This window comes from Faecalibacterium sp. Marseille-P9312 (assembly GCF_902497445.1).
Classification (GTDB): domain Bacteria; phylum Bacillota; class Clostridia; order Oscillospirales; family Ruminococcaceae; genus Faecalibacterium; species Faecalibacterium longum.
The window spans coordinates 55,881-105,789 of the sequence record NZ_CABVEW010000010.1 but is presented as its reverse complement, the minus strand read 5'-3'; the positions used below and the strand labels follow the sequence as shown (position 1 = coordinate 105,789).

The 49,909-nt window shown below is 58.1% G+C and carries 36 protein-coding genes, 1 tRNA gene and 1 pseudogene (1 of these 38 running past the window's edge); 21 read left to right on the top strand and 17 right to left on the bottom strand.

The features are described from left to right. Positions 1-189: hypothetical protein (locus F3G95_RS13895; protein WP_207706442.1), on the top strand; the 189-nt coding region annotated here is incomplete at its 5' end. Positions 190-1,164: 975 nt separating this feature from the next. Here F3G95_RS13895 and F3G95_RS09215 read toward each other — a convergent pair. Together F3G95_RS09215 and F3G95_RS09210 are read right to left on the bottom strand one after the other, a co-directional pair. Then, the gene (locus F3G95_RS09215) at positions 1,165-2,274 is read right to left on the bottom strand and encodes an aminoglycoside phosphotransferase family protein (protein WP_149794697.1); all 1,110 of its coding nucleotides are present in this window, start codon (positions 2,272-2,274) and stop codon (positions 1,165-1,167) included. 15 nt (positions 2,275-2,289) lie between these two features. Continuing rightward, on the bottom strand, positions 2,290-3,156 hold the full coding sequence (locus tag F3G95_RS09210; RefSeq protein ID WP_149794692.1) for an AraC family transcriptional regulator: 867 nt from the start codon (positions 3,154-3,156) through the stop codon (positions 2,290-2,292). A gap of 418 nt (positions 3,157-3,574) precedes the next feature. On the opposite strand from F3G95_RS09210, the gene F3G95_RS09200 reads away from it, so the two are divergent. From F3G95_RS09200 to F3G95_RS09160, 9 genes and pseudogenes are all read left to right on the top strand, one after another. Continuing rightward, positions 3,575-4,945, top strand: a complete 1,371-nt coding sequence (locus F3G95_RS09200; RefSeq protein WP_149794690.1) for a carbohydrate ABC transporter substrate-binding protein — start codon at positions 3,575-3,577, stop codon at positions 4,943-4,945. 87 nt (positions 4,946-5,032) lie between these two features. After that, positions 5,033-5,917: a sugar ABC transporter permease gene (locus tag F3G95_RS09195; protein WP_097800188.1), complete on the top strand. Its 885-nt coding sequence runs from the start codon at positions 5,033-5,035 to the stop codon at positions 5,915-5,917. A 12-nt stretch (positions 5,918-5,929) separates the two neighbouring features. Further along, a complete protein-coding gene (locus F3G95_RS09190) occupies positions 5,930-6,826 on the top strand; it encodes a carbohydrate ABC transporter permease (protein ID WP_149794689.1) in 897 nt (298 codons plus the stop codon). A gap of 11 nt (positions 6,827-6,837) precedes the next feature. Continuing rightward, complete coding sequence (locus F3G95_RS09185; RefSeq protein WP_149794688.1) at positions 6,838-7,029, top strand: hypothetical protein; 192 nt, start codon at positions 6,838-6,840, stop codon at positions 7,027-7,029. 29 nt (positions 7,030-7,058) lie between these two features. Beyond that, positions 7,059-9,218, top strand: coding sequence for a 1,3-beta-galactosyl-N-acetylhexosamine phosphorylase (gene gnpA, locus F3G95_RS09180; protein WP_149794687.1), 2,160 nt, complete (start codon positions 7,059-7,061; stop codon positions 9,216-9,218). Positions 9,219-9,274: 56 nt separating this feature from the next. Then, positions 9,275-9,502 carry a type I restriction enzyme endonuclease domain-containing protein gene (locus tag F3G95_RS14065; protein ID WP_256466385.1) on the top strand — a complete coding sequence of 76 codons (228 nt, stop codon included), beginning with the start codon at positions 9,275-9,277 and terminating at the stop codon, positions 9,500-9,502. A gap of 129 nt (positions 9,503-9,631) precedes the next feature. Next, positions 9,632-10,162, top strand: a complete 531-nt coding sequence (locus F3G95_RS09170; protein WP_243130342.1) for a DUF6036 family nucleotidyltransferase — start codon at positions 9,632-9,634, stop codon at positions 10,160-10,162. Then, on the top strand, positions 10,150-10,689 hold the full coding sequence (locus tag F3G95_RS09165) for a transcriptional regulator (protein ID WP_149794685.1): 540 nt from the start codon (positions 10,150-10,152) through the stop codon (positions 10,687-10,689). The genes F3G95_RS09170 and F3G95_RS09165 overlap by 13 nt, the downstream gene beginning before the upstream one ends. Before the next feature lie 18 nt (positions 10,690-10,707). Further along, positions 10,708-12,186, top strand: a pseudogene (locus F3G95_RS09160) (recombinase family protein); the annotation flags it as partial. A gap of 105 nt (positions 12,187-12,291) precedes the next feature. Here F3G95_RS09160 and uvrA read toward each other — a convergent pair. The 3 genes from uvrA to F3G95_RS09145 all read right to left on the bottom strand — a co-directional run bounded on the left by uvrA (position 12,292) and on the right by F3G95_RS09145 (position 18,006). Next, a complete protein-coding gene (gene uvrA / locus F3G95_RS09155) occupies positions 12,292-15,150 on the bottom strand; it encodes an excinuclease ABC subunit UvrA (RefSeq protein WP_149794684.1) in 2,859 nt (952 codons plus the stop codon). Then, positions 15,137-17,194 carry an excinuclease ABC subunit UvrB gene (gene uvrB / locus F3G95_RS09150; protein ID WP_149794683.1) on the bottom strand — a complete coding sequence of 686 codons (2,058 nt, stop codon included), beginning with the start codon at positions 17,192-17,194 and terminating at the stop codon, positions 15,137-15,139. Before uvrB ends, uvrA begins: the two co-directional genes overlap by 14 nt. Positions 17,195-17,271: 77 nt before the next feature. Next, positions 17,272-18,006 carry a JAB domain-containing protein gene (locus F3G95_RS09145; protein WP_015564992.1) on the bottom strand — a complete coding sequence of 245 codons (735 nt, stop codon included), beginning with the start codon at positions 18,004-18,006 and terminating at the stop codon, positions 17,272-17,274. A gap of 331 nt (positions 18,007-18,337) precedes the next feature. Between F3G95_RS09145 and F3G95_RS09140 the strand changes: the two genes are divergently transcribed. Both F3G95_RS09140 and F3G95_RS09135 read left to right on the top strand, forming a co-directional pair. Next, entirely contained in the window at positions 18,338-19,342 is a 1,005-nt protein-coding gene (locus tag F3G95_RS09140; protein WP_149794682.1) for an RluA family pseudouridine synthase, read from the top strand. A gap of 55 nt (positions 19,343-19,397) precedes the next feature. Next, on the top strand, positions 19,398-20,174 hold the full coding sequence (locus tag F3G95_RS09135; protein ID WP_149794681.1) for a Cof-type HAD-IIB family hydrolase: 777 nt from the start codon (positions 19,398-19,400) through the stop codon (positions 20,172-20,174). Between the two features lie 190 nt (positions 20,175-20,364). Here F3G95_RS09135 and F3G95_RS09130 read toward each other — a convergent pair whose 3' ends face one another. The 4 genes from F3G95_RS09130 to F3G95_RS09115 form a co-directional block, all read right to left on the bottom strand. After that, entirely contained in the window at positions 20,365-20,760 is a 396-nt protein-coding gene (locus F3G95_RS09130) for a hypothetical protein (RefSeq protein WP_015564989.1), read from the bottom strand. Between the two features lie 48 nt (positions 20,761-20,808). Then, the gene (locus F3G95_RS09125) at positions 20,809-22,107 is read right to left on the bottom strand and encodes a diaminopimelate decarboxylase (protein WP_149794680.1); all 1,299 of its coding nucleotides are present in this window, start codon (positions 22,105-22,107) and stop codon (positions 20,809-20,811) included. A 58-nt stretch (positions 22,108-22,165) separates the two neighbouring features. Continuing rightward, the gene (locus F3G95_RS09120) at positions 22,166-24,064 is read right to left on the bottom strand and encodes a nucleoside-diphosphate sugar epimerase/dehydratase (protein WP_149794679.1); all 1,899 of its coding nucleotides are present in this window, start codon (positions 24,062-24,064) and stop codon (positions 22,166-22,168) included. A 122-nt stretch (positions 24,065-24,186) separates the two neighbouring features. After that, positions 24,187-25,767 carry an oligosaccharide flippase family protein gene (locus F3G95_RS09115; RefSeq protein WP_149794678.1) on the bottom strand — a complete coding sequence of 527 codons (1,581 nt, stop codon included), beginning with the start codon at positions 25,765-25,767 and terminating at the stop codon, positions 24,187-24,189. 201 nt (positions 25,768-25,968) lie between these two features. Between F3G95_RS09115 and F3G95_RS09110 the strand changes: the two genes are divergently transcribed. From F3G95_RS09110 to hcp, 3 genes are all read left to right on the top strand, one after another. Continuing rightward, a complete protein-coding gene (locus F3G95_RS09110) occupies positions 25,969-26,799 on the top strand; it encodes an Mrp/NBP35 family ATP-binding protein (RefSeq protein WP_187156303.1) in 831 nt (276 codons plus the stop codon). A 293-nt stretch (positions 26,800-27,092) separates the two neighbouring features. Beyond that, the gene (gene gdhA, locus F3G95_RS09105; protein WP_149794677.1) at positions 27,093-28,445 is read left to right on the top strand and encodes an NADP-specific glutamate dehydrogenase; all 1,353 of its coding nucleotides are present in this window, start codon (positions 27,093-27,095) and stop codon (positions 28,443-28,445) included. Between the two features lie 123 nt (positions 28,446-28,568). Beyond that, a complete protein-coding gene (gene hcp / locus F3G95_RS09100; RefSeq protein ID WP_149794676.1) occupies positions 28,569-30,167 on the top strand; it encodes a hydroxylamine reductase in 1,599 nt (532 codons plus the stop codon). A gap of 385 nt (positions 30,168-30,552) precedes the next feature. On the opposite strand, the gene F3G95_RS09095 is transcribed toward hcp, so the two are convergent. Then, positions 30,553-33,174, bottom strand: coding sequence for a PT domain-containing protein (locus F3G95_RS09095; protein ID WP_149794675.1), 2,622 nt, complete (start codon positions 33,172-33,174; stop codon positions 30,553-30,555). A 570-nt stretch (positions 33,175-33,744) separates the two neighbouring features. Here F3G95_RS09095 and gltB point away from each other — a divergent pair. The 4 genes from gltB (at position 33,745) to F3G95_RS09075 (ending at position 42,979) form a co-directional block, all read left to right on the top strand. Continuing rightward, positions 33,745-38,280 (top strand): glutamate synthase large subunit, encoded by a 4,536-nt coding sequence (gltB, locus tag F3G95_RS09090; protein WP_149794674.1) that lies wholly within the window; start codon positions 33,745-33,747, stop codon positions 38,278-38,280. A 13-nt stretch (positions 38,281-38,293) separates the two neighbouring features. Beyond that, a complete protein-coding gene (locus tag F3G95_RS09085; RefSeq protein WP_149794673.1) occupies positions 38,294-39,772 on the top strand; it encodes a glutamate synthase subunit beta in 1,479 nt (492 codons plus the stop codon). A 242-nt stretch (positions 39,773-40,014) separates the two neighbouring features. Continuing rightward, on the top strand, positions 40,015-40,362 hold the full coding sequence (locus tag F3G95_RS09080) for a metal-sensing transcriptional repressor (RefSeq protein WP_149794672.1): 348 nt from the start codon (positions 40,015-40,017) through the stop codon (positions 40,360-40,362). 40 nt (positions 40,363-40,402) lie between these two features. Continuing rightward, positions 40,403-42,979, top strand: coding sequence for a heavy metal translocating P-type ATPase (locus F3G95_RS09075; RefSeq protein ID WP_149794671.1), 2,577 nt, complete (start codon positions 40,403-40,405; stop codon positions 42,977-42,979). Between the two features lie 254 nt (positions 42,980-43,233). Here F3G95_RS09075 and aspS read toward each other — a convergent pair whose 3' ends face one another. Continuing rightward, positions 43,234-44,568, bottom strand: a complete 1,335-nt coding sequence (gene aspS, locus F3G95_RS09070) for an aspartate--tRNA(Asn) ligase (RefSeq protein ID WP_149794670.1) — start codon at positions 44,566-44,568, stop codon at positions 43,234-43,236. A gap of 75 nt (positions 44,569-44,643) precedes the next feature. After that, positions 44,644-45,255: a sugar transferase gene (locus F3G95_RS09065; RefSeq protein WP_149794669.1), complete on the bottom strand. Its 612-nt coding sequence runs from the start codon at positions 45,253-45,255 to the stop codon at positions 44,644-44,646. Positions 45,256-45,445: 190 nt separating this feature from the next. Between F3G95_RS09065 and F3G95_RS09060 the strand changes: the two genes are divergently transcribed. After that, complete coding sequence (locus F3G95_RS09060) at positions 45,446-47,455, top strand: TIM-barrel domain-containing protein (RefSeq protein WP_149794668.1); 2,010 nt, start codon at positions 45,446-45,448, stop codon at positions 47,453-47,455. Between the two features lie 40 nt (positions 47,456-47,495). Here F3G95_RS09060 and F3G95_RS09055 read toward each other — a convergent pair whose 3' ends face one another. Then, positions 47,496-48,008 carry a nitroreductase family protein gene (locus F3G95_RS09055; protein WP_149794667.1) on the bottom strand — a complete coding sequence of 171 codons (513 nt, stop codon included), beginning with the start codon at positions 48,006-48,008 and terminating at the stop codon, positions 47,496-47,498. A gap of 234 nt (positions 48,009-48,242) precedes the next feature. Here F3G95_RS09055 and F3G95_RS09050 point away from each other — a divergent pair. Further along, positions 48,243-48,315, top strand: a tRNA-Ala gene (locus tag F3G95_RS09050). A 122-nt stretch (positions 48,316-48,437) separates the two neighbouring features. Here F3G95_RS09050 and F3G95_RS09045 read toward each other — a convergent pair. The 4 genes in view from F3G95_RS09045 to F3G95_RS09030 are tightly spaced (at most 18 nt apart) and all read right to left on the bottom strand, a layout consistent with a single transcriptional unit that may run on beyond the window. Then, the gene (locus F3G95_RS09045; RefSeq protein ID WP_188117538.1) at positions 48,438-48,794 is read right to left on the bottom strand and encodes a hypothetical protein; all 357 of its coding nucleotides are present in this window, start codon (positions 48,792-48,794) and stop codon (positions 48,438-48,440) included. A 5-nt stretch (positions 48,795-48,799) separates the two neighbouring features. Continuing rightward, positions 48,800-49,249 carry a hypothetical protein gene (locus F3G95_RS09040; RefSeq protein WP_149794665.1) on the bottom strand — a complete coding sequence of 150 codons (450 nt, stop codon included), beginning with the start codon at positions 49,247-49,249 and terminating at the stop codon, positions 48,800-48,802. 18 nt (positions 49,250-49,267) lie between these two features. Then, positions 49,268-49,858 (bottom strand): DUF1788 domain-containing protein, encoded by a 591-nt coding sequence (locus F3G95_RS09035; protein ID WP_097839703.1) that lies wholly within the window; start codon positions 49,856-49,858, stop codon positions 49,268-49,270. Positions 49,859-49,864: 6 nt separating this feature from the next. After that, a protein-coding gene (locus tag F3G95_RS09030; protein WP_347562908.1) for a DUF1819 family protein crosses the window boundary here: on the bottom strand, positions 49,865-49,909 show its final stretch. 357 nt of this gene lie beyond the right edge of the window; 45 of the gene's 402 nt are visible here — the last part of the coding sequence; its start codon lies beyond the right edge, outside the window — the gene reads right to left on this strand; its stop codon occupies positions 49,865-49,867.

The following is a 49,909-nucleotide window of genomic DNA, read 5'->3' as shown; positions in this document are numbered from 1 at the left end:
GATAGAAATCAGAAAAGCAACAAAAATCCCAACAGCACCAAGAATATGGAGCAAATCTTTAGAAAAGAACTTATGGATTTTTTTCATGGAAAGACACTTCCTTTCTCGGTAGACAACATTATTTGTTATATTGTATCATATGCTCTGTGTTTTTTCAAACCAAGTCAAGTGATTGGTGAAACGACATGAAATAATTGCATCTCACGACAGGTCACCGAAGATAATTGGATTTTTGCAAAAAGAGGAGTAGTGTATCGTCGAAGGATGTGTTATACTCAGTCCATGGAACAATTATGAACTTTATTGTTACTCGGCAGGGTTTGGGGCAGGCACGCCCCAACAAGAAGCACTTCGGAAATGCAGACGCATTGCAGAAGTGAAGTCCCGAATGGACAGAACATTTTCAAGAATTGAAAATTTGTGGCCACGGGACGGTTCTTGCCCTCTACCGCTACGCTCAAAACCGTTTCTGGGTAATTGTTTCCGAATTGTTAAGACGCAAAAAAACAAGTAAAGGTTGTGCTGCTCATGTAATGGGGTCACCGTTTGCTCCGAACGAAGTTCCTACCCCTGTTTGTGCAGCGGCGTTGACGGAAAGTCGGTATCACGTCCGGTCGGCTCATGAAATTTTCAAGGTGCGTTACCCATAAAAGAAAAATACCGCCCACGCAGCGCAGCGATGATTTTGTCGGGTGAATCGGCGGCAAAATGAATCGGGTGTGTTGCGGGGCGGTTGATCTTTCAGGGATAATCCACGGTGAGGCAGTGTTCAAAATGAACAGGACCACATCTTGTGGATGGTTTTAGACCAATCCACAAAATCAGTGGGATTTGTGACAGAGAATATCATGGTTCGCAAGGCGCGTCAAGATGGTTTTGAAAAATTTATTGTGGTAAAGCGGTGATAGTAGGACTTATAGGAGGCTGCTTGAGCTGTTTTTTCTATTTACAGCTACAATGATAGCCATTGAGGGATTGTGATTGGTCAGGGCTGAAAAGGGCTTTCATAATTTGCTGCAGCGCATCATGTCCTCGACGCTCCCAGCGTCCTCAAAGGACGATTTGATGGGTGTGTAGGGATAAGCTGTAAAAAGAAGCATGGACGCCCCTGAAAAGGAGAGCGTCCATGCTTCTTGCTGTATCCGAATGGAGGAGATTGCGAAATCAGTGATTGTCCGGGCAGACGATTTCCAGCATCTGATCGAAAACCTCTTCCATCTGCCGCACCAGTGTGAACTGGGTGCGGGCGCGGTCGAGGTTGTGATCCGGGCGAGCAATATGGAAATAATGGTCGCCCTCCAGATAGTCAGTCAGAAAACGGATGCCGCATTCCAGCGTCATGAGCCTTGCACCCCATGCAAGGCTCTTTTTTTCTGCCATGCTCATGGATGCCCCGGCAGTGGAGAGATACCCTTTGGCGAACACTTCGTACAGATGCAGGTCAAAATGGACTTTGCTCTGGTCAGGTTCGTCCTCAGCGCAGTCGTTGGCACCGGTGCGGATAGAATCGCCGAAGTCGTAGGCCGAAAGCCCCGGCATCACGGTGTCGAGGTCAATGACGCAGATGCCTTTTCCGGTGGCGGCGTCGATTAGGACATTGTTGATCTTGGTATCGTTATGGGTGACGCGCAAGGGGATTTCCCCGGCGGCAAGCTGGTCGAGCAGGACATGGCAGTCTTTCTCCCGCGCATGGATAAATTCGATTTCCGGCGCAATGTTCTTTGCGCGACCCAGTGCATCGGCGGCGAGGGCTTTTTCAAAATTGGCATAGCGGTTGGGCGTGTCGTGGAAACGGGCAATGGTCTCGTGGAGGGTGGAGGCCGGGTAATCCGCCAGCTGGTTCTGGAACTTGCCCAGCGTCTCGGCCACGGTGCGGAAGTCGGCTTCGCTGCCGACCTGCTGCAAACAGATGGTATCTTCTACAAAGTCGTAGGCACGCCATGCGCCGCCGTCTGCATCCAGATAGCAAGTCGACCCCGACAAAGTTGGGATGACATTCAGCGTTTCCCGTGCTGGGTCGCCGCCCTCGGCAAGAATTTTCGCCCGCAGATGCCGGGTCACGCCGCAGACATTCTCCATCAGGCCCACCGGGTTAGTAAAGGTATCTGTGTTGATGCGCTGCAAAATAAAGCGTTTGGAATAATCTTCCCGCCAGGCCACAAAGGTGTCGTTGATATGCCCCTCACCGTAGTGGTTGGCATCGCAGACCACGGGCCCGCCAAAATCAAAGGCATTTGCAGCAGACCGGACCAGAGAAAGGGTAACGGATTTCATCATAAATTCCGCGCGTTATGCTTCATGCCGTTTTGACGGGACAGGGCGTTGTCCCTGCCGCACCTGACGGCGGTATTCATTGGGGGTCAAGCCTTCCGCCTTGCGGAAGCATTGGGAAAAATAGCTGGGAGAGGAAAAGCCCATCAACTCGCTGATCTGCGCCAGACTGTAACCGGTGTTGCCCAGCATATATTTGCTTTCCTCAATGCGGCGGCGGTTCAGATAGGTGATCGGAGAGATGCCATACTCTTTTTGGAAGGTATGGGCCAGATAGTATTTGTTGATGTGGGCGATTTCAGCAAGGATATCCAGCGAGATATCTTCGCGGTAGTTGCTGTCCAGATACCGCTTGATCTCCACACACTCCCGGCTGTCGGAGCGGGGCGTTTCCTCTACCTGCAAAGAAAGCGTGGTACACCGCACCAGCCAGATGAGCAGCACTTCCAGCAGATCCTGACAGACCGTCTCGCAGCCGTCCAGACTGCGGTCTGCTTCGGCCAGCAGCATATGGAGCAGCGTCACCATCCGCTCCCGATTTTTCCGGCAGTTGAATATAGCGTAGGAAGAATCTGATTTTCCAAATAAGATCTCGATGCCAGCAACGCCCAATACAATGTATTCCAGCGGTGAAGCATTCAGGCTCAGCTCGGTATGCTCTACCTGCGGATTGACGATGATCATATCATCCGGTTTGACCGGATAAAGCTGACCGCTTAAATAAAACTGACCTTCTCCGCTCAGACAGTAGAACAGCTCTGTGCAGGAATGGGTGTGGGCAGTGCTGTTCCAATCGCCGCCAAATTTGCTTTTGCTGATGTACAGCAGCCGGAAGGATTCCCGTGGAGCGGGAGCATGGCGGATATCAAATCGCTCGGTACTCATAAATGGCTCCTTTTGAGGCGAAGAACAAAAAACATAAAAATAAAAGCAAGATACTAAAAATGCAAGCCCAAAAACGATGCGTTTTTTCGTGCGTTTTTTCTCATTATAGAGGCAATGAAGAAAAAATGCAAGCCCTGATTTTTGGACGGGTTCAATACTTTTGCCTTCGATATAGTGCAAAAAATATGTCAAACTGGTTACAAGCGGGGAAAATGTACCAAAACTACAGTACAAATTTTATTGCTTTTGCTGAAAGAATTTCCCGAAAAGCAATATTTCTAAAAAATGAAACAACAAAGACCTTGTTGCGAACCGTAAAAACCTCTATATTGGAACCAGAAAAAACCACAGCCCTCTCGGACGAAGCCTGTTTGCCCCGGCTGTGTTTTGAACGGAACTTTATGATGGAGGATACACTATGAAACGCATTTCTCGTCGCAATTTTCTGAAAGTGGCTGGCGTGGGTGCCGCTGCACTGGGCCTGGCTGCCTGTGGTGGTGCTGCCAGCTCCACCGCGTCCAGCACGGCATCTTCTGCCGCTACTTCTTCCGCAGTGGCTGCGGACGTCACCATCAAGGTTGCCGCCATCGAGACCGGCTACGGCGCTGAGATGTGGAAAAAGGTCACCGAGGCCTTTACCGCCCAGACCGGCATCAAGGTGGACCTGACCACCGACAAAAAGCTGGAGGACGTCATCGGCCCCTCCATGCAGGGCGGCGACTATCCCGACGTGGTCCATCTGGCCACCGGCCGTGAAGCTGCCCTGACCGAGCAGTTCATCAAGGGCAACCTGATCGCCGACATCACCGATGTTCTGAGCATGACCGTGCCCGGCGAGAGCAAGAAGGTGAGCGAGAAGATCGCCGGCGGCTTTACCGACACCTCCCTGACCAACCCCTACGGCGACGGCAAAACCTATCTGGCTCCCATGTTCTACAGCCCCTGCGGCCTGTTCTACAATGCCGGTTTCCTGAAGGAAAAGGGCTGGGACGTGCCCAAGACCTGGGACGAGATGTGGGCACTGGGCGACAAGGCTGCCGCTGAGGGGACCTACCTGTTCACCTACCCCACCACCGGCTACTTCGACGCCTTCTTCTATGCGCTGATGTACGCCGCAGGCGGCCCCGACTTCTTCAACAAGGCTACCCACTACGAAGAAGGCATCTGGGACACCCCCGAGGCAAAGACCTGCTTTGATATCGTGGCAAAGCTGGCTTCCTACACCAACCCCATCACCCCCGCACAGGCCAACGATCAGGACTTTACCCAGAACCAGCAGCTGGTGCTGGACAACAAGGCCCTGTTTATGCCCAACGGCACCTGGATCGTGGGCGAGATGGCCGAAGCACCCCGTGCAGACGGCTTTGAGTGGGGCATGACCGCTCTGCCCGCTGTCAAGGCCGGCGGCGACAGCTACAGCTACACTTGGTTCGAGCAGGCATGGATCCCGGCAGGTGCTGAGCATCTGGATGCAGCCAAGCAGTTCGTGGCGTACCTGTATAGTGACGAAGCCTGCAAGCTGTTCGCCGAGAGCGGTGCGATCCAGCCTGTGCTGGGCATTGCCGATGATCTGGACGGCGACAACAAGATGTTCTACTCCATCTATGATAACGGCGCAAAGGCAGCTATGGGCAACTTTGCAGCCTTCAGCGCCATCCCCGGCGTGGAAGTCCGCACCGTGTTCTTCGATCCCGTCAACTCGCTGGTCTCCGGCAGCATGACCGAGCAGCAGTGGATCGATGGCATCAAGTCCGCCAGCGACCAGATGCGCGCCAACATCATCGAGTAATTAAGCCCTGCCCAGCGGGGGCGGTTTTTACCGCCTCCGCTTTTTTGGGCTGTACAGTACCATCAAGAAAGGAGCGGTCAATCCCCTATGAGAACGGATAAAAGCCGCAAACGGTTCGTATTCCTCTGTGTGGCACCGGCTACCATCCTGTTTTTCCTCTTTATGATCCTGCCCACCCTCAACGTGTTCCGCATGAGTTTGTATGAGCGGGGTGCCTATTCTCCCAACGAGACCTTTGTGGGGCTCAAAAACTTCCAGCATCTGCTGCGGGACGCCCAGTTCATCCGCTCGATGCAGAATATGATCCTGCTCGTGGTGGTGGTCACCATCGTCACCTTCGCCTTTGCACTGGTATTTGCCGCCATCCTCACCCGGGAGAAGATCAAAGGCCAGAACTTTTTCCGCATCATCTTCTACATCCCCAACATCCTGTCGGTGGTCGTCATCTCCGGCATCTTCTCTGCCATCTATAAGCCGGAAAACGGCATGCTGAACAGCATCATCGGCCTGTTCCGCAACATGAGCGACCCCATCCTGTGGAAGGGCGAAAAACTGGTCATCCCCTCCATCATCATTGCCATGGTGTGGCAGGCCATCGGCTACTACATGGTCATGTATATGGCCTCCATGTCTGCCGTGCCCATCAGCCTGTACGAGAGCGCCAATCTGGACGGTGCCGGGCGGCTGACCCAGTTCTTCCAGATCACCATCCCCCTTATCTGGACGAATATCCGCACCACTCTGACCTTCTTTATCATCTCCACCATCAACATGGCCTTCCTCTTCGTCAAGGCCATGACAAGCGGCGGCCCCAACGGCGCATCGGATGTGGCGCTGAGTTATATGTACAGCCAGAAAGACGCTGGCCTGTATGGTTACAGTATGGCCATCGGCGTGGTAATCTTCCTGTTCTCGTTTGCCCTGTCCGCCTGTGTCAACAAGGTTACCAACCGCGATACGCTGGAATTTTAAGGAGGGAAGAAGATGCAGAATACCACCGAAAAATCTTCCCGCTCTGCGGAAGGTCTGTACAAGTTTTTCATCTATTTTGTGCTGGTTCTGCTGGCCGTTACCATCATCGTGCCGGTGGCATGGGTGTTCATGGCCTCCATCAAGCAGAATGCAGAGTTCTACGGCAACCCGTGGGCATTGCCCGCCGGGTTCTACTGGCAGAACTTCGTCAACGCATGGAACGGCGCCAAAATGGGCGAATATATGCTCAACTCGGTCATCGTCACCGCGCTGGCGCTGGCGCTGCTGCTGGTCGTTGCCCTGCCCGCCGCCTACTGCCTGTCCCGCTTTCACTTCAAGGGCCGCAAGCTGCTGAACACCCTGTTCATGGCGGGTCTGTTCATCAACGTGAACTATATCGTGGTGCCCATCTTCCTGATGCTGCGGGACGGCGATGTCTGGCTTAAAAGCCATTTCGGCAGCGGCTTTCTGCTGAACAACCTGTTCATTCTGGCCGTGGTCTATGCGGCAACGGCCCTGCCGTTTACAATCTATCTGTTGTCGGGCTATTTCGCCACTCTGCCCCACGACTTTGAGGAGGCGGCCTACATCGACGGTGCGAGCTATTTCTCCACCATGACCCGCATCATCTTCCCCATGGCAAAGCCGTCCATCATCACCATTATCCTGTTCAACTTCCTGTCCTTCTGGAACGAGTATATCATTTCCATGACCCTCATGAGTTCTACCAGCGCACCCCGCACCCTGCCGGTCGGCCTGCTGAACCTGATGCAGGCCCAGCAGAGTGCGGCGCAGTACGGCACCATGTATGCCGGTTTAGTGCTGGTGATGCTGCCCACCCTGATTTTGTACATCTGCGTGCAGCGGCAGCTGACGCAGGGCATGACCGTGGGCGGTCTGAAAGGGTAAGGTGACAAACGATGAAAGCATTCTGGAAAAACAATCCTGCCCTGCGCATCGTGCTGATGATTGTGCTGTTTGTGCTGTCCATTGCACTGGTGGTCGCAGGCTGGAAAATGACCGGGCAGCTGGCTGGTCTTGGCATTATGCTCTTGGGCGTGGCGTTGCTGCTGGCAGTGCTGGCCATCTACAATGCGACCTATCAGGATTGAGGATAAGAGAGAGGTAAAGGAGAATCCCTATGGATGAAACAAGAAAGTCCGGGCGCGTGACAATCCCCACCGACTTGGACGTGGTGCCCGAAACGCTGGAAATTCTGAAAAAGTGGGGTGCAGACGCCATCCGCGACTGCGACGGCACCGACTTTCCGCAGCAGCTGAAGGATGCCGATGCAAAGATCTACTCCACCTATTATACCACCCGCAAGGACAACGCATGGGCCAAGGCGAACCCGGACGAGGTACAGCAGTGCTACATCATGACCGGCTTCTACACCGCCCCCGGCGACACCGTGACCATCCCGCTGATGAAGGGCATCAGCCCGGAGCTGATGCAGGTGAACACCAACGACGACATCACCCGCTGGTGGGAGGTCATGGATCGAACCACCGGTCAGCCCGTGCCGCCGGAGCAGTGGAGCTACGCCGACGGCAGTGTGACCGTACAGGCCGTACCGTTCCATGAGTATACCGTCAGTTTTCTGGCTTACCTCATCTGGGACCCGGTGCATATGTACAACGCTACCACCAACGGCTGGACGAATTTTGAGCACCAGATCACCTTTGACGTGCGTCAGCCCAAGACCCACAAGTATTCCATGGAGCGCCTGCGCAAGTTCATTGCAGAGCACCCCTATGTTAACGTCATCCGCTACACCACCTTCTTCCACCAGTTCACCCTGATCTTCGACGAGCTGAAGCGGGAGAAGTTCGTGGACTGGTATGGCTACTCTGCTTCGGTCAGCCCCTACATCCTGAATCAGTTCGAGCAGGAGGTGGGCTACAAGTTCCGCCCGGAGTACATCATCGATCAGGGCTACTATAACAACCAGTACCGGGTGCCCAGCAAGGAATTCCGGGATTTTCAGGCCTTCCAGCGCCGCGAGGTGGCAAAGCTTGCCAAGGAGATGGTGGACATCACCCACGCGTGCGGGTGCGAAGCCATGATGTTCCTCGGCGATCACTGGATCGGCACCGAACCTTTCATGCCGGAGTTCAAGACCATCGGACTGGATGCCGTAGTGGGCAGCGTGGGCAACGGCTCCACCCTGCGCCTGATCTCTGACATTGAGGGCGTGAAGTACACCGAGGGCCGTTTCCTGCCGTACTTCTTCCCTGACACCTTCCACGAGGGCGGCGACCCGGTGCGGGAAGCCAAGGAGAACTGGGTTACAGCCCGCCGCGCTATCCTGCGCAAGCCCATCGATCGCATCGGCTATGGCGGCTATCTGAAACTGGCCTTGCAGTTCCCGGAGTTCGTGGACTACGTGGAGAGCGTCTGCAACGAGTTCCGCGAACTGTACGAGAACATCAAGGACACCACACCCTACTGTGTCAAGCGAGTGGCCGTGCTGAACTGTTGGGGTAAAATGCGGGCTTGGGGCTGTCACATGGTGCATCACGCCCTCTATTACAAGCAGAACTATAGCTATGCCGGTGTCATTGAGATGCTGTCCGGTGCGCCCTTTGATGTGAAGTTTATCAGCTTTGAGGATATCAAGAACGACCCGCATCTGCTGGATTCGTTGGATGTCATTATCAATGTCGGCGATGCCGACACCGCACACACCGGCGGCATCTGGTGGGAAGATCCGGAGATCTCCTCCGCTATCCGCAAGTTCGTCTGGAACGGCGGCGGCTTTATCGGCGTGGGTGAGCCTTCCGGTCACCCGTATCAGGGCCACATTCTCCAGCTTGCCAGCGTGCTGGGCGTGGAGGAAGAAAACGGCTTCACCCTCAACTACGACAAATACAACTGGGAGGAGCACCCCGACCACTTTATCCTGCAGGACGCCGACCAGCCCGTGGACTTTGGCGAGGGTAAAAAGAATATCTACGCCCTCGAGGGCACCGAGGTGCTGGTGCAGCGAAACAAAGAAGTGCAGATGGCGGCACACGACTTCGGAAAGGGTCGTGCCGTGTACATCAGCGGTGTGCCTTACAGTTTTGCCAACAGCCGCACCCTTTACCGCGCTATCCTGTGGAGTGCCCACAGCGAGGAGGAACTGCATACATGGTTCAGTTCCAATTATAATGTAGAAGTTCACGCCTACGTCAAGAACGGCAAGTATTGTGTGGTGAACAACACGTACGAGCCGCAGGACACCACCGTTTACACCACAGACGGCAGCAGCTTTGCTCTGCATCTGGATGCCAACGAGATCAAGTGGTATGAGATCTAAGTTCTCCTTTTCATAAACGAACACAACGGGCAGCTCTGTTACCAGAGCTGCCCGTTGTGTTTGCTGTATCTGCCGATAACTCAACCTGTGTCAATCGAACGCTGCAATGGAGATGGCTGGAAACGCAGAAATTCAGTAATGCGAGCGTAATAGACCTGCAGAAAAAAGAAACTGCCCGTGCGAGTATGCGTAAGATGGTGAAACACTTACTGAAAAAATTTAAGTATCCACCGGTGGCATATGATACGGCAATCAGCACGGTCATTAGCCAGTGTGAGATGTGAACTGACAACATGGTAGTATGAATTGTATGAAATGTCGTTGATTTGTGCTTGACAATCGGATTCCTTTTCTGTAAAATGATTTTAGAAAATACTATTATTGAAAATACGAAAGGCTGTTTTATGGGCAAGATGATCTTAGATGACCTCCGCAAGCGTCTGGAACGTCTGGACGAAGACGCAGATCTGATGATCGACAATAACGACCGCTATCAGATGGTGATCGTAGGCGGCAGTGCGTTTATTTTGCTGGGCAAGCTGACCCGCGCTACTCATGACATTGATGCCTTGAGTGTTCCGAAAGAACTGTACAGTTTGCTTGGCAAGTACGACATCAACACCGATGTGGAAGCCTACATCGACAATTTTCCGTACAACTTCCAAGACCGGCTCCAGTCGCTGCCCTTTGGTGGTACAAAGGTGCAGTTCTACACACCCAGTCTGGAAGATTTGGTGATTGCAAAGCTGTGCTCTTTTCGGGACACTGACAAAGCAGACGTAGAGAGTGAGGCTGTGCGGAATTCGTTGGATTGGGATTTGCTGGAACACCTTGCAACGGATGAAGATGAGTTGAGAGCCAGCATCTTGAACGACTGGCGGTATCGGGATTTCTATATCCGCTATCAGGAGTATGTAGAGAGGTGGAGACCATGCGAAAGCTGACATTTGAGGGTTTCTTGAAGCAGTATGTGGCAGAGCTTTCCGGGGTGCAGACGGCTAGTATTCATAAGCTGGCAGATTGTCTAAATGAAAATCCCCGCTTGAAAGAACCGCTGTTTCTCTATGCTTTGGCCTATGATAAAGTGGATTTATTGCTCCACTATACTGCAAACAGCACGGTCGTTGCGGAATATGAGCGGCTTTCTAATCGCTACTTGCTGGCGAAAATGCTGCTGCTCTTGGAAAAACAATCTCCTGAACTGCCGGAGGGCTATTTGAAGGTCTGGCGCAGCTATTGCTCGGTGCGGGATGCCGCCCTTGCGGACAATGACACGAAAGAACTGATCCATCGCCGGGTATTGGAACTTCAGCAGAAAAAGAAACTGACGAATTATCGCCTTTACACTGACCTGAGGCTGAATCCGGGCAATGTGAATGCATGGCTCAAACACAACGATTCCAGCAAAATGAGCCTTGACTGTGCACGGCAGATCTACAAGTATGCAAAAAGCTACCCGTCTGTTCGATAAGAAAAAGGAAGTGAGTCTATGACCGCCGTAATTTACGCCCGCTATTCCAGCGATAACCAGCGCGAAGAATCCATCGAAGGGCAGATTCGGGAATGTACGGCTTATGCGGAAAAGAACGGCATCACGGTCATCAAGCACTACATTGACCGTGCATTCTCTGCAAAAACGGACAATCGCCCGGAGTTCCAGCAGATGATCAAAGACAGCGGCAAGAAGCTGTTTGATGTTGTTCTCGTCTGGAAATTTGACCGCTTTGCCCGGAATCGTTTTGATAGCGCAAACTATAAGATGATCCTGAAAAAGAACGGTGTCCACCTGATTTCCGTTATGGAACCCATTGCTGAGGGTTCACAGGGCATTCTGGTGGAAACCCTTCTAGAGGGTATGGCAGAATACTATTCGGCAGAGCTGTCCGAAAAAGTGATTCGTGGTCAGACCGAGAACGCCTTGAAGGGTAAGTGCACTGGCGGTACGGGAACCATTGGCTATAAAATCGACGATGCCAAGTTCTATCATCTTGACCCGTTGACTGCTCCGCTGGTGCTGGAAGCCTTTCAGCGGTATGACAACGGTGATAAGATGGTGGAAATCGTAAACTTCCTCAACGATAAGGGCGTCCGCAATATGCTGGGCGGCAAAATGACCCACAGTAGTGTGAACACCATGTTGAAGAACCGCCGGTACATTGGAGAATTGTCTTTCCGGGACATCGTTGTGCCGGATGCAATTCCGGTTATTATTCCGAAAGACCTGTTTGACCGGGTGCAGAAGCGTCTGGATAAGAATAAGCGTGCCCCTGCCTGTGGCAAGGCAGACGAGGAATATCTGCTGACCACCAAGCTGCTCTGCGGCAAGTGTGGTGCGCTGATGTTCGGCGAAAGCGGAACCAGTGCCACCGGACGCACCTACTATTATTATAAATGCGCCAACGTCAAGCGCCGCAAGGGCTGCAATAAAAAGACCGTGCAGAAGGACTGGCTGGAAGATCTGGTCGTCCGGGAGACCATGAAGCTGATTCAGGACGATGCGATGATCGACAAGATCGTTCAACTGGTCATGGATGTCCAGAATCAGGAGAACACCACGATCCCGCTGCTGGAAAAGCAACTGCGAGAGGTCAACAAAAAGTTGGACAACCTGATGAAGGCAATCGAGGACGGCTTGTACACCCGGACAACGAAAGAGCGTCTGGAAGCGCTGGAAATCCAGAAAGATGAGCTGACTGTAAAAATCGCAGATGAAAAATTGAAGAAGCCCAGCTTCAATGAGGATTTCATCCGATTCTGGCTGATGAAATTCAGAAAGTTCGATATTTCGCAGAAAAAGCAGCGGAAAGCGCTGATTGAAATTTTTATAAATGCCATTTTCCTGTACGATGACCGGATGCTAATCACGTTCAACTACAAGGATGGCACCCAAACCGTCCGATTTGAGGACGCTTTGACGGCTGATGGGGTAGAAGGAAAAAGTTCGGATTTGTCCAGCTCTGCTGGACCAGAGCTCTTCAGTCGAGAGACTGAAGAGCTTTTTGTTTTATCCGGAACTTTTGCAAACAACAGAGCCGCAGTCTTTTGGGAGACTGCGGCTCTGTTTTATACTGCTTTATTTGCCCTCTGCGCGGAGTTTCGCGTCCTTTTCCAGCAGGGGCTTGAGGTACTGGCCGGTAAAGCTGCCCGGCACCTCGGCCACCTGCTCCGGCGTACCCTCGGCGACGATGAGGCCGCCGGCACTGCCGCCTTCGGGGCCGAGGTCGATGATGTGGTCGGCGCATTTGATGAGGTCGAGGTTGTGTTCGATGACGATGACGGTGTTGCCTGCATCCACCAGCTTCTGCAGCACCTCGATGAGGCGGTGGACATCAGCCATGTGGAGGCCGGTAGTCGGCTCGTCGAGGATATACACGGTCTTACCCGTGCTGCGGCGGGCCAGCTCGTTGGCCAGCTTGACACGCTGCGCCTCGCCGCCCGAAAGGGTCGTGGCGCTCTGCCCCAGCGTGACATACCCCAGGCCCACGTCCAGCAGCGTCTGCAGCTTGCGGGCGATTTTCGGCTGGTTGGCAAAGAAGACGACCGCCTCTTCCACGGTCATGTTCAGCACGTCAGAGATGGTCTTTTCCTTATACTTGACTTCCAGCGTTTCGCGGTTGTAGCGTGCGCCCTTGCAGACCTCACAGGGAACGTAGACGTCCGGCAGGAAGTGCATCTCGATTTGGAGGATGCCGTTGCCCTCGCAGGCCTCGCAGCGGCCGCCCCGGACGTTGAAGCTGAACCGTCCCGGGCCGTAGCCCCGCATTTTGGCGTCCTGCGTCTGGGAGAAGACGGTGCGGATGTCGTTGAACACGCCGGTATAGGTGGCGGGGTTGGAGCGGGGCGTGCGGCCGATGGGCTGCTGGTCGATGCCGATGACCTTATCCACGAACTCGAGGCCCTCTACCCCATCGCACTTGCCAGCGCGGGAGCGGGCACCGTTCAGCTCACAGGCGAGGGTCTTATACAAAATCTCGTTGATGAGGCTCGACTTGCCCGAGCCGGAGATGCCCGTCACGCAGATGAACTCGCCCAGCGGAAATTTTACGTCGATGTTGCGCAGATTGTTTTCGCGCGCACCCTTCACCGTGAGGAAATTGCCGTTGCCGGGGCGGCGGGTCTGCGGCACCTCGATGCGCTTGCGGCCCGACAGATAGTCGCCGGTGATGCTGCGCTTGGCCTTGCAGATGTCCTTGACGGAGCCTGCGGCCACGATCTCGCCGCCGTGGACACCCGCGCCCGGGCCGACGTCCACGATATAATCGGCGCTGCGCATGGTATCCTCGTCGTGCTCGACCACGATGACCGTATTGCCGAGGTCGCGGAGATTTTTCAGCGTTGCGATGAGTTTATCGTTGTCGCGCTGGTGCAGGCCGATGGACGGCTCATCCAGCACGTACAACACACCCGACAGAGCGCTTCCGATTTGGGTGGTCAGGCGGATGCGCTGGCTCTCGCCGCCGGACAGGGTGCCTGCCGACCGGGCCAGTGTGAGGTAATCGAGGCCCACGCTCTGCAAAAACTGCAGGCGGTTCTTGATCTCCTTCATGATCTGGCCGCCGATCTGCTTCTGCTTTTCGGTCAGGTTCGGCTCATTGTCAGCGATGAATTTCAGCTCGTCCCGAATCGACATTTCGCAGAAATCGCTGATGTTTTTGCCGCCGATGGTCACAGCCAGCACCACCGGTTTCAGGCGCTTGCCATGGCAGTCGGGACACTCGACGCCCGACATGAAGCTGCCGATCTCCTCCTTCATCCACTCGCTGTTCGTCTCGCGGAAGCGGCGCTCGAGGTTCTCGACGATGCCCTCAAAGGTATTATAATAGACGCCGCTGCCGAACTCATTCGTGCGGTGCATCTCGATTTTTTCTCCGTTGGTGCCGTAGAGCAGGGCGTTGACGGCCTCGGTGCTCATCTCTTTGATGGGAGTATCCAGCGTAAAGCCGTACTTTTTTCCCAGACCCAGATAATACATCTCGGCTACGGAGCCTTCGGCGTAGTACCATCCGCTGGCCTTGATAGCCCCCTCCCGAATCGAGAGGTCCCGGTTGGGCAGGATGCGCTCTTCGTCCACCCGCATGAAGGTGCCGAGGCCGGTACACTTCTCGCAGGCACCCAGAGGGTTATTGAAGGAGAAGAGCCGGGGCGACAGATCGCTGATGGAGATGCCGTGCTCGGGGCAGGCGAAATTCTGGCTGAAGGTCATACATTCGCCACCGATGACATCCACCTCAGCCACGCCGTCGGTAAGGGCAAGCGCCGTTTCCAGCGAGTCAGCCAGACGGCCGCGGATGCCCTTGCGCATGGCAAGACGGTCAACGACGATCTCCACGGTGTGCTTGATGTTCTTTTCCAGCGCGATCTCCTCGTCGAGGTCGTACATGTTACCGTCGATTTTTACGCGGGCGTAACCGGCGCGGCGGGCGGCGTCCAGCTCTTTCTGCTGGGTGCCTTTGCGCTGGCGGACGACAGGCGCGAGGACCTGGAACTTCGTCCCCTCTTCCAGCTTGAGCACAGCGTCCACCATCTCATCCACGCTCTGCTGGCTGATGACCCGCCCACACACCGGGCAGTGCGGCACGCCCACGCGGGCGTACAAAAGGCGCAGATAATCGTAAATTTCCGTCACGGTACCCACGGTGGAGCGGGGGTTGTGGCTGGTGGTCTTCTGGTCGATGGAAATGGCCGGAGACAGGCCGGTGATCTCGTCCACATCGGGCTTGTCCATCCGGCCAAGGAACATCCGGGCGTAGCTGGACAGGCTCTCGACATAGCGGCGCTGGCCGTCGGCGTAGATGGTGTCGAAGGCAAGGCTCGACTTGCCCGAGCCGGAAAGGCCGGTCATAACGATGAATTTTTCACGCGGGAGAGTCAGATTCACGTTTTTCAGATTGTGCTCCCGCGCACCCTTGATGACTATTTTATCGTTTGCCAAGGTACTTTCTCCCTCTTCTCTGTGTCTGTGCATGGTTCTGCTTCCGCTCCGTCTCTGCCGAGGAATCCACGGTGGGGTTCTCGCCCCGGCGCAGGCGGTCGATCTGGTCGCGCAGGAAGGCCGCGTGCTCAAATTCCAGCAGCTTGGCAGCTTCCTTCATCTCCCGGGTCAGGCGGTCAATGGCGGCTTCGCGCTCGAGCTTGCCCATCCGTCGGGTGTTCATCCTGGCATTCTCAGCCTTGTCGCTGATCTCAATCGAATCCGGGATGGCTTTGACGATGGTCTTCGGGACAATGCCGTGCTCAGCGTTGTAGGCCATCTGGATGGCGCGGCGGCGCTCTGTCTCGGTGATGGCGCGGTCCATGCTGTCCGTCACCTCGTCGGCGTACATGATGACCAGACCTTCGGCGTTGCGGGCGGCGCGGCCGATGGTCTGAATCAGGCTCGTCTCGCTGCGGAGGAAGCCCTCTTTGTCGGCGTCGAGGATGGCCACAAGGCTGACCTCGGGCAGGTCGAGACCCTCACGCAGCAGGTTGATGCCCACCACCACGTCGATGGTGCCGAGGCGGAGGTCTTTGATGATTTCCATCCGCTCGAAGGTGTCCACCTCGTGGTGCATATACTTGACCTTTATCCCCTGTTCGGTAAAGTAATCTGTCAGATCTTCGGCCATTTTCTTGGTCAGCGTCGTGACCAGGACGCGCTCATGCCGCTCGATGCGAGCGTTTATCTCGCCCAGAAGGTCCGTCACCTGCCCCTCTACGGGGCGCACCGAGATGAGCGGGTCCAGCAGACCAGTGGGCCGGATGACCTGCTGGGCCACTTGGGTGCTGTTCTTCCGCTCGTACTCGCCGGGGGTGGCCGAGACGAATATCATCTGGTTGAGCTTGGATTCCACTTCCTCGAACTTGAGGGGGCGGTTGTCAAAGGCCGACGGCAGGCGGAAACCGTACTCCACCAGCGTCTTTTTGCGGGCGTAATCGCCACCGTACATGGCCCGCACCTGCGGCAGGGTGACATGGCTCTCGTCTACGAAGAGCAGGAAGTCGTCCGGGAAATAGTCAAGCAGAGTCGTGGGCATACTGCCCGGCGCACGGCCCGACAGAACGGCAGAATAGTTCTCGATGCCCTTGCAGATACCCACTTCCGTCAGCATCTCAATGTCGTAGTTCGTCCGCTGCTGGATGCGCTGGGCCTCGATGAGCTTACCTTCCGAGGTGAACTGCTTCACCTGCGCGTCGCACTCGGCGCGAATCTTTTCAATGGCGGCAGCCTTTTTGTCGGCGCTGACGATATAGTGGCTGGCCGGGAAGATGGCAACGTGCTTGACCACGTTCTGCTTGGCACCCGTAAGGGGGTTGAACTCGGTGATGCGGTCGATCTCGTCGCCGAAGAACTCCACCCGGATGGCCAGCTCGCTCATATAAGCCAGATAGATGTCCACGATGTCGCCGTGGACGCGGAACTTATTGCGGATGAAATTGACATCATTGCGCTCATATTGCAGCGTCACCAGCTTTTCACACAACTCGTCCCGCTCCATCTGCATCCCGGGCCGCAGGCTGATGACCATGCTGCGATAGTCGATGGGGTCGCCCAGCGAGTAGATGCAGGACACCGACGCGACGATGATGACGTCCCGCCGCTCCGACAGCGCCGCCGTGGCCGAGTGGCGCAGGCGGTCTATCTCATCGTTGATGGCGCTGTCCTTTTCGATATAGGTATCGGTGCTGGGGATATAGGCCTCCGGCTGGTAGTAGTCGTAGTAGGAGACGAAATATTCCACGGCGTTGTCCGGGAAAAACGAGCGGAACTCGGTGCAGAGCTGGGCGGCCAGCGTCTTGTTGTGGGCCAGCACCAGCGTCGGACGGTTGCACTGGGCGATGACGTTCGCCATCGTGAAGGTCTTGCCGCTGCCGGTGACGCCCAACAGGGTCTGGCAGCGGTCGCCCCGCTCTACCCCCTCTACCAGCTGTGCGATGGCCTGCGGCTGGTCGCCCGTGGGGGCGTAGGACGACACCAGATGGAATTTTTCCTCTGCCACAAAAAGCCCTCCTTTTCAAAACTACGATTAGTTGTATCTCTTGCAGCCATTATACCACAATTATTTTATAATGTAAATCATTCTCTTCCATATGGGCGTAACATTGCGCCGGTCTCGAAGTCGTAGAACGGCAGGCGGTTGGATTCCCGCATGGAGAAGTAGTCGTTTTCGGCGAGAATGATGTGGTCCCGCAGGCGTATCTTGACCAGCCCCAGCGCACGGACGATGTTCTCGGTGGCGGCGAGGTCTTCGCGGGAGGGCAGCGGCACACCGTTGGGGTGGTTGTGGCAGAGCACGACGCTTTCTGTCCCGCCCCGGAGCGCCGCCGAGACGACGTCCTTCACCTCGAGGCTCACCATCCGGCTGTTCCCCTCCTTGAGCCAGTATACGCTCTTCACCCGGCTGCGGCTGTCCAGCGAAAGGAGCAGAGCTTTCTCCTGTTTTGCCCCGGCGAAGCGGGGTTTCAGGTAAGCCGCCAGCCGCTCGGTGGTGGTCAGCGCACCTTCGGTGCTGGTGCGGCTGTGCTCGTAGTACCGGCTCACCTCGGGTAGGAGATGCAGCATCCGGGCGCTGGCCGGGCCGACGCCCGGCACACGGCAGAGTTCTTCTTCACTGGCTTCCAGCACACCGGCAAAGCTGCCGAACCGCTCCAGCAGCGCGTGGGCGATGCCGTTGGTATCCCGGCGGGCGTTGGTGATGTAGAGCAGATATTCCAGTGCCTCGTGGGGTGCGAGGCTTTCCAGCCCGTACTGCTCCACCCGGGCGCGCATCCGCTGCCGATGGCCCTCGTGGCTTATGTTCTGTCCTGCCATAGCTGCGCTCCTTTGTTTGTAGTCGTTTCTTTTATAGTACCCCATTTTCGGCAAAAGACAAGAGCCGACAGAAAATATTCTGCGTTGACTTCACGGGGAGAGTAGATTATTATAAAGTAGAAAGAACACTTTTCGGTACGCCAGAGCCTCCCCTCGATAGGGGAGGTGGCATTGCGAAGCAATGACGGAGAGGTTTCATTCCTACGGCAAAGCCATCCTTCGTACAACCTCTCAGTCTCGTCGCAAGCTCCTCGCCAGCTCCCCTTGTAGGGGAGCCTTTGGCAAAAAGGCAAGCAGAATCTTTCCAGAAAAGCAAAAAGGATATACTTTTATGAAACAATACACTGCCACCGCCAACGACGAGGGTGTCCGCCTCTCCCGCTTTGTCCAGAGCGTGACCCGCGATTTCCCTACCAGCCTTTTATACAAGAGTTTCCGCAACAAGCGCATCAAGGTCAACGGCAAAAAGGGTGTACCCGAAGACCGCCTCAAAGCCGGTGACCTCATTGAGCTCTACATCAACGACGAATTCTTCCCGCCTGAGGGTGCAAAGCCGACCCGCAAGCCCGCCCCCAAAAAGCAGCAGAACCAGCCCAAGGTGACGGTCATCTACGAGGACGAGAACATTGCCGTCCTCTACAAGCCCACCCACCTGCTCTGCCACAGCGACCGCACCGGCGACGCAAACCTTGTGGACGCCTTCACCCAGTATCTGGCCCAGAAGGGCGAGTACGACCCGCAGGGCGAGAACCGCTTCAAGCCCGGCATCTGCAACCGCCTCGACCGCGGCACTGAGGGCCTCGTCATCGCGGCCAAGAGCTACGCCGCCCTCCGGGACATGAACGAGATCATCCGCACTGACCTGCTCAAGAAGGAATACTACACCATCACGGTGGGCATCCCTCAGAGCGGGCGCTTCACTGCATGGTGGGAGCACGACGAGAAGAACAATAAGGTGAGCATCCACGCCCACCAGTCCCAGGACGAGCGCCGCAAGCAGATCATCACCGATGTGGACGTGCTGCGGACGGCTGGCCCCTTCGCCCTCTGCCGCATCGGCCTCATCACCGGCCGCACTCACCAGATACGCGCCCATCTGGCCTATCTGGGCAAGCCGGTGCTGGGCGACATCAAGTACGGCAACCGCAAGATGAATGAGCGCACCGGCACCAAGACGCAGGCCCTCTGCGCCGTCCGCATCAGCTTTCTCGACATTCCCGAGGAAAATACCCTCCACTACCTCTCCGGCAAGGTCATCAAACTGAAAGACCCGCAGATCGTAAAGCAGTTCGATGGGCTGGACAAGAGCAGGCAGGAGGCTGTTGATGTACCCTGACCGCAAGACCCGCAGGTAAGTCTCTCCCCTCTTTTTGCATTGGAGGTACAGCACCATGCACAAGCCCCGCATCATCTTTTTCGACATCGACGGCACCCTCATCGACATGGAGAAAAAGCGTATTACTGAGCGGACACTGGACGCTCTGCGCCGCTTACAGCAAAACGGCATCCTGCTGGCCATCGCCACCGGGCGTTCTCCGCTCATTGTGCCGAAATTCGACGGCGTGGAGTTCGATGTCTTTCTTACCTACAACGGCTCCTACTGCTACGACCGTCGCGGAGATATTTTTGTCAGCCCCATCCCGCCGCAGGATGTGCAGACGCTGATCCAAAACGCCACAGCGCTTGGTCGTCCGGTGTCGGTTGCAGGACGGACGCAGCTGCTCTCCAACGGAACGGATGACGATTTAACGGCATATTACGCCATCGGCGGGCGAGCGCCGGTCATTTCCGATCAGTTCGATGAAGTCTCCCGAGGTGAAGTTTTCCAGCTGCTGATGGGCTGCCGCGAAAGCGACTGGCCCGCCATCCTCAAAGGCACGAGCGGTGCAAAAATCGCCGCCTGGTGGGATAGGGCGGTGGACATCATCCCCATCTCCGGCGGAAAAGGAGCCGGTATCCAGAAAGTTCTGGCCTACTACGGCCTGACGCCCGAGGATGCAATGGCTTTCGGTGACGGCAACAACGATATAGAAATGTTTCAGGCTGTCGGTCACAGCGTTGCCATGGGCAACGCCTCTGCCGATTTGAAAGCCATCGCCAGCGAGGTCTGCGGCACCTGTGCAGAGGATGGTATTTATCACTATTGCAAAGAAAATGGTTTGATTTAAGAAAACAAAAAGAGGCCGCTGTGTTCAACCTCTCCGTCACGGCTTCGCCGTGCCGCCTCCCCTATCGAGGGGAGGCTTTGGCATGGCAGAAAGCCCAATCTCTTCGCCAGAGGCTCCCCTCGGTAGGGGAGCTGTCGAACGAAGTGAGACTGAGAGGTTGCTTTTACAGCGGCCTCTTATTTTTTGCTATTTACTTTTCTTCTCGTTCCGCCTTTTCGGCCTCCTGCTGCCGGCGCAGTTTCTTGATGCGCTTTTTCTCGCTCTCGACGCGGGGCCAGGGCCACGAAAAGCCCTCGTTCTCCTTGCACCAGCGGGTCAGCGGGTAGAACGCAAACGCCAGCCCGAACAGGTACAGCAGGACGTACAGCAGACCCGAAAGCGTTACCAGCGCGTCCAGCGCACCAATGAGCGCCATGATGAAGCCAGCTTTCAGGAAAAACAGGCCGTTCTGGCGGCAGTACTCGGGGAAATTTTCGGCCTTGACGGCCTGACGGCCCTGGTCGCCCCAGACCCGTGGATTTTTCATGACCGAATAGCCGTAAAAGACCAGCATCAGGCCACAGGTGAGTTGGAATCCAAAAAACATCTGCGTCGTTCCTCGCTTTATTCTGGTGTGATGGAGTCAGAAGCGTGCTCAGTCGTCGTTGTACTCGCCCAGCAGCGGCTTCATGAAGGGCAGGAAGTCCAGCGTTGCAAAGTAGTCGTGGGGAGTCTCGGCACGGCGGATGAGGCGGTGAGAGCCGTCCTCGCAGAGCAGGACCTCGGCGCTGCGCAGCTTGCCGTTGTAGTTGTAGCCCATGGCAGAGCCGTGCGCGCCGGTGTCGTGGATATACACGATGTCGCCGATGTCGATCTTGGGCAGCATACGGTCGATGGCAAACTTGTCGTTGTTCTCGCACAGACCGCCGACCACATCGTACTTGTGGTCGTGGGGTGCGTCTTCCTTGCCCAGCACGGTGATGTGGTGGTAAGCGCCGTACATGGCGGGGCGCATCAGGTTGGCCGCGCAGGCATCCAGACCGATGTATTCCTTATAGATGTGCTTCTCGTGGATGGCAGTAGCCACCAGAGCGCCGTAGGGGCCGGTGGTGAAGCGGCCCATCTCGGTGAAGATGGAGACATCGCCCATGCCGGCGGGGACGAGAATTTCTTCAAACTTCTTGCGAACGCCCTCGCCGATGGCCATGATGTCGTTCTCCGTCTGCTCGGGGCGGTACGGGATGCCGACACCGCCGGACAGGTTGATGTAGGCGATATGCACGCCGGTGGCCTTCTGGACGCGGACAGCCAGCTGGAAGAGGATGCCTGCCAGCTCAGGATAATAGGCATCAGAGATGGTGTTGGAGGCGAGGAAGGCGTGGATGCCAAAGTTTTTGGCACCCTTTGCAGCCAGCTTCTTGTAGCTGTCGATCATCTGCTCCTCGGTCATGCCGTACTTGGCGTCGCCGGGCTTGTCCATGACCTGGAAGCCCTCTTTGCTCTCGCCCAGCTGGAAGGTGCCGCCCGGATTGTAACGGCAGAAGATGTTCTCCGGCACACCGGCCACGCGGTCGAGGAAGTCCACCATCGTGGCGTCATCGAGGTTGATATAAGCGCCCAGCTCGTAAGCCTTCTTCATGTCCTCCACAGGGGTCTGGTTGGAGGAGAACATGATGTCGCTGCCCTCAAAGCCGCACACTTCGCTGAGCATCAGCTCGGTCAGAGAGGAGCAGTCCACGCCGCAGCCCTCTTCCTTCAGGATCTGGAGGATGACGGGGTTCGGCAGAGCCTTGACCGCAAAATACTCGCGGAAGCCCTTGTTCCAGCTGAATGCCTTGTTGATGCGGCGGGCGTTCTCTCGAATGCCCTTCTCGTCATAGACGTGGAAGGGGGTGGGTACGTCCTGAATGATGTCCTGAGCCATCGACTCAGTCAAAAACGGTTTCTTTTCCATGATTGTACATCCCTCTCATATATTTTTACACGGCAAAGATGCCGTGCAGCCAGCGGTTTTACAGCTTGAGGTTCTCGCGGGTGGGGGTAAAGGTAGGCACCATTTTGGCCAACTGCTCCACCACGCTGTCGTCGTTGTGCTCGGCGGCGACGGCCAGCTCCTGGAGCTGCTGGTAGAACTCGCCCAGGTCGATGTTCCGGGGCGGAGCCACGAAGATCTTATTGTGGACGGTGCGGCGCATCTTGTCCTGCTCCTCGTCCATCATCAGCTCTTCGTAGAGTTTTTCGCCGGGGCGCAGACCCACGATCTTAATATCCATGTTCACGCCCGGCTCATAGCCATAGAAGCGGATGAGCTGTTTTGCAAGGTCCATGATCTTGACCGGCTCGCCCATATCCAGCACATAGATGCTGCCGCTCTCGGCCAGCGCACCGGCCTGCAGCACCAGCTGTGCCGCCTCCGGGATGGTCATAAAGTAGCGCTCGATGTTGGGGTCGGTGAGGGTGACGGGGCCGCCCTTTTTGATCTGCGCCTCAAACAGCGGGATGACGCTGCCGTGGCTGCCCAGCACATTGCCGAAGCGGACAGCGACGCACTTCATGTCGGTGTTGCCCGCGAAGGTCTGGATGAGCATCTCACACAAGCGCTTGGTGCAGCCCATGACGCTGGTGGGGTTGACGGCCTTATCGGTGGAGAGCTGCACCAGCCGCTCCACGCCGTGTTCGCTGGCACTGGTGAGCAGATTCTTGGTGCCAAAGACATTGTTCTTGACGGCCTCGGCGGGGCTGATCTCCATCAGCGGGACGTGCTTGTGGGCGGCGGCATGGAACACCACCGTCGGGTGGTACGTCTCAAATACCTCGTCCAGACGGGCCTTGTCCCGGATGGAGCCGACCAGCACCGTGACCGGCACATCACGGCCATACTTCTGCTGCAGTTCCATCAGCAGTTCATAGGCGCAGTTCTCATAAATATCGAAGATAAGCAGTTTTGCAGGCTTGAAGCGCATGACCTGACGGCAGAGCTCACTGCCGATGCTGCCGCCGCCGCCCGTCACCAGAACGGTCTTGCCGGTGAGGTAGCCGGAAATTTTCTCCGTGTCCAGTGTGACTTCCTCACGGGAGAGGAAATCGGCGGTGTTCAGCTCACGGAACGCACCCTGCTGAGGGGTGCCTGCACCCACCAGCTGGGGGTCGCTGAGCATCTGCACGGCGCAGTGGGTGGAGACGCAGAGGTCGATGACGTGGTTCAGGCGGTTTCCCTTCAGGGTCGGGATCGCCACGATGATGGTGTGGATGTTGTAGCGGGTACACAGGTCAGGAATTTCTTCCAGTGTGCCGCGCACCGGGACACCGTGGATGGTCTGGCCCAGCTTGTTGGGGTCATCGTCCACGGCCACGATGACATGGCCGTAGCTGGTGTTGGTCTTGCAGACATTGATGGCCCACGCACCGGCCTCGCCCGCACCCACGATCATGACAGGGCGGTTGGGGTCCTTGCTGGCGTTGCCGCGCAGCCGCTCGCCCAGCGGGTGATTCAGGAAGAGCCGCCAGGCCAGACGGCTCCCGCCGATCAACAGTAAAATGAGCACCGCCGCCATGGCGTTGGCCGAGTTGAAAAGCACGCCGTGGATGAAGCAGCGGTTGACCAGATAGACGATGCCCGTCGGGACGGCGATCATCCCGGCCAGACGGATGAGGTCACGCTCCCCGGCGTACTTCCAAAGGATGGTGTAGAGCCGCCCGGCCAGAAAGCTGAGCAGATAGACCGCCACGATCCAGGGCAGATTCGCGTAGAGCAGGGCGCGGTTATGGGGCCACCAGGAGGCCTCGACAGCGCCGTCTGCGCGCAGCAGCAGGGCGAAATAAAAGCTGAAGGCTACGATGGCTCCGTCCAGCGCCACCAGCAGAGCCCGGCGGGCCAGTACCTGCAGCAGATTTGTTTTCTTTTCCTTCACAGCATATCCTCTTTTGCATCGGGGGCCGGCATCCGAAGATGTCAGCTGCCGTTTTTCATTTCAAGGGCCTATCACCCCATAATATCTTTAGTATTATACTCGATTCTCTCCCCCGTGTCCAGCTATTTCACTTTTTGGACATTTTTCTTATGCCGCCTCTCCCCCGCCGCCACGGCCCGCAGCTCTTCGCCGAGGCCCAGCGGCCACGCCGCCGCAAAGCAGACCACGGCCATCCCCGCGCCGCCCAGAGCTACCGCCGCCAGCTGCAAGGGGACTCCGCCGGTAAGCCAGTCCGCTAAAAGATGCCGCAGGGCCAGCCCGGCCCCGGCGCTGACGGCCCCCGCAAGTCCCGGTGCGCCCAGCCACCGCCAGAGTTGCAGCCGCAGGCCGCAGCTGGACAGCAGCCGCCCCGTGTTGGCGGTGCAGGTGTAGAAGCTGGACAGCAAGATCACAAAAAGAAAGCCCTTCATCCCGAAGCGGGGCAGCAGGAGCAGCACGCCCGCAATGCGGAGACAGGAGTCCCACATGCTGTACCGGAACACGGCTTTCTGTTCTCCTACCCCCTTCATGGCACCGTCCACCATGCTCTCGAGATACATCAGCGGCATGGCCGGGCCGAGGATGACGAGGTAGCTGCCCGCCTCGGCGCTGCCGTAGAGGGCTTCGGCCAGCGGCTGACCCCACACCCAGAACGCCGCGCCTGCCAGCGCCGAGAAATAGCCGGTGAGACGGAGCATCCTGTCGATGAGAGCCGCCAGCCGCCCGTTCTGGCCCCGGAGGTGGGCCTGAGTGATCTCGGGCATCAGTAAGACGGAAAGGCTCCCCAGCAGTCCGAAGGGAAAGGTCAGCAGAGGCAGGGCCATCCCCTTGAGGCTGCCGTACTGGGCCACGGCTTCGGCACGCCCGCCGGAAAATTGCAGATAGACTGCCAGACAGGCCGGCACCAGCATATTCTCCGCGGTGTGGAGAGCGCTGGCGAGACAACGTCCTCCCTCCACCGGCCAGAGGATGTCCCAGAGGCGCTTTCCCGGCTCCTGCGGGCGGCAGGCAGGCCGCGCGCCGAAGCAGCGGCGGGCCTCTTTACGGTAAAAAAGTGCCATCAGCCCGGTACTGACGGCCTCACTGACCGCCGTTGCGCCCAGCACTGCCGTGCAGCGCCCGCCCACGTCCCAGCCGAGGACGTCGGCCCGCTCCAGCGCAAAGTAGACGATACCGATGCGGACGGTCTGTTCGGCCAGCTGGCTCAGGACGTTTGGCTCCACCTGCCGCCGGGCGATGAAAAAGCCCCGCAGTACCGACGACACCGCCATCCACGGCAGACCCAGCGACGAGACACGCAGCGCCCCCGCTGCGCGGACATCGCCCAGCCACCATTTTGCGGCGAGACCCGCCAGCCCGAACTGCGCCGCCAGCGCCAGCACGCCCAGCCCGGCCCCTGCCAGCAGGAGACGGTGAAGCATCCCCCGGGCCTCCGCCGGGCTGCGGGCCAGCTCTTCGGCCATCAGGCGGGTGGCCGCCACCGAGACGCCCGCCGTCGCCAGCGTGACGAAGAGCGAATAGACCGCCAGCACCAGCTGGTACAGTCCCATCCCCTCGCCGCCCAGAGCGTTCGCCAGCCAGATGCGCAGCCCCATGCCCGCCAGACGGAGCAGGACGTCCGCCCCGGTCATCAGGGCTGCGTTTTTCAGATAGCTCTGCCGCACAGCGCACCCCTCCCTTTCCCCAGTGTATCTTTTTATAGATATGTAAACTGCTCTGGGAAATATGAGCGTGGCCGTGGGTTGTTTCTTTCCCAGTTTTATGATATGATATATATTGTATCTGGCGGGAATGTTCTGCCAGACCGGATCTAAGAATGCAAGGAGGAAGCGCACCCCGGTACCACGGCCGTGCGCAACGAGACAATGAGCGAAGAATGTACCCATGACTGCTCCAACTGCGGGGCAGCGTGTTCTTCCCGCGATGCTGCGCCCCAGCATGACGCACCCAACCCCAATAGCAGCGTCAAGAAGGTCATCGGCGTCGTATCCGGCAAGGGCGGCGTCGGCAAGAGCATGACCAGCGCCCTGCTGGCCTGTGCAATGGCACGCCGCGGCTACCACTGCGGCATCCTCGACGCCGACATCACCGGCCCGTCCATCCCGAAGCTGTTCGGCATCCATGGCCGCGCCATGGCCGACGACAAGGGCTGCTGGCCCATCCAGAGCCGGATGGGCATCGACGTCATGAGCATCAACCTGCTGGTGGAGAACGAGGAAGACCCCGTCGTCTGGCGCGGCCCCGTCATCGCCGGTGCGGTCAAGCAGTTCTGGACCGATGTGGTCTGGAAAGACGTTGATTTCCTGTTCGTGGATATGCCTCCGGGAACCGGTGACGTCCCTCTGACCGTCTTCCAGAGCCTGCCCGTGGACGGCATCGTCGTCGTGGCAAGCCCGCAGGAGCTGGTGAGCATGATCGTGGCCAAGGCCGTGAACATGGCCGAGATGATGAAGGTGCCGATGCTGGGCATCGTCGAGAACATGAGCTATATCGTCTGCCCCGACTGCGGCAAGCACATCAATGTGTTCGGCGACAGCCATGTGGACGAGGTGGCCGCAAAGCATCACCTGCCCGTTCTGGCCAAATGCCCCATCGACCCGCAGCTGGCTGCGCTGTCCGACGCCGGCATGATCGAGACCTACGGCGGTCAGTTCCTCGAGGGTGCCGCTGACGCCTGCGAGAAGCTGCTGAAGTAAGACTTTTCCTCCCTGTACCGCCTGTTCTGAGCCGGTGCAGGGATTTTTTGTTTCTTTACAAAAGCAGGTTTTATCGCCGTTTTTTGATGTGTCCCGTCTTTTTCGTGAAGTGCATTCATCTTTTCCATGGTTTTTTGAAAGATTTTCCGGTTTTTGCGGGGCGGGCCATCTTGTAAATCGGCAGATAAAGCTTTATAATAGCAAAGTGGTCAGAGGCTTATCCGCCCCGCCGTGGGAAACGGGAAAGACGGAGCCTCCACACAATAGAGATAAGGGAAAAGGAGTATATCATTATGCTGACGAATGAATATCTGAAGCGTGTCTACGAGGGCCTGGAAAAGCGCAATGCCAACGAGCCCGAGTTCCTGCAGGCTGTCCGCGAGGTGCTGGAGAGCATCCAGCCCGTCGTGGAGAAGCATCCCGAGTACGAGAAGGCCGGCCTCATCGAGCGTCTGGTCGAGCCTGAGCGCATCATCACCTTCCGTGTACCCTGGGTCGATGACCAGGGCAAGGTCCAGGTGAACCGCGGCTACCGCGTCCAGTTCAACAGCGCCATCGGCCCCTACAAGGGCGGCCTGCGCTTCCATCCTTCTGTCAATCAGGGCATCCTGAAGTTCCTCGGCTTCGAGCAGACCTTCAAGAACAGCCTGACCACCCTGCCCATGGGCGGCGGCAAGGGCGGCTCCGACTTCGACCCCCACGGCAAGAGCGACATGGAAGTCATGCGCTTCTGCCAGAGCTTCATGACCGAGCTGTACCGCCACATCGGCCAGTTCGTGGACTGCCCCGCCGGTGATATTGGCGTCGGCGGCCGCGAGGTCGGCTATATGTTCGGCCAGTACAAGCGTCTGACCAACAGCTTCCAGGGCGGTATGCTCACCGGCAAGGGCCTGACCTTCGGCGGTTCTCTGGCCCGTACCGAGGCTACCGGCTACGGCCTGTGCTACTTCACCGCTGAGGCTCTGAAGTGCATGCGCAGCGACAGCTTCGAGGGCAAGACCGTGGTCATCTCCGGCTCCGGCAATGTCGCCATCTACGCCTGCGAGAAGGCCACCCAGCTGGGTGCCAAGGTCGTCACCATGTCCGACTCCAACGGCTATGTCTACGACCCCAACGGCATCGACCTGGCCTACGTCAAGGACCTGAAGGAAGTCCGCCGCGGCCGCATCAAGGAGTATGCTGAGACCCACAAGGATGCGACCTATGTTGCTGACTGCACCAAGGTCTGGACTATCCCCTGCGACATCGCCCTGCCCTGCGCTACCCAGAACGAGATCAACAAGGAGTCTGCAGAGGCTCTGGTGAAGGGCGGCTGCACCGTGGTCTGCGAGGGCGCTAACATGCCCAGCACTCCCGAGGCCATCGAGGTCTACCTGTCCAACGGCATCCTGTACGGACCCGCAAAGGCTTCCAACGCCGGCGGCGTGGCTACCTCTGGTCTGGAGATGAGCCAGAACTCCGAGCGTCTGAGCTGGAGCTTCGAAGAGGTCGATGCAAAGCTGAAGGGCATCATGGAGGGCATCTTCCACGCTTCCTACGATGCATCCGTGGCCGCCGGCTCCGAGGGCAACCTGATGGTCGGTGCAAACTGCGCCGGCTTCCTGAAGGTCGCTACCGCCATGATGGCTCAGGGCATCACCTACTAAGCTTTTCCTGATCTGCAAGGGCCGCATCCGCGAGGGTGCGGCCCTTTTGTTTTGCCCGCCTGTCTGCATAACTGTCTGCTGTCCCGCTCATACTCCTTTCATCAAACGAAAAGAGGTTTTTGCATGGACGAAATGATGTTCTGTTATCAATGTGAGCAGGCGGCAAACTGCACGGCCTGCACCGGAAAAGCGGGTGTCTGCGGCAAATCAGCCGAGACAGCCGACGCGCAGGACAAGCTCACCGGGGCACTCATCGGCTTTGCCACCCTGCTGCTGGACATCGGCAGACCCATCCAGCCCCCGCAGGCACTCCTGCTGACGGAAGGATTGTTCACCACCATCACCAATGTTGATTTCGACCCCCAGACGGTGGCGCAGCTGACCGATAAGGTCTGGAAGGCCAAGCAGGAAGCCTTTGCCTCGGCCAGCCCTGCACCTGCACCAGTGTCCGACTACGATATGCAGAAGCTGTGGCAGGAGCCGGACCCCGACCGGAAGAGCCTGTGCTCCTTTGTCCTCTTTGGGCTGCGCGGCATGGCGGCTTACTCCTACCACGCGCGGGTGCTGGGCTATACCGATGGCGAGATCGACCTGTTTTTCTGCACGGCGCTGCGGGCCATCGCACAGGAGCGGGACAAGGACAAGCTCTTCCAGCTGGTAGAGGACACCGGGCGGATGGCCTACCGGGTCATGGCCGAGCTGGACAAGGCCAACACCGGCGCATTTGGCGACCCGGAGCCGGTGGAGGTGTCCCTGACCATCGAGAAAGGGCCTTTCATCGTCATCTCCGGCCACGACCTCTACGACGCCAAGTGCCTGTTGGAGCAGACCGAGGGCAAGGGCATCAATGTCTACACCCACTCCGAGATGCTGCCTGCCCACGGCTACCCGGAGCTGAAAAAGCGCTTTCCTCATCTGAAAGGCAACTTCGGCACCGCATGGCAGAACCAGCAGCGGGAGTTTGAGGACATCCCTGCACCGGTGCTCTTCACCACCAACTGCATCATGCCCCTCCGGCCCAGCTATGCCGACCGGGTATTCACCACCTCTGTCGTCTCCTATCCCGGCGTCACCCATATCGGGGAGGACCGGGATTTTTCGCCGGTCATCGCCAAGGCGCTTGAGCTGGGCGGCTACCCGGAGGACACCCTCATCCCGGGCATGAACGGCGGCAGTGTGGTCGCCACCGGCTTTGCCCACCATGCCGTGCTGAGCCATGCGGAGGCGATCGTCCAAGCCGTCCACGAGGGTGCCATCCGGCACTTTTTCCTCATCGGCGGCTGCGACGGCACCCGCCCCCCCCGCCGGTACTACACGGATTTTGCCAAGCTGACCCCGCCCGACACCGTCATCCTGACGCTGGCCTGCGGCAAGTTCCGGCTCAACGACCTGCCGCTGGGTACGGTGGCGGGTCTGCCCCGCATCCTCGACGTGGGCCAGTGCAACGACGCCTACAGTGCCATCCGGATCGCGCTGGGTCTGGCCGAAGCTTTTGACTGCTCGGTCAACGAACTGCCCCTCTCCATCATCCTCTGCTGGTTCGAGCAGAAGGCGGTCTGTGTGCTGATGGCCCTGCTAGCGCTGGGCATCCGGGGCATCCGTCTCGGCCCCACCCTGCCCGCCTTCCTCTCCCCCGGGGTGGCCGCTGTCTTACAGGAAAAATATGACCTCAAGCCCATCACCACCCCGGAGGCAGACCTTGCGGCCTGTCTGGGAGAATGACGACAGAGGGAGCTGCCGCAGCCTGCCCGTGAGCAAAAGCCTCTCCCTCTGGGAGAGGTGTCTGCGAAGCAGACGGAGAGGGCAAGCCCGTCTCCAAAGAGCCTCTACACAGCGATAAGCTGTGCCTTCGTCCAACCTCTCAGTCTCGCATTCGCTCGACAGCTCCCCTAGTAGGGGAGCCTCTGGCGAAACCGTTCACTTTGCGGGGACTGCCAAGGCCTCTCCTACCAGGAGAGGTGGCACGCCGCAGGCGTGACGGAGAGGTTGTACAAAGGGAAGCCTGCCCATAACCAAAAACGCCCCCGGCACGATGCGGAACGTGCCGGGGGCTTTTGCAATAAGGAGGCAAGCGGAGCTTTGCGGTAAACTCCGCCTCCGGGGATGGTTAGTCTTTCACCAGTTCGCTGTGGTCTGCCTCCACCAGCAGCAGGGTGGGCTCTTCGGCCCCACGGTGGGTGAGGTAGAACACCTCGCTGCCGCTGCCCTGTGCCAGCAGGTCGTTGATGGCAAAGCTGCTGGTCTGGCCATTGGTGACGAACTGGATGGTCTGTGCGCCGTGGTCCTGCAGGTAGCGCAGGGTGTCCAGGTCGCCGGTAAGGGTGGCGACGTCGTAGGCACCGGTGTAGGTGCGCAGGGTGCCGTTCTGGCTCACGGTAAAGGGCTGGTCCATGCCCTCAGCGTCCACCACCCGCAGCTCAAGGGCGCTGTTGGTGTCGGAGGGCAGGGCTTCGGTGGCACCGCAGTTGGTGCAGGTGTGGGTGCCGTCGCCGTTGTCCTTCCAGTGGTGGCCAAGAGCGGGGATGGTCTCTTTCCAAGTGCGGCCACAGCTGTTTCCGGTTGCATTGTTTTGTGCTTCGTAATTGCACTCGTACTCCACCCAGCCCTCTTCCGTGCAGGTGGCATCCTTGCGGCCGATCTCGTTTTTGGTGCAAACATTTTTGCCATGGACGATCTTCTGCAGTACACCATTGAAGTCGGTATACCACAGCTCTGTATTATCGCCAATGGTATTTACAAGGCCCCCGGCATCGGGGTTATTTCTTTTGCCCACCGCAGCCTCAGCATTGTTCACATCGATATACTCACTATTCTGCAAACTCTGTTTTATCTTAAGTAAGACGTTGTTGCCGATCTTGACCTCGGTGCCGGAAATTGCACCATCGGCTCCAAATATTGCACTGTTCTCACCGATCTTAACTTTTCCGTGTTCTCCGCCGTCAATGTTCACTACAACTTTGTTCACTACATCTTTTCTGTTCGAATCGATGTCAAAACTCCAGCCGCCAATGCTGGAGTTTAATCCTCCCGTAGCTGTATCGATGGAGGCATTGTCTTTTATATTGACCGTTACATTTCCGTATTGACTTCCGATCGCAACGGAATTTGAGCCGAGCGCCGTCTGGATGGTCACATGGCCCTGAATGGTGACCTTGGTATCTTTTGCGCCATTGCCGATGGCAGCACCATAACTTGATGTTGCCGTCACATGGACATCTTCCTGCTCTGCCGTAGCGCCTGCTGTGCCAATGGTCACCTCCGCGTTGTCACCGTATGCAGCACCGATGGCGGCCCCGCTGCCCTTTGCGTCGACCGTTGCGTGGCCTTGGATCACGATATGTTTGGCGCTACCACTCTTCGATTGACCGAAGCCGCCACCAATGGCCGCACCGCTTTGACCTGTAGCGGTCACTTTGGCGTAGTCCTGAATGGTGATGTTCTCCGCATCTCCACCACGATAACCATCTTGGCCTCCACCGCCGATACCGGCTCCATTCGTACCGCCGTTTGCTGTAACATTAGCATGGCCCTGGATGGTGATATTGCTGCCTTTTGCGCTGCAACCGCCGCCGATGCCGGCTCCATAGAGCCCAAATGTGTTTTTTAATATGTTTGCATTTACCGTTGCATATCCTTCGATGGTGATATTATCCGTGGCTTCGTAGCTGTTTCCGCCAATAGCAGCTCCACCGTAAATTCCTCCTTTTGCCCTCAGGCTTCCGGAGGTGTCTGCTTCTTCCTTTGCGGTAATGGTCTCGCCCTTGTCGCTGGTCTCATCTGTGATGGTCAGGTTTCCGCTGTCCTTTTTGTTCAGGCCCGCCCAATACTCGGATGTACTGCTGTCCAGAAGATTCTGGCCGTCCAGCTCGATTTTGGTTTTTCCGGTTCCCTGAACCTCTGCTGCTGCTACCCCATCTTTACCGTTGGTACGATGCTCCCTTGTTCCATCCGCATAGCGACTGGTGTCATCCACCTTAATATTCACATTACTGAGCCGGATATTCAGCACCTTCTCGGCCCAGTTATTGATGACCCGGATGACATTCGTGGTGGGTTTTTTGGCGCTGCCCTCTGCCGGGGCAGTAGTGGCGGGGGCGTCGTCCAGAGTGACCTCCTTGGTCTTTGCCGCAGGGGCGGCAGAGGTGGTGGGGGCGAGTTTCGTGGCCTGCTGCTCCGAATCCGGGTCTGCCGCCGGGTCGTACTGGTACACCACATCCTTCTTGGAGTTCGCCGTGGGGTCGTCCGTAGGATTCTCCGTGGGTTTCTCTGTGGGATTGTCCGTGGGATTCTCCGTGGGGTTGTCCGTGGAGTCCTTGCCCTCCTCAGAGTCCTCCTCTTCCTCGCTCAGGGTAAAAGCATCGTTCGGGTCAGGCTGGCTCTCCCCGGCAGCAGGCCCGGCTGCTTCCAGCTCCTGCGTGGCGGAGGGATCACTGTCCGGGACTGCTTCCCCTGCTCTTTTTCCTTCAATACGGTTTTCCTCTTTCTGGGCAGCGTTCCCCTCGTTGTTGCCGTCCTTGATCACGATCTCGTCGCTGGTGTCGGTGTAGGTCGTTTTCCCCTGAGTTACTTTCACATACTGCTCGCCGTTCGCATCCGTCACGGTCTCTACGTCAATGCTGCCGTTGCCGATATAGTAAACATTCGCAAAGGCCGGGGCTGCAATAGAAGTAACAATAGACATGATGGCTGCCGTAGACAGCACCCGCAGAGCTAAATCTTTTCGCTGCATACAAAATCCTCCCTGTTGTACATTCCAAGCCTGTCCCGCAGCAAAAAGGATACCTCGTTCGCCTCCGCATGGCGGGCATCCCGGGGTGTCGTTCCCGCTTTCTGCACCAACTCGGCACAGGTCTTTTCACCATTTTACCCCCCCCCCCTATACCTTTTTCAATAGCAATAATCTACAAAGTTTCGCCATTTTATTTGTTTACTTTTTGTCGGGCCGGAAATGCAAAAACACCCTTCCCTGCCGGTCAAGGCAACGAAAGGATGTTTTTATGCCCCGTGATGGGCGCGGCAGCGCCTGCAAAAAGCCATACTTCTGCCCACCGGGTGTGTCTGTTTTGAACAAGAAAAAAGAGGGCCGGTGTACCCACATTTGGTGCAGCTGTCACTTGAATCTTTTTCAGCACCTTTGTATAATATTCTTGTTATCCGGAACAAGGGCGTTCCAGATGAGTCTTCGCCGACCCATCTGGGACGCCTTTTCTTTCTACCGGCATTCAGAGGGACTCTGCGGAATGTGCCGCAGCATTGTCAGGATATTCTCCGGAAAATCGAAAAAAGGATGGGAAAGTCTATGGAAAATTTCACGGAGCAAAAAGGGCCTCTGGGCCTCTATGACCCCCAGTTCGAGCACGACGCCTGCGGCATCGGTGCTGTCGTGGACATCAAGGGCCGCAAGAGCCACCAGACCGTCAGCGACGCGCTGTCCATCGTGGAGCGCCTTGAGCACCGCGCCGGCAAGGACGCCGAGGGCAAGACCGGCGACGGCGTGGGCATCATGCTGCAGATCAGCCACCGCTTCTTTACCAAGGTGGCCGACGAGCTGAACATCCGCCTTGGCAACGAGCGTGAATACGGCGTAGGTATGTTCTTCTTTCCTCAGAACGAACACCTGCGCGCCCAGGCCATGAAGCTTTTTGAGCTTGTCACCCGCAAAGAGGGGCTCGAGTTTCTGGCATGGCGCAAAGTGCCTGTAGACCCCGACGCCGTGGGCCAGAAAGCCCGCGACTGTATGCCCGCCATCTGGCAGTGCTTCATCAAAAAGCCCGCCAAGGTGAGCAAGGGCATCGACTTTGACCGCAAGCTCTACATCGTCCGCCGGGTCTTCGAGCAGGCCAGCAACGGCACCTATGTCCCCAGCCTTTCGAGCCGCACCATCGTGTACAAGGGCATGTTCCTTGTCCACGACCTGCGCCAGTTCTACCTCGATCTGCAGGACGAGGACTATGAATCCGCCATCGGCATGGTCCACAGCCGCTTTTCCACCAACACCAACCCCAGCTGGATGCGCGCCCACCCCAACCGCTTCATCCTCCACAACGGCGAGATCAACACCATCAAGGGCAACACCGACGCCATGCTGGCCCGTGAAGAGACCATCTCCTCCCCCATCATGAAGGAGGACATGAACAAGATCCTGCCCATCATCAACACCTCCGGCTCCGACTCCGCCATGCTGGACAACGCCCTCGAGTTCATGGTGATGAACGGCATGGACCTGCCGCTGGCCGTCATGATCACCATTCCGGAGCCCTGGGAGAACAACAAGAACATCAGCCAGAAAAAGCGGGACTTCTACCAGTATTACGCCACCATGCTGGAGCCCTGGGACGGTCCTGCGGCCATCCTCTTCTCCGACGGCGACGTGGTGGGCGCTGTGCTGGACCGCAACGGTCTGCGCCCCAGCCGCTACTACATCACCAAAGACGGCAGGATGATCCTCTCTTCCGAGGTGGGCGTGCTGCCCTGTGAGCCGGAGAACATTCTGGTCAAAGACCGTCTCCGCCCCGGCAAGATGCTGCTGGTGAACACCGTCAAGGGCGAAGTCGTGGACGACGAGAAGCTGAAGGAATACTACGCCAGCCGTGAGCCGTACGGCGAGTGGATCGACCGCAACCTCGTCCAGCTGAAGGACCTCAAGATCCCCAACATCAAGACCCCCAGCTATACCGGCGACGACCTGCTGCGCCTGCAGAAGGTGTTCGGCTACAAGTATGAGGACATCAGCACCCTCATCCTGCCCATGGCACGTCAGGGCGCAGAGCCTTCCGGCGCAATGGGTACCGATACCCCGCTTGCCGTTCTCAGCGGCCAGCACCCGCCGCTCTTCAACTACTTCAAGCAGCGTTTTGCACAGGTCACGAACCCACCCATCGACGCCATCCGCGAGAAGGTCGTCACCTCCACCAGCGTCTATGTGGGCGCACACGGCAACCTGCTGGAAGACAAGCCCGAAAACTGCAAGGTGCTCAAGGTCAACAATCCCATCCTCACGTCCACTGACCTTCTCCGCATCAAGTACATGAACGTCCCGGGCTTCAAAGTCTCCACTGTCTCCATCAACTACTACAAGAACACCAGCCTCGAAAAGGCCATCGACCGCGTCTTCCTTGAGGTAGACCGCGCTTATAAAGAGGGTGCCAACATCATCATCCTGTCCGACCGGGACATTGACGAGTACCATGTGGCCATCCCCAGCCTGCTGGCGGTGTCGGCGGTGTCCCAGTACCTCATCCGCACCAAGAAGAGCACCGCACTGGCTCTCATCCTCGAGAGCGCCGAGCCTCATGAAGTGCATCACTTTGCCGCTCTGCTGGGCTACGGTGCCTGTGCCGTCAACCCCTATCTGGCCCATGAGACCATCGGCCAGCTCATCGACGACGGCCTGCTGGACAAGGATTATTACGCCGCCGTGGACGACTACAACAAGGCTGTGCTGGGCGGCATCGTGAAGATCGCCTCTAAGATGGGCATCTCCACCATCCAGAGCTACCAGAGCAGCCAGATCTTCGAGGCCGTCGGCATCTCCAAGGACGTCATCGACAAGTATTTCACCGGCACGGTGAGCCGTGTGGGCGGCATCGGCCTCGAGGACATTCAGGCTGACGTGGAGGCCCTGCACAACGCAGCCTTCGACCCGCTGGGCCTTGACATCAACATGCAGCTGGAAGACGGCGGCGCCCACAAGTTCCGCAGCGGCAAGGAAGAGCACCTCTTCAACCCTCAGACCATCCACCTGTTCCAGAAAGCCTGCTTCACCGGTGACTACGACACCTTCAAGCAGTTCACCCACACCGTGGACAACATGGGCCAGAACGGCGTCCATCTGCGCAGTCTGCTGGACTTCAGCTATGCCCCCGACGGCGGCATCCCGCTGGACGAGGTGGAGCCGGTGAGCTCCATCGTCAAGCGGTTCAAGGCCGCTGCCATGAGCTACGGCGCACTGAGCAGCGAGGCCCACGAGACCATCGCCATCGCGCTGAACCGCCTCGGCGGCCGGAGCAACACCGGCGAGGGCGGCGAGCCTGAAGAGCGCTACCACAGCGAGAGCAATTCCAAGATAAAGCAGGTGGCTTCCGCCCGCTTCGGCGTCACCAGCAAGTATCTGGTGAGCGCGGAAGAGATCCAAATCAAGCTGGCACAGGGCGCAAAGCCCGGCGAGGGCGGCAATCTGCCCGGCGCAAAAGTGTACCCGTGGATCGCCAAGACCCGCCACAGCACTACCGGTGTCGGCCTCATCTCTCCCCCGCCGCACCACGACATCTACTCCATCGAAGACCTTGCAGAGCTTATCTACGACCTCAAGAATGCCAACCGCCACGCCAACATCAACGTCAAGCTGGTCAGTGAGGCCGGCGTCGGCACCATCGCTGCCGGTGTCGCCAAGGGCGGCGCACAGGTCATCCTTGTTTCCGGCTACGACGGCGGCACGGGCGCAGCGCCCCGCAACTCCATCAAAGATGCCGGTCTGCCCTGGGAGCTTGGCATCGCCGAGACCCACCAGACCCTTATCCTCAACGGTCTGCGCACCCGTGTGCGCATCGAGAGCGATTCCAAGCTGCTCTCCGGCCGCGATGTGGCCATCAGCTGTATGCTGGGCGCTGAGGAATTCGGCTTCGGCACCTCTCTGCTGATGACCATGGGCTGCGTCATGATGCGTGTCTGCAACCTCGACACCTGCCCCATGGGCATCTGCACCCAGAACCCCGAGCTGCGCAAGCACTTCCACGGCAAGCCCGAGTATATCATCAACTACCTGACCTTCGTGGCGCAGGAGCTGCGCGAATACATGGCAAAGCTGGGCATCCGTACCATTGACGAGCTGGTGGGCCGCACCGACCTGCTCCATGTCAAGTCTGCCCCTGCCGACAGCCGGATGTCCAAGATGGACCTCGACTGCATCCTGCACAACCCCGCCATCGTCAACAGCAATGTCCACTTCCAGAAGGAAGACACCTACGACTTCCATCTGGAAGACACTCTGGACATGAAGGTGCTGATGAAGAAATTCAAGCTCAGCAGCAAGACCCCTCAGAGCGTGAAGCTGGATGTCTCCAACACCGACCGCGCCTTTGGTGCCATCTTCGGCAGCGAGATCACCCGCAAGTACGGCAGCGACCTGCCCGATGACGTCTACACCGTCCACTGCACCGGTGCAGGTGGCCAGAGCTTCGGCGCATTCATTCCCAAGGGTCTGACGCTGGAGCTGACCGGCGACTGCAACGACTACATGGGCAAGGGCCTCTCCGGCGGCAAGCTCGTCGTCCGCCCGCCCGAGGGCATCACCTTCAAGCCCGAAGAGAACATCATCATCGGCAACGTGGCACTCTACGGTGCCACCAGCGGCAAAGCCTTTGTTTCCGGTGTGGCCGGTGAGCGCTTCTGCGTCCGCAACTCGGGCGCTGTGGCCGTCGTCGAGGGCGTGGGCGACCACGGCTGCGAGTACATGACCGGCGGCACCGTCGTCGTTCTGGGCCAGACCGGCAAGAACTTTGCAGCCGGCATGACCGGCGGCATCGCCTATGTTCTGGATGAGAACTGGGATTTCTACCAGCGGGTGAACAAGGAGACCGTCAGCCTCGAGCCGGTGGAGCACAAGTACGACGTCGCCACCCTGAAAGAGCTCATCCGGGAGCACGTCGAGCTGACCGGCTCGCCCCGCGGCAAGGAGATCCTGGACGATTTCAGCGAGTTCCTGCCCAAGTTCAAGAAAGTCCTCCCCTACGATTACGACCATATGCTGCGGGTCATCGCCTCGATGGAAGAGCGCGGACTCGACGGCGAGCAGGCGCAGATCGAAGCATTCTACGCCGTGCAGAAGAACAAGTAAGGAGGGGAACATCATGGCAAAACTCACTGGTTTTATGGATTACACGCGCAAGACCAGCACGGATGTTCCGCCGCTGGAGCGCATTGAAAACTTTAACGAATTTCACATCTGGCTCTCCCGGGAGGAGCAGCAGACCCAGGCAGCCCGCTGCATGGACTGCGGCGTCCCCTTCTGCCAGGCGGGCATGATGATCGGCGGCATGGCCTCCGGCTGTCCGCTGAACAACCTCATCCCCGAGTGGAATGATTTGGTCTATCAGGGCAAGTGGGAGCTGGCGCTCCGCCGCCTGCGCACCACCAACCGCTTCCCGGAGTTCACGAGCCGGGTCTGCCCTGCCCTGTGTGAGGCCGCCTGCACCTGCGGCGACGTCACCGGCAGCAGCGTCACTGTCCGGGAAAATGAACACGCCATCGTGGAGACGGGCTACGCCAAGGGCTGGCTCCACGCCGCCCCGCCTCCGGCCCGCACCGGCAAGAGCGTGGCCGTCATCGGCAGCGGCCCTTCGGGCCTGTCGGTGGCCGAATACCTCAACATCCGGGGCCATGCCGTCACCGTCTTCGAGCGTGCTGACCGGGTGGGTGGTCTGCTGATGTACGGCATCCCCAACATGAAGCTGGACAAATCCGTCATCGAGCGCCGCATCAAGATCATGCAGGCTGAGGGCGTCGAGTTCCGCACCAACATGGATGTGGGCGGGGCTGTGGATGCCGCTGAGATTTTGAACAGCTATGACGCCATCGTGCTCTGCTGCGGTGCCAAGAAAGCCCGCGATCTGAACGTCCCGGGCCGCGACGCGAAGGGAGTTTACCTCGCGGTAGACTACCTCACCAGCGTGACCAGAAGCCTGCTGGACAGCAAGTTTGCCGACGGCAGGGCCATCAACGCGGCAGGCAGGAATGTCCTCGTCATCGGCGGCGGCGACACCGGCAACGACTGTCAGGGTACCGCCCTGCGGCAGGGCTGCACCGACCTCGTGGCACTGGAAATGATGCCCCAGCCCCCGAAAGAGCGGGCCGCGAATAACCCCTGGCCCGAGTGGCCCAAGGTGCTGAAGGTGGACTACGGCCAGACCGAGTGCCTCGCCAAGTTCGGCAAAGACCCCCGCGTCTACCAGACCACCGTCAAAGAGTTTCTGAAGGACGACGCCGGCAATCTGACCGGCGCGGTCATCTCCTATCTCAAGCCCCAGCGTGACCCCGACACCGGCCGTACCAGCATGGTACCCACCGGCGAAGAGTTCACCTACGACTGCCAGCTGGCCTTTATCGCCGCCGGTTTCGTGGGCTGCGAGGACTATGTGGCCGAGGCGTTCGGCGTGGAGCGGAACGCCCGGGGCAATGTGGCCGACCACGGCTTCCGCACCAATGTAGACAAGGTCTTTGTCTGCGGCGATATGCGCCGGGGTCAGAGTCTTGTGGTCTGGGGCCTGCGGGAGGGCCGCGACTGCGCCGCCGAGGTGGACCGCTATCTGATGGGTTACACCAACCTGTGACCCCCTCCCTCTATTTATGACATTCTCTTTCCTATCCTAAACAGAAACGGGAGCTTTCCTTTACCGGGAGGCTCCCGTTTCTGCATTTCGGGGCTCTTATTTTCACAAAGTTTTCACAGTTAGCGCATTCTACCCACTTGAAACAGATACCCCCAAGTGGTAAAATCAGAATATCAGGAGATTTACCCCCACAGGGTACATTTCCTCTTCACACTGATACACCCGGAAAGGAGTCATCTGCTATGACTGATGCTGAAAAAAAGCCCTGCTACGCCACTGAGCCTGCCGAAAAGGATACTGCCCCCTCCTGCTGCCGCCACAAGGACCGTACCCCTGAGGAGTACCGCGCCCTCGCCAACCGGCTGAGCCGCATCGAGGGCCAGGTGCGCGGCATCCGCGCGATGCTGGACAAGGACGTCTACTGCGCCGATATTCTGGTGCAGGTGGCTGCGGTGAACGCTGCACTGAACGGCTTTTCCAAAGAGCTGCTGAGCCAGCACGTCCGCACCTGCGTGGCCGACGATTTGAGAGCCGGCGGGACGCAGAAGCTGGACGAACTGCTGCAGCTGCTGCCCCGGCTCATGAAATGATCCCGTTCCGGGCATCCTATAAGAGGGAAAGGAATCCGCAATGGAACAATACAATGTCACGGGCATGAGCTGCGCGGCCTGCTCTGCCCGGGTAGAAAAGGCCGTGAAGAAGGTGCCGGGCGTCACGAGCTGCTCGGTGAGCCTTCTGACAAACTCCATGGGCGTGGAAGGCACAGCCTCCCCTGCCGCCATCCTCTCGGCTGTGCAGGAGGCAGGCTACGGCGCAAGCCCGAAGAATGCCTCTGCCAGTAAGACTTCGGACGCCAGCGCCGACCTCGACGCACTGGCTGACCGCGAGACACCGAAGCTCAAGCGCCGCCTCATCGCCTCGCTGGGCTTCCTGCTGGTGCTGATGTACTTCTCCATGGGCCACATGATGTGGGGCTGGCCCCTGCCCCACTGGTTCGACGGCAACCACGTCGCCATGGGCCTTGTCCAGCTGCTGCTGGCGGGCATCGTCATGGTCATCAACCAGAAGTTCTTCATCAACGGCTTCAAGGGCCTCATCCACGGCGCACCCAACATGGATACGCTGGTGGCCCTCGGCTCCATGGCAAGCTTCGTGTGGAGCACTTACGCCCTCTTCGCCATGACCCGCGCTCAGGTGGACGGCAGCGACGCGCTCGTCATGCACTATATGATGGAGTTCTACTTCGAGTCTGCCGCCATGATCCTGACCCTTATCACGGTGGGCAAGATGCTGGAAGCCCGCTCCAAGGGCAAGACCACCGACGCCCTCAAGAGCCTGATGAAGCTGGCCCCCAAGACCGCCACGCTGGTGCGGGACGGCGCGGAAGTGACCGTGGCCATCGCCGACGTGCAGAAGGGCGACGTCTTTGTGGTCCGCCCCGGCGAGAATATCCCGGTGGACGGCGTGGTGCTGGAAGGCACCAGTGCAGTCAATGAGAGCGCCCTGACCGGCGAGAGCATCCCGGTGGACAAGGCCGTCGGCGACAAAGTCAGCGCCGCCACCACCAACCAGTCGGGCTTCCTCCGCTGCGAGGCCACCCGCGTGGGCGAGGATACCACGCTGGCTCAGATCATCAAGATGGTCAGCGATGCCGCCGCCACCAAAGCTCCTATCGCCAAGATCGCCGACACCGTGTCGGGCTTCTTCGTCCCGGCGGTCATCTCCATCGCCGTCCTCACCACCATCGTCTGGCTGCTGCTGGGCCATGAGCTGGGCTATGCGCTGGCCCGCGGCATCTCCGTGCTGGTCATCAGCTGCCCCTGCGCACTGGGCCTTGCAACCCCTGTGGCTATTATGGTGGGCAATGGCCTCGGCGCCAAGAACGGCATCCTCTTCAAGACTGCCGCCTCGCTGGAAGCCGCAGGCCGCACCCAGATCGTGGCGCTGGACAAGACCGGCACCATCACCGAGGGCGCACCCCGCGTCACCGACCTGCTGCCCGCTGAGGGCGTCACCGAGACGGAGCTGCTGACGCTGGCCGCAGCGCTGGAAAGCCGCAGCGAGCACCCTCTGGCAAAGGCAGTTCTTGCCGACGCCGAGGCAAAGGCCATCACTCCCCCGGAAGTCACTGACTTCGCGGCCCTGCCGGGCAATGGTCTGGCGGCCAAGCTGGACGGCATGGACATCTATGCCGGCAATGCCGCCTTCATCCAGACCAAGCTCACCCTGCCCGCCGCACTGGCACAGCAGGCTGAAAAGCTGGCCTCTGAGGGCAAGACTCCCCTCTTCTTCGGCGGCGCAGGCCGTCTGCTGGGCGTTATCGCCGTGGCCGACACCATCAAGGAGGACAGCCCCGAAGCCATCCGTCAGCTGCAGAACATGGGCATCCGGGTCGTGATGCTCACCGGCGACAACCAGCGCACCGCCGACGCCATCGGCAGGCAGGCGGGCGTGGACGAGGTCATCGCGGGCGTCCTGCCCGACGGCAAGGAGGCCGTCATCCGCCAGCTGCAGGCCAGCGGCAAGGTGGCCATGGTGGGTGACGGCATCAACGACGCTCCCGCCCTCACCCGTGCCGACACCGGCATTGCCATCGGCGCAGGCACCGACGTGGCCATTGACGCCGCCGACGTCGTGCTGATGAACTCAAAGCTCTCGGACGTGCCTGCGGCCATCCGTCTCAGCCGCGCCACCCTGCGGAACATCCACGAGAACCTGTTCTGGGCGTTCATCTACAACATCATCGGCATCCCGCTGGCGGCTGGTCTGTTCATCCCCTTCGGCCTGACCCTGAATCCCATGTTCGGTGCTGCTGCCATGAGCCTGTCCAGCTTCTGCGTCGTGAGCAACGCCCTGCGGCTGAACCTGTTCGATTTGCACAGCACCAGGCACGACCACAAAACCGCTTCTCCCGCTGCTGCCCCGGTGCAGTCTGCGGCTGAAAATAACAAAAAATCGGACGCCGAAGCGCCCGAAGTCAAAATGGAGGATCATACCATGAAGAAGACCCTGAAAGTGGAAGGCATGATGTGCGGCCACTGCGAAGCCCGCGTGAAGAAGGCTCTGGAAGCCCTGCCCGAGGTGGACGAGGCTGTCGTGAGCCACGAGGCCGGCACCGCCATCGTCACACTGAACGCCGAGGTCGCCGACGACGTGCTCAAGAACGCCGTCGAGGCACAGGACTACAAGGTCACCGGCATCCAGTAAGCTGTAAGATGCAGAAAAGCCAGCGCACGAGAAATGTGCGCTGGCTTTTATTGTTGCTGTAAGCCTCTCCCCTTGGGAGAGGTGTCACCGAAGGTGACGGAGAGGGCAAGCCCGGTATAAAAGAGTTTCCGCACAGCGATAAGCAGGCTCTTTGTCAGAGCGATACTATCGCCGCGCCTGCGATTTTCCGTCGGCATCCTTGCCCTCTCAGGCGCTTGCGCGCCAGCTCTCCCAAAGGGAGAGCCTTAAAGAGGTTACGGAGTCAGACGGTTGGGGCCGCGGAACAGGAACTCGGCGTCCTTGATGGACTGGCCGCAGAGCAGCATGGTCAGACGGTCGATGCCCAGACCGAAGCCGCCGTGCGGAGGGCAGCCGTACTGGAAGAACTCCAGATAGAACTTGACGTCATCGGCCAGCCCCTTCTCCTCTGCCTGCTTCTTCAGCACGTCGTAGCGATGCTCACGCTGTGCGCCGGTGGTGATCTCCACGCCGCGCCAGATGAGGTCGTAGCCCTGCGGTACGCCGTTCTCGTCGCGCATGTGGTAGAAAGCGCGCTTCTCGGCGGAGTAGTCGGTGATGAACAGGAACTCGTGGCCGTAGTGCTTCTTGACCCAGTCGTAGCTCAGGCGCTCGGCCTCGGTGGTCAGGTCGCCCTTCTCGCTCTCATCGACCGTGTAGCCGAACTCCTCTTCCAGACTCTTGTACAGGTCGGCCAGCTTGACCACGGGGAACGGAGTGGTGGGGACGACGACTTCCAGACCAAACAGCTCCTTGATCTGCTCGCCGTACTGCTCCTTGACGGCCTTCAGACCGGCAGTCAGAAGCTCTTCCTCCATCTTCATGACGTCCTTGTAAGAGGTGATGTAGCTGAACTCAAGGTCGAAGCCGGAGAACTCGGTGGAGTGCTTATTGGTGTAGCTCTTCTCCGCGCGGAAGACGGGGCCGGTCTCAAAGATGCGCTCGAAGCCGGCGGCCATGGCCATCTGCTTATAGAACTGAGGGCTCTGGGCCAGATAGGCGTTGCGGTCGAAGTAGTCCACCTTGAACACCTCAGAGCCGCTCTCGCTGGCAGCAGCGATGAGCTTCGGGGTGTGGATCTCGATGAAGCTGCGCTCGAGCAGGAACTGACGCATGGCGTTGACGAAGCAGCTCTGTGCCTTGAACATCAGCTGGTTCTCGTCGGTGCGCAGGTCGATCCAGCGATAGTCGATGCGCTGGTCGATGCTGGAACGCTCCACAGCCTTCTTCTTCTTGGTGGCGGCGATCTCCTTGCGGACGATGGGCAGCGCGTCGGCGATGCTCTCGATCTCGATGGTCTCGGGGATCATCTCGATGCCGCCCATCTTGACGTAGTCGTTCTCCATCACCTTGCCGGTGACGGTGATGACAGAGTCCGGGGTCAGTTTGTCGATGGTTTCCACCAGCTCGGGGTGGTCCTCCTTCTCGACGGTGATCTGAAGTTTGCCGGTAATATCCTTCAGCACGATGAAGGCCATATATTTGCTGTTGCGCAGGTTCTCGATAAAGCCCTGCACCTTGACCGTGCTGCCAATTTCCTTTTGTACCTCATTGATATAGGTGCGTTCCATGGAAATCCTCCTTCTGTGTCTTGTATACTGTTTTATTATACGCTTTTCGGGGGATAAATCAAGAGAAAGGACGAATCACTTTCCTTCTTCGTGCAGCGTCCCGGTGCCGCCCTCCACCACGCCGTCGTGGTCGGCCACAGCCCTGATGGTGCCGAAGAAGCACTTGACGTCCAGCCAGAAGCTCATATGCTCCACATACCAGCCGTCGAGCTTTGCTTTCTCCGCGATCTCCAGCTCGTCGCGGCCATGGATCTGCGCCCAGCCGGTCAGGCCGGGGCGGACGTCGTTTGCGCCGTATTTGTCCCGTTCGGCCAGCAGGTCGTACTGGTTCCAGAGGGCCGGGCGCGGACCGATGACTGCCATATCGCCCACAAGGATATTCCACAGCTGGGGCAGCTCGTCCAGACTGGTCTTGCGCAGGAAACGGCCCACCCGGGTGATATACTGCTCCGGGTCGTGGAGCAGATGGGTGGGCATGTCGTGGGGGGTATCGATGCGCATGGTGCGGAATTTCAGGATGTTGAAATAGCTCTTATGGATGCCCACCCGCTTCTGCTTGAAGAACACCGGCCCCGGCGAGTCCAGCTTGATGGCAAGGCAGAGCAAAAGCAGCAGCGGTGACAGCACCAGCAGCCCACAGGCCGACAGTACCACGTCCAGCAGCCGCTTGATTCCTTTTTGATACATGATGGTTCTCCCTTTTATTCCTAGAATATACTTATTATATACCATTTTCCCCTGTCCAAACAAGCCCCGGGCCGCATTCCCGGGCGAAAATGCTGGTTTTGTTGTATCGTTCTGACGGTTTTCTCTCTTGCCCCGCCGGGCCGGACGGCGTACCATAGACATAAGATCATCTGAGAGGAGCACTCTGTTTATGATACAGCGTTTTGTCATCGGGAAGCCTTTTCCCACCGAGAGCGTCGTGCTGGACCTGCCCGCCGAGACCGGCCCCGTGCCTTACCTGACACCGAACGGCGATGGCTGGCAGTATGTCATGCAGGAGAAGGACATCGTCTATGGCTTGGGCGAGATGCCCCGGGGCCTCAACAAGCGCGGCTGGCACTACGAGACGAACAACACCGACGAGAGTGAGCACGGCGAAAACCGGCTTTCCTACTACGCCGCCCACAATTTCCTGCTCATCTCCCCTGCCGACGGCAGCGAATGCATCGGCATCTTCGTCGATTTCCCGGGCAAAGTGAGCTACGACATCGGCTATCCCCGCCACGACACCCTCCGCTTCGCCACGGCAGAGCCGAACTATGCGCTCTACCTCATCACAGCCCCTACAGCGGCAGAGGTCGCAAAGGAGTTCCGGCAGCTCATCGGCCCCAGCTATATCCCGCCCAAGTGGGCGTTCGGTCTGGCCCAGAGCCGCTTCGGCTACAAGACCGAGGCCGACATCCGGGAGGTGGCCGCGCAGTACAAGGCCAACGATCTGCCGCTGGACATGATCTGCATGGACATTGATTACATGCAGTCCTACGCTGATTTCACCATCGACAAGGCCCGCTTCCCCGACCTTGGCAAGCTTGCCGCCGACCTGAAAGCCGAGGTCATCCGGCTCGTTCCCATCATCGACGCAGGCATCCGCTGCGACGACAATGACCCCGTCTGCCGCGAGGGCCTCGAGAAGGGCTATTTCTGCACCAAGGAAGACGGCACACCCTTTGTGGCGGCGGTCTGGCCCGGCAAGGCCTACTTCACCGACTTTCTCCGTCCCGATGCCCGGGCGTGGTTCGGCAAACAGTATAAGATGCTCATCGACCTCGGCATCGAGGGTTTCTGGAACGACATGAACGAGCCCGCCCTCTTCTACTCCCCTGAGCGGCTGAAAGCCTTCTTCGAGAATGCCGCCGCTCTGAGCCGGAAGGATAACCTCGACCAGAACGATTTCTTCGGGCTGGTGCGCTCGGTGATGGACCTGATGAATGCCCCCGAGGACTACCGCAGTTTCTACCACGATACCGCTGCCGGGCGGGTGCGCCACGACCGCGTCCACAATCTCTACGGCGGCTGCATGACCCGTGCTGCCGGCGAGGCGTTCCAGACCCTGCGTCCCGGCCAGCGCACTCTGCTCTACTGCCGCAGCAGCATCATCGGCGCCCACCGTTGGGGCGGGATCTGGCTGGGCGATAATCACTCCTCGTGGAGCCAGCTGCTGGCCAACATCCAGATGATGCCTGCCGTCCAGATGTGCGGCTTCCTCTACAGCGGTGCCGATTTGTGCGGTTTCAGTGAGGACACCACCCCCGATCTAGCGCTCCGCTGGCTCGAGTTCGGACTGTTCACCCCTCTCATGCGCAACCACGCCGGCGCTGAGAGCCGGGAGCAGGAATTTTACCGCTTTACCGATGTTCTGCCCGCCATCCGCAATATGCTGAATCTGCGGTATGCTCTTCTGCCCTACCTCTACAGTGAGTTCATGAAGGCCGCGCTTGAGGACGCACCTTACTTCCGGCCTTTGGCTTTTGACTACCCTGCCGACCCCGACGCCCGGGAGGTGGACGACCAGCTGCTTCTTGGCGAGGGCCTGATGGTCGCACCCATCCACACCCAGAACGCCCATGGCCGGACGGTCTATCTGCCTGAGGGGATGAAGATGCTGCGTCTGCGCAGCGTCTCCGACTACGATGAGGAAGTTCTGCCCGCCGGGCGGCACTATCTGCCCTGCGAACTTGGCGAGGTGCTGCTCTTCATCCGTCCGGGCCACACCGTACCGGTGGCACAGCCCGCTGCCAACACCGCCCAGCTGGACGATACGGCCCTCACCTTCTGGCGCTTCGCGCCCGACGGCCAGCCTGCGCCCTACCGGATGTATACCGACGACGGCGTGACCACCGATTATAACAGGCCCGAACACTGGCGCATCGTCGGACAATAACGCAAAAACACCCGGAGGCATCTCCGGGTGTTTTTTTGTATTACAGGTATGCGACCGTCTCGGACAGGGGCTTTCTTGAGCCGTGGTTTGCCAGCGGCCCTGCGCCCTCTGCGGCATAGCCGAGGTCGAGGATCATCAGGACCTCTTCATTTTCCGGCAGGCTCAGCTCCTTGGCCAGCTCATCCGGGTCGAAGAAGTTGAGCCAGCAGCTGTCCACACCTGCGTTGGCGGCAGCCAGCATCAGGTGGGTCGCCACGATGGCGGCATCCTCCATGCCGGAGTCTCGCTTTCCGCCGGGATAAGTAAAGACGCTGTTTTTATCGAAGGCCACGACGAGGCAGGTAGGTGCGCCATAGCGGCAGGGCGTCACCTTGTCGAGCTTTGCCAGGCTTTCTTCCGACTGCAGCACATAGATGCGCTGCTCCTGAGAATTCTTGGCGGTCGGGGCCAGCCGACCCGCTTCCAGGATCTCCGTCAGCTTCTCGGCTTCTACCTTGCGTGTGCTGAAATTCTTGCAGGAATAACGCTCTGCAACGACCTTAGTAAATTCCATAACCGTTGTCCTCCTGACTTTGGGTGATAGACTTTTTATGTACAGAAGTCTCAGCATTATTGTAGCACGCTTTTTCTCCAAGAGCCACTGTTATTTTTACTAAAGGATCTGCCGTTTTTATAAGAAACGGCGCGTCCGATTCAGCCGGATGTTCCCCGCAGGCCACCCGGGTGAAAAGTCCTTGACAAATCTTTCTAAAAGAGTTACACTGTTCTCGTTCTGAAAAACAAATATGGGCCTATAGCTCAGCTGGGAGAGCGTTCGGTTCGCATCCGAGAGGTCAAGGGTTCGAATCCCTCTAGGTCCACTTTTAGCAGCAGCGTAATTTTAACGCTGCTGCTTTTCTTTTGCGTACACATAAGTCACACGCTGGCTTTGGGACCCAGAGGGATTCGAACAGCACGGCCCTGCCGCAGGCAGGGTAAGCAATCAGCCCAGTGCAACGGCGACGACCGCAGCCAGTGGCTGAAACAGGGAGGAGCTGTTGGGGCCGCGTTCTGATTTTTCAAAGCTCCGCCAAGGGGCTGCGGAAAAATCAGCTAACGCAACTCGTCGCTGTTGCTTAGTGCGCGGGTCCCAACCAGTAGGAATGTCTACCGGGGATGCTCTCGCATCATTTTGTACGATGCGGCGTTTTTTATGCCCAAAAAACTTTGGCAGACCGTGCCGGGCTCCGAACCCTGAAGTCGGATGCGAACCGGGCGGGGTCATCAATATATTTTTTGAAAATCCATCGGTTTCACGCTTCTTTCTTTGCATTTTGCAGAGTGCTGCGGGCAAGCGCATCGCTTTTATGCCCCCTTCTCGGAAATTTCTTCAAAAATCTCCGCACCATCGTAGGTCGATACAGCCTTGAGCTGTTCCACTTGATTGAAGCTGGCGTTCAGCGCAATCGAGATCTCATAGTCTTTTCGGACGCGAATCTCCTTGATGAACTGCTGCAAAATGGCGCGGCGTTCATCGTGGTTGGCAGTGTCGTAAACATCCGCCCATGTAAACAGCTCGTTGCAGATGTAGTTGCTACGCTTTGCTGTTTGGGTGGCTTCTTCGTATTCTTCCTGTGCCTGCACGAGCTGCTTTTCTAGGGTTTCCAGAGCGACCTTTGCTTCGGCTACCAGTTCACGAGTCACCACATACTCTTCCAGTTCCTGTGCAACATTGGTCTCTGCGCCCTGACCGACTACGATAACGCCCTGAAGTTCACGGTCAATCTCCTTACGGAACATCTCCTTGATCTGCATAGCTACTGTATCCTCCCTTTATTTCACCAGCCGGAATGCCCGGTAATAGTTATCGTCCTTGATCTCGTTGAACAAGATCAGTTCCTGTTCGTTGTAGGTGCCCGGAAAGAACATTACGACCGGGCAGCGGACAAATGCCTGATGCAGGTTGTTCAAAACCTTATGGGACCGCAAAATCGGATAGCACTTTCCGATACCCGTCAAAAACACGATGGCGTTCTCCGGCGTATGTTCCTTGATATACTGCACGATGAGGCTGTCGTTGTCATTGATCTTCATGGCGTTGGTAACCGCTTTGGTGATCCGTTCCATCCCGTTTTTCTTTTCAAAGTCATAGCACTTTTCCAAAAAGCGCTTCTTCTCCAGAAAATCAATGATGACATCGTAGAGATCAAATACCACCAGATCAAAGTCATCATCGCCACGGGCATTTTTGCCTTTCATATACTCGATTCGAGCACGGACTTCCAGCTCTTTTTCCGGTGGATAGTCGAAAACCCAGTAGTTCACCTCGTTGGCTCTGCCGGTTCCCTTGCGGAAGGACGTTTTCCGGATTGCCGCTTCCATCTCATCCAGCCGGTCGCTCAGGCATCCATTCACAGTTTCCATCTTATCTTACCCCCGTAAGCGCATTGACCATAATGGCATATCCATTGTCTT

What these genes read in the sequence shown, in the direction of transcription:
- F3G95_RS09215 (WP_149794697.1), bottom strand. Translation starts at nt 2,274, where the DNA reads ATGAAATCCGTTACCCTTTCTCTGGTCCGGTCTGCTGCAAATGCCTTT.
- F3G95_RS09210 (WP_149794692.1), bottom strand. Translation starts at nt 3,156, where the DNA reads ATGAGTACCGAGCGATTTGATATCCGCCATGCTCCCGCTCCACGGGAA.
- F3G95_RS09200 (WP_149794690.1), top strand. Translation starts at nt 3,575, where the DNA reads ATGAAACGCATTTCTCGTCGCAATTTTCTGAAAGTGGCTGGCGTGGGT.
- F3G95_RS09195 (WP_097800188.1), top strand. Translation starts at nt 5,033, where the DNA reads ATGAGAACGGATAAAAGCCGCAAACGGTTCGTATTCCTCTGTGTGGCA.
- F3G95_RS09190 (WP_149794689.1), top strand. Translation starts at nt 5,930, where the DNA reads ATGCAGAATACCACCGAAAAATCTTCCCGCTCTGCGGAAGGTCTGTAC.
- F3G95_RS09185 (WP_149794688.1), top strand. Translation starts at nt 6,838, where the DNA reads ATGAAAGCATTCTGGAAAAACAATCCTGCCCTGCGCATCGTGCTGATG.
- gnpA (WP_149794687.1), top strand. Translation starts at nt 7,059, where the DNA reads ATGGATGAAACAAGAAAGTCCGGGCGCGTGACAATCCCCACCGACTTG.
- F3G95_RS09170 (WP_243130342.1), top strand. Translation starts at nt 9,632, where the DNA reads ATGATCTTAGATGACCTCCGCAAGCGTCTGGAACGTCTGGACGAAGAC.
- F3G95_RS09165 (WP_149794685.1), top strand. Translation starts at nt 10,150, where the DNA reads ATGCGAAAGCTGACATTTGAGGGTTTCTTGAAGCAGTATGTGGCAGAG.
- F3G95_RS09145 (WP_015564992.1), bottom strand. Translation starts at nt 18,006, where the DNA reads ATGGCAGGACAGAACATAAGCCACGAGGGCCATCGGCAGCGGATGCGC.
- F3G95_RS09140 (WP_149794682.1), top strand. Translation starts at nt 18,338, where the DNA reads ATGAAACAATACACTGCCACCGCCAACGACGAGGGTGTCCGCCTCTCC.
- F3G95_RS09135 (WP_149794681.1), top strand. Translation starts at nt 19,398, where the DNA reads ATGCACAAGCCCCGCATCATCTTTTTCGACATCGACGGCACCCTCATC.
- F3G95_RS09130 (WP_015564989.1), bottom strand. Translation starts at nt 20,760, where the DNA reads ATGTTTTTTGGATTCCAACTCACCTGTGGCCTGATGCTGGTCTTTTAC.
- F3G95_RS09125 (WP_149794680.1), bottom strand. Translation starts at nt 22,107, where the DNA reads ATGGAAAAGAAACCGTTTTTGACTGAGTCGATGGCTCAGGACATCATT.
- F3G95_RS09110 (WP_187156303.1), top strand. Translation starts at nt 25,969, where the DNA reads ATGAGCGAAGAATGTACCCATGACTGCTCCAACTGCGGGGCAGCGTGT.
- gdhA (WP_149794677.1), top strand. Translation starts at nt 27,093, where the DNA reads ATGCTGACGAATGAATATCTGAAGCGTGTCTACGAGGGCCTGGAAAAG.
- hcp (WP_149794676.1), top strand. Translation starts at nt 28,569, where the DNA reads ATGGACGAAATGATGTTCTGTTATCAATGTGAGCAGGCGGCAAACTGC.
- F3G95_RS09095 (WP_149794675.1), bottom strand. Translation starts at nt 33,174, where the DNA reads ATGCAGCGAAAAGATTTAGCTCTGCGGGTGCTGTCTACGGCAGCCATC.
- gltB (WP_149794674.1), top strand. Translation starts at nt 33,745, where the DNA reads ATGGAAAATTTCACGGAGCAAAAAGGGCCTCTGGGCCTCTATGACCCC.
- F3G95_RS09085 (WP_149794673.1), top strand. Translation starts at nt 38,294, where the DNA reads ATGGCAAAACTCACTGGTTTTATGGATTACACGCGCAAGACCAGCACG.
- F3G95_RS09080 (WP_149794672.1), top strand. Translation starts at nt 40,015, where the DNA reads ATGACTGATGCTGAAAAAAAGCCCTGCTACGCCACTGAGCCTGCCGAA.
- F3G95_RS09075 (WP_149794671.1), top strand. Translation starts at nt 40,403, where the DNA reads ATGGAACAATACAATGTCACGGGCATGAGCTGCGCGGCCTGCTCTGCC.
- aspS (WP_149794670.1), bottom strand. Translation starts at nt 44,568, where the DNA reads ATGGAACGCACCTATATCAATGAGGTACAAAAGGAAATTGGCAGCACG.
- F3G95_RS09065 (WP_149794669.1), bottom strand. Translation starts at nt 45,255, where the DNA reads ATGTATCAAAAAGGAATCAAGCGGCTGCTGGACGTGGTACTGTCGGCC.
- F3G95_RS09060 (WP_149794668.1), top strand. Translation starts at nt 45,446, where the DNA reads ATGATACAGCGTTTTGTCATCGGGAAGCCTTTTCCCACCGAGAGCGTC.
- F3G95_RS09055 (WP_149794667.1), bottom strand. Translation starts at nt 48,008, where the DNA reads ATGGAATTTACTAAGGTCGTTGCAGAGCGTTATTCCTGCAAGAATTTC.
- F3G95_RS09045 (WP_188117538.1), bottom strand. Translation starts at nt 48,794, where the DNA reads ATGCGCTTGCCCGCAGCACTCTGCAAAATGCAAAGAAAGAAGCGTGAA.
- F3G95_RS09040 (WP_149794665.1), bottom strand. Translation starts at nt 49,249, where the DNA reads ATGCAGATCAAGGAGATGTTCCGTAAGGAGATTGACCGTGAACTTCAG.
- F3G95_RS09035 (WP_097839703.1), bottom strand. Translation starts at nt 49,858, where the DNA reads ATGGAAACTGTGAATGGATGCCTGAGCGACCGGCTGGATGAGATGGAA.